Genomic DNA, 56,132 nt, shown 5'->3' on the forward strand with positions numbered 1-56,132 from the left:
ACGAGTACCGCAAGCACCTGGAGAAGGACGCCGCCCTGGAGCGCCGCTTCCAGCCGATCCAGGTGGGTGAGCCGTCGCTGGCCCACACCATCGAGATCCTCAAGGGGCTGCGGGACCGCTACGAGGCGCACCACCGCGTCTCGATCACGGACGCAGCTCTCGTGGCGGCCGCAACTCTGGCCGATCGATACATCTCCGACCGGTTCCTGCCGGACAAGGCGATCGACCTGATCGACGAGGCCGGCGCCCGGATGCGCATCCGCCGGATGACCGCGCCGCCAGACCTGCGTGACTTCGACGAGCGGATCGCCAACGTGCGCCGCGACAAGGAGTCCGCGATCGACGCGCAGGACTTCGAGCGGGCCGCCCAGCTCCGCGACAAGGAGAAGCAACTGCTCGGCCAGAAGGCCCAGCGGGAGAAGGAGTGGAAGGCCGGTGACCTGGACGTCGTCAGCGAGGTCGACGACGAGCAGATCGCCGAGGTGCTCGGCAACTGGACCGGCATCCCGGTCTACAAGCTGACCGAGGAGGAGACCTCGCGCCTGCTGCGCATGGAGGACGAGCTGCACAAGCGCGTCATCGGCCAGGAGGACGCGGTCAAGGCGGTCTCGAAGGCGATCCGGCGGACCCGGGCCGGCCTGAAGGACCCGAAGCGCCCGTCCGGCTCGTTCATCTTCGCCGGCCCGTCCGGTGTCGGTAAGACCGAGCTGTCCAAGGCGCTCGCCGAGTTCCTCTTCGGCAGCGAGGACGCCCTCATCCAGCTGGACATGTCCGAGTTCCACGACCGGTACACGGTGTCCCGGCTGGTGGGTGCCCCTCCCGGCTACGTCGGCTACGACGAGGGCGGGCAGCTGACCGAGAAGGTGCGGCGCCGGCCGTTCTCGGTGGTCCTCTTCGACGAGATCGAGAAGGCCCACCCGGACGTGTTCAACACGCTGCTCCAGATCCTGGAGGACGGGCGGCTGACCGACGGCCAGGGCCGGATCGTGGACTTCAAGAACACGGTCATCATCCTGACCACCAACCTCGGCACCCGCGACGTCGCCAAGGCGGTCTCGCTGGGCTTCCAGGCCTCCGAGGACTCCGAGTCGAACTACGACCGGATGAAGCAGAAGGTCAACGACGAGCTCAAGCAGCACTTCCGGCCTGAGTTCCTGAACCGGATCGACGACACCATCGTCTTCCACCAGCTGCGTCAGCAGGAGATCCTGTCGATCGTGGACATCATGATCCAGCGGATCGAGACCCAGCTGCGGAACAAGGACATGGGCCTGGAGCTGACCGACAACGCCAAGAAGTACCTGGCGAAGAAGGGCTTCGACCCGGTGCTGGGCGCCCGTCCGCTGCGTCGGACGATCCAGCGCGACATCGAGGACAACCTCTCCGAGCGGATCCTCTTCAACGAGCTGACCCCGGGTCAGATCGTGGTGGTGGACTGCGAGGGCGACCCGGAGGACATCGACAAGTCCAAGCTCGTCTTCCACGGCGCGGACAAGCCGGTGGACGTGCCGGACGCCGTCCCGGCCGACCTCGGCGCAGCCACGGGGGCCGACGACGCGGCGGCGTAACGCACGACAGGCAAGGTGACAGGGCGACGGCCCCGGCAGGCGAAAGCCTCCGGGGCCGTCGCCTTTCTGCGCTCAGCGGAGCCCGGCTGCCCCCGCCCCGGCCGCTGACGACGCGGTGTACGTCAGGCGGGGGCTGTCCTGGGTTGAGATGGTGCGGTATGCGGCAAGCCGGGCTGCCCAGGCTTGGGGATGGGGGCGGGGTGCGGCAGGCGGGCTGACCCCGGCTCGCGGGGGCACGGTTTCCGGCAGGTCGGCCCCTCGGCACGCCAGGGAGCGCCCGAGGCGCGGCAAGCTGGGGCGTCGCGCGGCGTCAGCCGGGCAGCGGCACCGGTGGGCCGTCGCCGACCAGTCGGAAGGCGTCCTCGCCGACCGGCTCGACCAGCCCGTCGATGACCAGCCCGGACAGCGCCCGGGCCCGCTGTACGTCGTCCCGCCACACCTGGTCGAGGCGTTGGTGCGGCACCGGGCCGGTGGTCTCCCGCAGCACCGCGAGCAGCAGGCCGCGTACCTGCCGGTCGGTGCCCGCGTACCGCTGGGGCCGCCGGGTCGGGCCGGCGGGCGCCTCCCGGCCGGAGGCCCGCCAGGCGCAGCTCGCCTCGACCGGGCAGGCCGCGCAGCGCGGCGAACGGGCGGTGCAGATCACCGCCCCGAGTTCCATGAAGGCGGCGCTGGCCAGCGCGGCGGCGGCCGGCTCCGCGGGCAGCAACTCCTCGCAGGCGACCAGGTCCGCGGGGCGGGTGGTCGGGCCGGCGTCGGGCTCGCCGGCGATCGCCCGGCAGACCACCCGGCGCACGTTGGTGTCGACCACAGGGTGCCGCTGCCCGTACGCGAAAGCCGCCACCGCCCGGGCGGTGTAGGTCCCCACCCCGGGCAGTGCCAGCAGCTGGTCCAGCCGGTCGGGCACCTCGCCGCCGTGCCGCTCGACGATCGCCACCGCGCAGTCGCGCAGGCGCACCGCCCGGCGGGGATAGCCGAGCCGTCCCCACATCCGGATCGCCTCGGCCGGGGAGTCGGCGGCCAACGCGGCCGGGTCCGGCCAGCGCTCCAGCCAGGCGTGCCAGGCGGGCAGCACCCGGACCACCGGCGTCTGCTGGAGCATGACCTCGCTGACCAGGATCGGCCAGGCGCCCACCCCGGGTACGCGCCAGGGCAGGTCGCGGGCGTTCTGCTCGTACCACCGGCTGACCAGGGTGGCGAAAGTGGGCTCGGACATCGCGCCGCCGATCATGTCACGGCGGGCCTTCCCGCCCGTTGGGCGGGCGGGGCGGGGCGTCGCCACCGCGCCGGCCCGATCGGGGAGAATGCCCGGATGAACGAGCTCGCGATCACCGTCATCGGCCGGGACCGGCCGGGCATCGTGGCCGACGTCGCGGAGGTGCTCGCCCGGCTCGGGGCGAACCTCACCGACTCGACGATGACCCGGCTGCGGGGACACTTCGCGATGACCCTGATCTGCGCCGGCCCGGCCGCCGCCGATGTCGAGGCCGCGCTGGCGCCGCTCGCCGCTGAGGGCCGGCTGGTGGCGACCGTACGCGCGGTCACCCCGGACGGCGCGGCGACGCCCACCGGCGAGCCGTACGTGATGTCGGTGCACGGGGCGGACCGGTTGGGCATCGTCGCGGCGATGACCCGGGTGCTGGCCGACGCCGGCGGCAACGTCACCGACCTGAGCACCCGGCTGGCCGGTCCGCTCTACGTGGTGGTGGCCGAGGTCGAGTTGCCGCCCGGCAGCGCCGGTGAGCTGGCCGGGCGGCTGTCCCGCGCCGCCGCCGAGTTGGGTGTCGAGGTCAGCCTCCGGCCGGCGGACCCGGACCTGCTGTGAGCGAGCCGGAGGAGTACGTCGGCCTCGGCGGCTGGACCCCGGAGGAGCTGGGCCGGCCCGGCGAGGTGCGGCCGGTGGTGTCGGCGCCCGATCCGGTGCTCAGCCGGCCCGGCCCGGAGGTCGACCCCACGTCTGACGAGGTGGTACGCCTCGCCGCCGACCTGATCGCCACCATGCGCGTGTCGCCGGGCTGCGTCGGTCTGGCCGCACCGCAGGTCGGGGTCTCCGCGCGGGTCTTCGCGGTGGACGTCACCGGTCACCCGAAGGCGCTGACCGTGCACGGCGCCTTCGTGCTGTGCAATGCCCGGGTGGGGGAGGCGAGCCGGTGGAAGGCCGGCCGGGAGGGCTGCATGTCGGTGCCCGACCTGACCGGTGACGTCAAGCGGGCCGGTCGGCTGGTGGTCGAGGGCGTGCTGCCGGGCAGCGGCAGGGCGGTGCGGCTGGTCACCGACGGGTTCGAGGCGCGGGCGTTGCAGCACGAGATCGATCACTGCGCGGGCCTGCTCTTCCTGGACCGGGTGGCCGGCGCGCACGCGGTCTACCAACGCAAGGTCTACCTGTGAGCGCGAGGAGTGCAGCGCAGCGGAGCCCCGCAGTCGCGAACGAAGGTGGGCTCCGGTGAGCGCGAGGAGTGCAGCGCAGCGGAGCCCCGCAGTCGCGAACGAAAGTGGACTCCTGTGAGCGCGAGGAGTGCAGCGCAGCGGAGCCCCGCAGTCGCGAACGAAAGGGGACTCCTGTGAGCGGGGCGTCGCTCACTCACAGTGAGAGGTCGGCGTCGGGTGCCGTCCCGAGTGGAGGGTTTGCGCGGTGAGCCGGGCCCGACCCGGCGCGTCGTTCCCGCCCGCCGGCCGGTACGCCGCTACGGTGGGGGCATCATGCGAATGACGGTCGGCCCCCTGCCACCCGCCGTGTACTGGCGGCGTCGCGCGGTCGTACTCGGAGCGGGGCTTCTGTTCCTGATTGTTCTGCTCTACTCCTGCCAGGGCTCCGATCCCGGCGGCACACCGGAGGGGCGTTCGACGCCTACCCCGGGGTCGACCGCCACCGCGGGCCCGGATCCCTCCGGGTCGGTGCTGACGCCGCAGTCCGGCGGCCCGGGCGGCTCCGGCTCGAACGGTGGCTCGGGCACGAACGGTGGCTCCGGCTCGAACGGCGGCTCGGGCACGAACGGTGGCTCGGGCACGAACGACGGTTCGACGGGTGGTTCCGGCTCGAACGGCGGCGCGACGGGCGGCTCCGGCTCGAACGGTGGCTCGGGCACGGGGAACGTCGCCCCGGTCGCCGACGAGGGGACCTGCACCGACGCCGAGATCTCGGTGCGGGCGAGCGCCCAGCCGGCGGAGGCGACGCAGGGCAACCGGGTCGACCTGACCCTCATCATCAAGAACAGCTCGTCGCGCACCTGCAACCGGGACGTCGGCGCCGACGCCCAGGAGCTCTACGTCAAGGCCGGCGCGGCGAAGGTCTGGTCGTCGGACACCTGCGGCACTGGCAAGGGTTCGGAGGTGCGATCGCTCGTCCCGAACGCCGAGCGTTCCTACACCATCACCTGGAACGGGCGGGACACCTCCCGGTGCGCCAGCGGCCTGGCCGCCGGGCCGTACGCGCCGGCCGGGACGTACGAGGTGCTCGCCCGGGTCGGCACGAAGCTGAGCGAGCCGGTGCAGCTGATCGTCCACGGCAGCGGCAGCTGACCGGTCGGCCGGCGGCATCCGCGCTGGCCGCCGGCCGGGCCGGGATCAGACGTACCGCTCCAGGATGGACGCCTCGGCGAGCCGCGACAGCCCCTCCCGGACCCCGCGGGCCCGGGCGTCGCCGACGCCCTCCACGGCTTGCAGGTCCTCGACGGTGGCACCGAGCAACCGTTGCAGGCTGCCGAAGTGCACCACCAGCCGGTCCACCACGGCCACGGGGAGCCGGGGCACCTTGGCCAGCAGCCGGAAGCCGCGCGGGCTGACCGCCGCGTCCAGGGCGTCCGACGCCGACGGGTAACCGATGGCCTTGGCGACCGCCACCAGGTCGATCAGCTCGGTGGCGCCCAGCAGGTCCAGTTCGACGAGCGCTTCGTCGAGGGTGCGCGGGCGGCGGCCGGCGGGCAGGTAGTCCCGGATGACCAGGGTGCGATCGGCGTCCACCCCGGCCATCAGCTCGTCGAGCTGCAGGGCGAGCAGCCGGCCGTCGGTGCCCAGCTCGACCACGTAACCGGCGATCTCGTCGGCGATCCGGCGCACCATCTCCAGCCGCTGCACCACGGCCACGGCGTCCCGCACGGTGACCAGGTCCTCGATCTCCAGGGCGGAGAGGGTGCCAGAGACCTCGTCGAGCCGCAGCTTGTAGCGCTCCAGGGTGGCCAGCGCCTGGTTGGCCCGGGAGAGGATCGCGGCGGAGTCGTCCAGCACGTGCCGCTGACCGTTGACGTAGAGGCTGATGATCCGCATCGACTGGCTCACCGAGATGACCGGGTAACCGGTCTGCCGGGCCACCCGCTCGGCCGTGCGGTGCCGGGTGCCCGACTCCTCGGTCGGGATGGCCGGGTCGGGCATCAGGTGCACCGCGGCCCGCACGATGCGGGTGCCGTCGCTGGACAGGACCACGGCGCCGTCCATCTTGCACAGCTCGCGGACCCGGGTGGCGGAGAACTCCACGTCGAGCGGGAAGCCGCCGGTGCAGATCTGCTCGACCACCTTGTCGTAGCCGAGGACGATGAGCGCACCGGTGCGGCCGCGCAGGATGCGTTCCAGGCCGTCGCGCAGGGCGGTGCCCGGCGCCATCAGGGCCAGATTGGCGCGGAGCGGGTCAGCCCCGGGCCCGCCGCCGACGGTCCCGGTCACGCTGACGCTGATCGGGCGGGCGGGCGAACCCACGGTACCGGTGCGGGCGTGCGGCATCGCGCCGGCAGGCTTGGTGGCATCGCGGTCGATCGGCACGGGCACAGTCTACGGACTGCCCTGCGGTGGGTGCTGTCGCGGTTACTGTGATGTGTCACGATGTCCCCTTCGGGCCGCCGCGCCCCGCGCGGTGAGCTGTCCGGTATCGCCCCGGTCCGGCCATCCAACCAACAGGCTTGCTCACTCCGCCGACGCCCTGGCCGCGGCCTGGAGGGCCGACCGGACGTTCGTGACCTCGATCACCCGCATGTTCTCCGGGGCCACCCCGCTGCTGTCCGGGCCGCAGCCGGGAGGCACCAGGGCCAACCGGAACCCCAGCCGGGCGGCCTCGGCCAGCCGGCGGGGCACCGCCCCCACCCGGCGTACCTCCCCGGTCAACCCGACCTCGCCGATCGCCACCAGGTGCGGGGCGAGGGCCAGGTTGAGCCCGCCCGAGGCTACCGCCAGCGCCACCGCCAGGTCGGCGGCCGGCTCCACCACCCGGATGCCGCCCACCGTCGCCGCGAACACCTCCCGGTCGTGCAGCGTCATCCGCTCGGTACGCCGCTGGAGCACCGCCAGCACCATGGCCAGCCGCGCCCCGTCCAGCCCGGACACCGTGCGCCGGGGCGAGCCGGCCACGGTCGCCCCGATCAGCGCCTGGACCTCGGTGACCAGCGCCCGGCGCCCCTCCATCGCCACCGTGACGCAGGTGCCGGGGACCGGCTCGGAGTAGCGGGTGAGGAAGAGCCCGGACGGGTCGGCCAGGCTGCTGATGCCGCCCTCGTGCATCTCGAAGCAGCCCACCTCGTCGGCCGCGCCGAACCGGTTCTTGACGCCGCGCACCATCCGCAGCGAGGAGTGCTTGTCGCCCTCGAAGTGCAGCACCACGTCGACCAGGTGCTCCAGCACCCGGGGACCGGCGACCTGGCCGTCCTTGGTCACGTGGCCGACCAGCACGGTGGCGATGCCGCGCTCCTTGGCGACCGCGACCAGGGCGGCGGTGACCGCCCGGACCTGGGTGACGCCGCCGGGCACCCCCTCGGTGCCGGTGGTGGAGATGGTCTGCACCGAGTCGAGCACCAGCAGCCCCGGCTTGACCGCGTCGAGGTGGCCGAGCACCGCGCCCAGGTCGCTCTCGGCCGCCAGGTAGAGCTGGTCGTGCAGGGTGCCCATCCGCTCGGCCCGGAGCCGGACCTGGCTGACCGACTCCTCGCCGCTGACCACCAGCGACGGGCTGCCCGCGCCGGCCGCCCACTGCTGGGCCACGTCGAGCAGCAGGGTCGACTTGCCCACGCCGGGCTCACCGGCCAGCAGCACCACCGCGCCGGGCACCAGGCCGCCGCCGAGCACCCGGTCCAGCTCGCTGACGCCGGTGGGCCGGGCCCGCGCCGGGGCGGCGCTGATGGTGGCGATCGGCCGGGCCGGCTCGGCCGGGAGCCGCGAGCTGACCACCTTGCCGGAGACCAGCGGGCCGGTGACGGTGCACTCGACGACCGACCCCCACTCGCCGCACTCGGGGCAGCGCCCCACCCACTTCGGCGGCTGGTGGCCGCAGGCGTCGCACTCGTAGGCCGGCCGGGGCTCGCGGGCGGCGGCCCGCCCGCGGGAGCCGCCGGCCCGGGCGGAGGTCGATCGGGAGGTGGTCACCCCCCGGACGCTATCCGCCCGCTACGACGAAATCCCATCGGAGACGTGAACACCGCCGGCGTGGTGTTCCCCACGCCGGCGGTGCGGTGACCTGTCGCCGGTACGGCTCAGCCGTGGCCCGCCGAGCCACCCTCCTTGCCCAGGCCGCCCTCGCGGCTGATGATCGGGGAGGCCGGGGCGTTCGGGGTGAGCGGGACGCCGACCGGGGCCGGGGTGCGGACCGTCCGGCCGTTGCCGAAGTCGAAGGTCAGGTTGACCTGCTGGCCGGAGAGCAGGTCGTCGTTGAGCCCGACCAGCTGTAGGAACCGGCCGCCGCCGGTGGTGTTGAGCTGCACGTAGCCGAGCGCCGGGATCTCGAGCCGGGCGGGCTCGCCGGCCGGGGCCGACTCACTCGCCGAGGCCGACGGGCTGGCCGACCCCGACGGGCTGGCCGACTCCGATGGGCCCGCGCCCAGCGACTGGCTCGGCGACGCGCTCGGGTTGGTCGCGGTGGGCGACGCGGAGGCGGGCTCGGTGGGGGACCCGCTCGGGCTGGCCACCGCGCCGCTCGGGGTGGCGCCGGTGAGCAGGATCTCCCGCGCGCTGTCGGTGGTGACGGTGACGGTGACCGGCTGCTCGCTGTCGTTGTAGATCACGACGTTGAGCGGCGCGTTGCCGCCCGACCGGTAGCCCTCGACGCCGGGGTACTGCACGTAGAGGCCGCGCACCTTGTACAGGTTGTCGGAGGTCTGGACGTTGATGCCCTGGACCGACGGGATCTTGTTGGCGGTCTCGGCCACCTGACCGGTGCCACACCCGGACAGCAGCAGGCTTGCCGCCGCCGTACCGGCCAGCAGCAGGGCCGCCCGCCCGGAACCCCTGATCGAGCGCGTCACGTCGGTCCTCCTCGTCACGATCCTCACCCGGCGTCGTCCGGGAGCGGTGGCCATACCCGCGCAGACCGCGCTCCAGGGTAGTTGGACCTGATCGAGGGCCGCACGCCGACCCGGCAATGCCACCTGGGCGGGCGGTCAGACCACCCGGCCGCTCGCCACCAGCAGCGCCACGTCGATCAGCGCCACCAGCATCACCGCCCGGAACGCCGCCACCTGACGACCGCCGGCCCGGGCCGTGGCGCGGCCCGCGTACCAACCGAGGGCCGGCGCGACGACGGCCGCCGCCACTGCCGCCAGCCCGACCCACGACGGCGGCCCGGGGGGCCCCAGGACCAGGGTGGCGGTCGCCGCGAGCAGCAGCGCGGCGGCGGCCGCCCGGCTGCCCGCCGCGCCCAGCCGCTGCGGCAGCCCGCGCACCCCGGTCCGGGCGTCGTCGGCCAGGTCGGGCAGCACGTTGGCGAAGTGCGCCCCGGCGCCCAGGCAGGCCGCCGCGGCGACCAGCCAGACCGGGGGTGCCGGCGCGCCGGGCAGCGCCAGCACCACGAAGGCGGGCAAGGTGCCGAACGACACCGCGTACGGCAGCACCGACAGCGGGGTCGACTTCAGCGGCCAGTCGTAGAGCAGCGCGGCGGCCAGCCCGACGGTGGCCCAGAACGCCGCGGCCGGGCCGGTTGTCGAGGCGAGCACCGGGGTGGCCACCGCGGCCACCGCCGCGCCCACGGCCACGGTGCGCCGCCGGACCGCGCCCACCGCCACCGGCTTGTCGGTACGCCCCACCGCGGCGTCCCGCCCCGCGTCCAGCGCGTCGTTGGCCCAGCCCACCGCGAGTTGGCTGGCCAGCACGGTGAGCGCGACGGCGGTGATGCCGCCCGCCCGGTGGCCGGCCCCCCAGGCGAGCAGCCCGGCGACCGCGGTGACCGCGGCGGTCGGTTCCGGATGGCTGGCCTTGAGCAGCCCTGACACCGAGGACGACATGTGGAAAGTCTGGCCGTTGGCGGGTAGTCGTGCCAGGCTCGGTCCATGGGAGACACAGCGCCGGTGTCCAGTCCGCCCCGGGTGCTGCCCCGCAACGATCCCCGGCAGTACGACGAGCTGGCCGACGAGTGGTGGCGGCCGGACGGCGCGTTCGCGATGCTGCACTGGCTGGCCGAGGCGCGGGCCGCGCTGGTGCCGCCCGCGTCCCGGCCCGGTGCCCTGCTGGTCGACCTCGGCTGCGGCGCCGGGCTGCTCGCCCCGCACCTGACCGGCAAGGGCTACCGGCACGTCGGGGTGGACCTGACCCGCTCCGCCCTGGGCCAGGCCACCGCGCACGGGGTGACCGTGGTCAACGGCGACGCCATCGCGGTGCCGCTGGCGGACGGCTGCGCCGACGTGGTCGCCGCCGGTGAGCTGCTGGAGCACGTGCCAGATTGGCGGCGCGCCGTGGGTGAGGCGTGCCGGCTGCTGCGGCCGGGCGGCCTGCTGGTGCTGGACACGCTCAACGACACCGTGGTGAGCCGGCTGGTGGCGGTCCACATCGGGGAGCGGCTGCCCACCGTGCCGCGCGGCATCCACGATCCACGGTTGTTCGTGGACGCCCGCGAGCTGGTTGCCGAGTGCGCCCGGCGCGGCGTGTCGCTGCGGGTGCGCGGGGTCCGCCCCGGGCTGCGCGGGATGCTGGGCTGGCTGGTCCGCCGGGCCCGCGGGGTGGGGCCGTCGGGGCGCGCGCCCCGGATCGTGCCGACCTGGTCCACCGCCGTGCTGTACCAGGGGCGCGGTCGCCGGCAGGGATAGCGCGGCCGGGACCGGGTAGAGGGGACGCCGAGAAGGGGGCGGGGAATGACGGTGCACGCGCTGGAGGCGGCTCGCCGGTTGGCGCCGCGGTTCGCCGCCCGGGCGGCCGGGCACGACCGGGACGGCACCTTCCCGGTGGACGACTTCGCCGACCTGCGGGAGGCCGGCCTGTTCGGCCTGATGGTGCCCCGCGAGCTGGGTGGTGCGGGCGCCAGCTTCGCCGAGTACGCCGCGGTCGCCACCGAGCTGGCCCGGGGCAACGGCGCCACGGCGCTGGTGTTCAACATGCACGCCTCGGTCACCGGCGCCCTGGGCGCGGTCACCGAGGAACTGGCCGAGGCGCTCGGCGTACCTGAGGAGGCGCTGGCCGCGCGGGACCGGCTGCTGCGGGCGGCGGCCGAGGGGGCGTGGTACGCGGTGGCGATGAGCGAGCGCGGCGCCGGTGCCCGGTTGTCGCAGCTCAGCACGGTCTACGAGGCGGTCGACGGCGGCTGGCATATCAAGGGCGGCAAGACGTTCTGCTCCGGCGCCGGCCACCCGGACGGCTACCTGGTGGCCGCGCGCAGCGCCACCGACCAGTCGGTGGTCTCGCAGTTCCTGGTGCCGGCCGGGGACGGGCTCACCGTGGAACCGACCTGGGACGCGCTCGGCATGCGCGCCACCGCCTCGCACGACCTGCACCTGGACGTGACCGTCCCGGCGGACCGGCTGCTCGGCGGGGTGGAGGGGCTGGCCCTGGTGGTCGCCCAGCTGATGCCGCACTGGCTGGTGGCCAGCTACGCGGCGGTCTACGTCGGGGTGGCCCGGGCGGCCGTCGACGCGGCGGCCGAGCACCTGAACGCCCGGAACCTGGTCGGCCTGCCCGCGGTGCGCGCCCGGCTCGGCCGGGCCGACGCGGCCGTCGCGGCGGCGCAGCTCACCGTGGCCGAGGCGGCCCGCCGGGTGGACGAGGCGCCGGGTGACGCGGAGACCAACCGGTGGGTGTGGCGGGCCAAGCTGCTGGCCGGCACCACCGCCGCCGACGTGGCGGCGTCCATGCTGGAGGCGGCGGGCACCTCGGCCACCCGACGGGGCCACCCGTTGGAGCGGCTGTACCGGGACGCCCGCTGCGGCTCGTTGCACCCCGCCACCTCGGACGTGTGCGCCGACTGGCTCGGTGTCGCGGCCCTGGGCGGCGACCCGGACCGCGACGGGTCGGCTCCTCGTTGGTGAATACGCGGCCCGCCGACGCCGGCCGGTGGCGGGGGCCGGAGCGCCGCCCGGGTCGGGCCGGCCGGTACGGGTGGACGCGGTGACCGCGCCGGTGGGCGAGACCGGTGGGTCGTGGGCAGCACCGACGAAAAGGGGTGGGGACATGGCGGTGCCGGTGATCGCGGGCCTCGGTACGGCCCATCCGCCGACGGCCGGGCAGGGCGAGCTCTGGGACGGCTTCTTCGCGCGGCACTTCTCCGGCGCCACCCGGGCGCTGGCCCAGCGGATCTTCGCCAATTCGGGGGTGTCCCGCCGGCAGGCGGCGGTCAACCCGCTGCTGGAGGACGTGTCGGACTGGCCGACCGAGCGGCGGATGCGGCGTTACCAGGTGGAGGCGCTGCCGCTGGGCAAGGAGGCGGTGGGGCGGGCGCTGACCGACGCCGGCCTGGACGCCGGGGACGTGGGCCTCTTCGTGGTCTGCTCGTGCACCGGGTACGCCACCCCGGGGCTGGACATCCTGCTCGCCCGGGACCTCGGCATGGCGCCGGACACGCAGCGGATGTTCGTCGGGCACATGGGCTGCTATGCCGCCCTGCCGGGGCTCGGCGCGGCGAGCGACTTCGTCACCGCCCGGGGCCGGCCGGCCCTGCTGCTCTGCGCCGAGCTGACCAGCCTGCACATCCAGCCAGCCTCGGCCCGGGTGGACACCCAGCAGATCGTCTCGCACGCGCTCTTCTCCGACGCGGCGGTGGCCGCGGTGCTCGTGCCCGATGCGCCGGACGGGCCGGGCGGCTACGCGGTCCGCGAGGTCACCTCGGTCACCGACGCGTCGACCGCCGACCACATGACCTGGGAGGTCACCGACACCGGCTTCCGGATGGGGCTGTCCCCGAAGGTGCCGCAGGTGCTCTCGACGCACGTCGCCAGCCTGGTCGACGACCTGCTGGCCCGGCACGGCGGCGAGCGGCACGAGGTGGACGGCTGGGCGGTGCACCCGGGCGGCCCGCGCATCCTGAACGTGGTGGAGCGGGAGCTCGCGCTGCCGCCGGCGGGGCTGGCGGCGTCCCGGGGGGTGCTGGCCGAGCACGGCAACTGCTCGTCGCCCACGGTGCTGCTGATCCTGGACCGGCTGGCCCGGTCCGCGGCCCCGCCCCGGCGGATCGTGATGCTCGCGTTCGGACCGGGGCTGACCCTCTATGCGGCGCTGTTGGAGCGCACCGGCTGATCGGCCGGTCGGGTCAGCCGGCCAGCCGGACCAGCTCCGACCGGTAGTCCTCGACCGTGCCGACCTGGGGCACCAGCTCGACCAGGATGCCGTACTGGTCCACCAGCAGGGCGGTCACCGTGTCGGGTCGGGGCGGCACGCGTACGAAGGCGCGCAGGCCGCCGGCCGGGTCGGCCAGGGCGCGCACGGTGCGGCCGGCGCCGGGACCGGAGGGGGTGGGCGAGACCGCGCGGCCGGCCGCGACGGTGACCACAGCCACCCCGGCCGGCGCGGCGGTGGCGGCCTCGGCGACCCGTTCCGGGCAGGCGCACCCGTCGACCAGGATGATCACCGCGGGCACCAGGCCGCGCAGCGGCAGCGGCCGCTGGTCGGTGTCGACCAGGTCCAGCGCCGGTAGCGGCCGGCCGGTCAGATCCGCCGCCGCGGACTGGGGCACCACGGTCGGCCGGGCGCTGCCGCGCGGGTTGCGGGGCCAGGTGACGGCCGCCAGGCCGGCGAGGGTGGTGAGGACGGTCACCAGCAGCACCAGCAGCGGCATCCGGAGCGGGAGCCGGCCCTCGGCGGGATCGTCCGGTGGGTGCCCGGCCCGGGCGGTGGCCCGGCCGAGCAGCTCCCGGCGCACCTGCGTGGCCTCCTCGGCGAGCGCGGAGGCGTCGTCCGGTACGACCACCCGGCCCCACTCGGGCGGCAGGTCGGGCAGCCCTTCGGTCGGCCCGTGGCCATCTGCGTCAGGCATGCCCATCGGACCCCCTGGAACCGTCTCGGTGAGCGGACAGCGCATCGGCCTCAAGCGTCCCGCACCGGCCCCCGTAGCGCTACACCGGGACGCCACGGCCGCCGGCGGGATACCATGGGGGAAGCGCATCGCCCGAGAAATCCACGCTCCGACCACCCATGTCGGGTTGTCATCCGTCGGTCACGGAGCGTGTGCGAACCATTGGTTTGACCGCCTGTCAAGCTGAAGAAATACCTCTCACAGGGCCCCTGAGCTGCGCCAACGGTCAGGACAGCGGTGGGACATCGGTGCCTGAGCGTGTTACCCTAGACACAGCGAAAGGGGTTTCGAACCTATGGTTTTCAGTGTCGGCGAGACCGTTGTTTACCCCCACCACGGGGCCGCACTCATCGAGGCAATCGAGACTCGGGTCATCAAGGGCGAGCCGAAGCAGTACCTCGTCCTGAGGGTCGCGCAGGGTGACCTGACGGTCCGGGTGCCCGCCGAGAACGCCGAGATCGTGGGTGTGCGCGAGGTGGTCGGCGAAGAGGGCCTGGGCAAGGTCTTCGACGTGCTCCGTGCACCGCACACCGAGGAGCCGACCAACTGGTCGCGACGTTACAAGGCGAATCTGGAGAAGCTGGCCTCCGGCAACCCGCTGAAGGTCGCCGAGGTCGTCCGCGACCTGTGGCGCCGGGAGCGGGAGCGGGGCCTGTCGGCGGGTGAGAAGCGCATGCTCGCCAAGGCCCGCGACATCCTGGTCGGCGAGGTCGCGCTGGCCGAGAAGAGCACCAAGGACGAGGCGGAGACGCTGCTCGACAAGGTGCTGACCGAAGCCTGATTCCCACGGCATGGTCGTACCCACCCCGCAGCAAAGAAATCCGAGGACCGCGACGTGACCGCGCAGCTCAATCCGCGCGGTGACGTCGCGGTCCTCGTTCCTGCGGCCGGCGCCGGGGTACGCCTCGGCCCGGGCGCCCCCAAGGCGCTGCGGCTGCTCGGCGGTGAGCCGCTGCTGGTGCACGCGGTCCGCCGGATCGCCGCGGCGCCGTCGGTGCGTACCGTCGTGGTGGCCGCCCCGGCGGCCGACGTCGACGCGGTCCGCGCCCTGCTGGCGCCGGTCGCCCCGGTGACCGTGGTGCCCGGCGGCGTGCAGCGGCAGGCGTCGGTGGCCGCCGCGCTCGCCGCCGTGCCGCCCGGGCCGGAGATCGTCCTGGTCCACGACGCCGCCCGCGCGTTGACCCCGCCGGAGTTGGTCGAGTCGGTCGCCGCCGCCGTGCGCGCCGGGCACGACGCGGTCATCCCGGTGCTGCCCGTGGTCGACACGATCAAGGAGGTCGACGCCGGCGAGTGGGTCCTCGGCACGGTCGACCGGTCCGCCCTGCGCGCGGTGCAGACCCCGCAGGGCTTCCGCCGGTCGGTGCTGACCGCGGCGCACGCCGCCGCCGGTGATCCGTTGACCGACGACGCCGGCCTGGTGGAGAAGCAGGGCGTCCCGGTGCGCTGTGTGCCCGGCTCGGAGTACGCCCTGAAGATCACCCGACCGTTCGACCTGGCGCTCGCCGAACATCTGCTGGCTGCCGGCGCCTGACGCGTACCCTCGGCGCATGATCGTTCCTCGGGTGGCCATCGGCACCGACGTGCACGCGTTCGCGCCCGGCCGGCCCTGCTGGGTCGCCGGTCTGCACTGGCCGGACCAGGACGGCCTGGCCGGGCATTCGGACGCCGACGTGGCGGCGCACGCCGCCTGCAACGCCCTGCTCTCCGCCGCCGGCCTCGGTGACCTGGGCGCCAACTTCGGCGTCGATCAGCCGGAGTGGGCCGGCGTTCCGGGGGTGTCGCTGCTCAACGAGAGTTCCCGGCGGGTGCGGGCGGCCGGCTTCCGGATCGGCAACGTCTCGGTCCAGGTGGTCGGCAGCCGGCCCAAGATCGGCCCGCGTCGGGCGGAGGCCGAGCGGGTGCTCTCCGAGGCGGTGGGCGCGCCGGTGACGCTCTCCGCGGCCACCACCGACGGGCTCGGGTTCACCGGGCGGGGCGAGGGGCTCGCCGGCATCGCGGTGGCCTTGGTGTACGAGGCGCGGGGCGCTTAGGCTCGCCGGATGTCCAGCGACACCACCCCTGACCGGTCGGCGGCGGACGGCTACCTCCAGCGCGCGCAGCTCCTGGCCGAGCTGGGCCGGTACGACGAGGCCGCCGGTGAGCTGGGCTTCGCCGTGGCGCTGGAACCGGCGAACGGCGAGGTGCTGACCGCGCTGGCCCGGGTTCAGCTCGCCGCCGGCCAGGCCGCCGAGGCGCTCACCGCCGCCGAGTCCGCCGTCGCCGCGACCCCGGGTGCCGTGCCGCCGCTGGTGGCGCGCGGGCTGGCCCTGCTCGACCTGCGCGAGTTCAAGGCCGCCGCGGCGACCGCGGACGAGCTCCTCCGGCTCGGGCCGGCCGACGCTTACGCGCAGCGCAGCGCCGCCGCGATCCTGGCCAGCTCGCGCAACGGGCAGCAGGCGCTGAACGCCGCGTGGCGCGGTGTCGAGCTGGCCCCGGAGGAGCCGCAGGCGCATCTGGTGCTCGGCCTGGTCGCGGCGAACATGCAGCTGTTCGACCTGGCCGAGCGGGCGTACCGGGAGGCGTTGCGGCTGGACCCGCGGCTCGCCGAGGCGCGGCACGACATCGGCGTGATCCGGTTGGAGCAGCGCCGCTGGAGCGAGGCGCTGGAACACCTCGCCGAGGCCGCCACCCTCGGCGCGGGCCGGGTGGACTCGGGCCGGGCCGACCCGGGTCGGGTGGACTCGGGCCGCACCATCTCGGCCGGGCTGCGTCAGCTCGTGGTCTACGGCGCCGGCTGGTCGCTGCTGACCGCCGTGCTGCTCGCCTGCATGGCCGTCGGCAACCCGGGGCTGTCCCGGTTCGCGGCGGCGTTCGCGGCGCTCGGCGGCGGGCTGCTGGTGTGGCGGTACGCGGCGAAGCTGCCCGGTCCGGCCCGTACGGTCCTGCCCGAGCTGGTCCGCTCGGACCGGACGTTGGCCCTGGCGCTCTACGCGGTGGCCGCCGCGCCGGTCATGATCCTGCTGTACGCGCTGGTCGGCACGCCGTGGCCGCTGGTCCTCGCCATCGTGGTGGCGGCCCTGGCCGAGCTGGCCGTCTTCACCCGCCCGACCAGCTGAACCCGCCCGCCGGGGGTGACGCCGGCTACGTGTGGGCAACCCCGGGGGCCGGGTACGAAGACCAGCCGACCCCCCGAACGTCCAAGGAAGCGGAGAAGAAGTGCTCACCGTCAACGCCTACGCGGCGCCGTCCGCGACCGAACCACTCGTCCCGACCACCATCGAGCGGCGCGACATCGGCCCGCACGACGTGCTCATCGACATCAGGTTCGCCGGCATCTGCCACTCCGACATCCACACCGCGCGCAGCGAGTGGGGCCCGACCACCTACCCGATCGTGGTCGGCCACGAGATCGCGGGCCTGGTGCGGGAGGTCGGCGCCGAGGTGACGAAGTTCGCCGTCGGCGACCGGGTGGGGGTCGGCTGCATGGTCGACTCCTGCCGGGAGTGCGACAACTGCCGCCAGGGCCTGGAGCAGTACTGCCTCCGGGGCAACATCGGCACGTACGGCGCGGTGGGCCGGGACGGGCAGCCCACCCAGGGCGGCTACTCGCAGGCCATCGTGGTCACCGAGGACTTCGTGCTGCGCATCCCGGACGGCGTCGAGCTGGACGCCGCCGCGCCGCTGCTCTGCGCCGGCATCACCACGTACTCGCCGTTGCGGCACTGGAAGGTCGGCCCGGGCAGCCGGGTGGCGATCGTCGGCATGGGCGGGCTCGGCCACATGGCGGTCAAGCTGGCGCACGCGATGGGCGCCGAGGTCACCGTGCTGTCGCAGTCGCTGAAGAAGCAGGAGGACGGGCTGCGGCTCGGCGCCGACCACTACCACGCCACCTCGGACGAGGAGACGTTCCGGAAGCTGGCCGGCTCGTTCGACTTCATCCTGAACACGGTCAGCGCGAAGATCGACCTCGACGCGTACCTGCGGCTGCTGGCCGTGGACGGCACGCTGGTCAACGTGGGCGCGCCGGAGGACCCGCTGTCGGTGCAGGCGTTCTCGCTGATCCCGGCCCGCCGGTCGTTCGCCGGTTCGATGATCGGCGGCATCGCCGAGACCCAGGAGATGCTGGACTTCTGCGCCGAGCACGGGCTGGGCGCGGAGATCGAGGTCGTCCCGGCGGAGAAGATCAACGAGGCGTACGAGCGGGTGCTCGCCTCCGACGTGCGCTACCGCTTCGTCATCGACGCCTCGACGTTCTGAGCCGGCACCGACAGAGGCCGCGTCCCGCCGGGGACGCGGCCTCTGCGCGTCAGACCTTGCGCGCCCAGGTCCAGGCGTACCCGTCGTCCTCGCACTCGGTCGCGGTGTCGCAGAGGTCCAGCGGGCGGAAGGTGTCCACCATGACGGCCAACTCGTCGAAGAAGTCCACCCCGATCGACCGCTCGGCCGCGCCCGGCTGCGGGCCGTGGGTGAAGCCGGACGGGTGCAGCGAGATGGAGCCCTGCTCGATGCCGGAGCCGCGCCGGGCCTCGTAGTTGCCCCCGGTGTAGAAGAGCATTTCGTCGGAGTCCACGTTGTGGTGGTTGTACGGCACCGGGATGGCGTCCGGGTGGTAGTCCACCTTGCGCGGCACGAACGAGCAGATGACGAAGTTCGGGCCCTGGAAGGTCTGGTGCACCGGCGGCGGCTGGTGGATCCGGCCGGTGATCGGCTCGAAGTCGTGGATGGAGAACGCCCACGGGTACAGGTGCCCGTCCCACCCGACCACGTCGAACGGGTGGTTGGCGTAAATATGACGTGTCCACGCTGTGCCACTGCCGTCCGGGCGTGCCGCCCGGGAGCGGTGGCGGACCAGCACCTCCACCTCCTCGCCGTCGACCACCAGCGGCGCGTCCGGTCCGCGGACGTCGCGCTCGCAGTACGGCGAGTGCTCCAGGAACTGGCCGCGCACCGACAGGTAGCGCTTGGGCGGGCCGATGTGCCCGTTGGCCTCGACGGCGAGCAGCCGGGTCGGCTCCTTGCCGGTCGGCACCAGCCGGTGGATGGTCGAGGTGGGGATGATGACGTAGTCGCCGGCCACCGCCTCCAGCACGCCGAAGGTGGACTCCACCCGCAGCCCGCCGGCCTCGACGTAGAGGCACTCGTCGCCGGTGGCGTTGCGGTACAGCGGGGACGGCCGGTCGGCCAGCACGTACGCGATCCGGACGTCGTCGTTGGCCAGCAGGTACCGGCGGCCGAGGACCGGGTCGGCCCCGGCGCCGTCCAGCTTGTGGGTGCGCAGGTGGCGCGGCTTGAGCGGCAGGTTCGGCACCCGGGCGTACGCCGGCGGCACGAACTCCTCGGCGGCCACGATCGCGGTCGGCGCGTGCCGGTGGTAGAGCAGGGACGAGTCCGAGGAGAAGCCCTCCTGGCCCATCAGCTCCTCGGCGTACAGGGTGCCGTCCGGCTGGCGGAACTGGGTGTGCCGCTTGCGGGGCACCTCGCCGACGCTGCGGTAGTACGGCATGCTCGCCTCCCGTTTCGTCCCGTTCTCCGGCCGATGGCGTCCGATAATCGGACGCTGTTGTCCGTTCCTTGTAGCGTCCCGTAGATTCTTGTCCCGTGTCAACGCAGGTGCCCCGACTCCTCGCCGGCCTCGTCGACGACGCCGCCGTCTTTCCGCCCGGCAGCGCGCCGCTGGCCGAGGCGGTCGCCGCGCACCGCGCGCACCGGACGGCCTGGTACGCCGACCTGGTCGGCCCGCTGCTGGCGCCCGCCTCGGCGCTGCCGGCCCTGCCCGACCTGCTCGACCCGGACGAGCGGCTCGCGGTCGGCGTGATCGGCGACGTGCCGATCGGCCGGCTCGACGCCGTGCTGGCCGAGGCGGACCCCCGGCTGGCCGTACGACAGGTGGAGGCGGCCGTCGCCAAGCGTGGCGAGGATCCGCAGCCCGGCCTCGCCGACCTGCTGAAGCTCGCCGAGCGGCTCGCCGGCACCCCGGTGTACGCCGAGATCCCGCTGACCTTCGGCCTGCTCGGCGCGCTGGACACGCTGGCCGCGGCGCGGGCCGCCGGGGCGCCGGTCGCCGCGAAGTTCCGCACCGGCGGGCTGGCCGCCGAGCTGTTCCCGACCCCGGTCGAGCTGGCCGCCGTGATCTGCGCCTGCCGGGACCGGGAGCTGCCGTTCAAGCTGACCGCCGGGCTGCACCACGCGATCCGGCACCTCGACCCGGAGACCGGCTTCACCCACCACGGCTTCGGCAACGTGCTGGCCGCCACGCTGGCCGCCGTCGACGGCGCCGAGGTGGCCGAGGTCGCCGCCCTGCTCGCGGCGACCGACCCGGTGCCGCTGGTCGAGCCGGCCCGGGCGCACCGGGACGACGAGCGCCCGCTCTGGATCGGGTACGGCTCGTGCAGCATGACCGAACCACTGACCGATCTGATCCGGCTGGGGCTGGTGAACGGGGGGTACGAGGTATGACCTGGGTGACGGGTGCGAACGGCTCGCCGTACGGGGTGAGGAACCTGCCGTACGGGGTGTTCCGGCGAGCGCCGGAGCACGGTGACCGCGAGCCGCGCATCGGCGTACGCATCGGCGACCTCGTGCTCGACCTGGCCGGCGCCGAGGCGGCCGGCCTGGTGCTGGCCGGCGGCGCGCTCGGCCGGCCCACCCTCAACGACTTCATGGCGCTCGGCCGTCCGCAGTGGACGTCGGTGCGGCAGCGGATCGTCGAGCTGCTCACCGAGGAGGAGCACCGGCCGGCGGTGGAGCCCCTGCTGGTGCCGCTCGCCGAGGTGGAGCTGCTGCTCCCCGTCGAGGTGGCCGACTACGTCGACTTCTACTCCTCGGAGCAGCACGCCTCGAACGTCGGGCAGATCTTCCGCCCGGGCCAGCCGCCGCTGCTGCCGAACTGGCGGCACGTGCCGATCGGCTACCACGGCCGGGCCGGCACCGTGGTGGTCACCGGCACCCCGGTGGTCCGCCCCATCGGGCAGCGGGCCACCCCGCAGGGCCCGACCACCGGCCCGTCGGTACGCCTCGACATCGAGGCGGAGGTCGGCTTCGTGGTGGGCGTGCCCAGCCCGCTCGGCGACCGGGTGGCCGTTGCCGACTTCACCGACCACGTCTTCGGCGTGGTGCTGGTCAACGACTGGTCCGCCCGCGACATCCAGGCCTGGGAGTACCAGCCCCTCGGCCCGTTCCTGGGCAAATCCTTCGCCACCTCGATCTCGGCCTGGGTCACCCCGCTGGACGCCCTGGCCGACGCGTTCGTGCCGGCCCCCGACCAGGACCCGCCGGTGCAGGCGTACCTGCACGCCACCCCGCACCTCGGCCTCGACCTGCGGCTGAGCGTGGAGTGGAACGGCGAGCAGGTGGCCGAGCCGCCGTTCGCCGGCATGTACTGGACGCCCGCCCAGCAGCTCGCCCACCTCACCGTCAACGGCGCCTCCCTGCGCACCGGCGACCTGTACGCCTCGGGCACCGTCTCCGGGCCGGAACGCGGCCAGGTCGGCTCCTTCCTGGAGCTGACCTGGGGCGGCACCGAGCCGGTCAAGGTCGGCGGCGGGGAACGCACCTTCCTGGAGGACGGCGACACGGTCACCATCCGGGCCACCGCGCCCGGGCCGGACGGCACCACCGTCGCCCTGGGCGAGGTGACCGGCACCATCCACCCCGCTCGCTGACGGTCGCCGGTCGCACGGGATGTGCGATCGATGATCCGCGTTGCCGCGTTGATCGTCCGGAATCCCAGCGACCGGAGGTTACCGGCATGACAGATCTCGTGGGCGCCGTGTGGCGCACCAGCAGCCGTTCCAACGATCAGGGTCTCTGCGTGGAGGTGGCGGACAACCTCGTCGACGTCGTCGGGGTACGCGACTCCAAGGACCCGGACGGACCCACACTCGCGGTCAGCCCGCCGGGGTGGACGGCCTTCCTCGGTGCGATCCGCAGCGCCCAGTTCCGCCCGTGATCCGGGGGGCCCACGGTGGAATTCCCGCCGTGGGCCCCCCATTTCGCCCTCACCCGCCGTACCGTGGACGACACGGGAGGTGTCATGTCGACGGTGGCGGTCACGGAGTTCATCGAGGCGTCGGCGGGCGACGTCTGGCGACTCCTGACCGACCTGGCCGCCCGGCCCCGTTGGCTCTCCACCGCCGACCGGCTGCAGACCCTCACCACCGGCCCGTTCGGCCCCGGCACCAGGTGGCAGGAGTGCCGCGAACGCCCCGACGGTGAGCTGCTCGTCGAGGAGTTCCTGGTGACCGCGTGCGACCCGCCGCACCGGCTGGTGCTCAGCTCGGCCGGCATCGGGGTCGACTACCGGATCACCTGGACCCTGCGCACCGTACGCCGCCGGCGGCGGGCTTGCACCGCCGTGACGGTGGAGCAGAAGGCCGAGCCGACCGCCGCGTACGGCCGCCTGGTCGGCCTCCTCCTCGGCGGCCTCGCCGCCCGCGCGGTCGAGAGCGCCCTGCGCCGCGACCTCGCGGACCTCGCCCACGCCCTGCGCCCCACCGACACCTCCGCCGCCGCCTGACCGTCCGGCGGGTGTGCGGGTTGTGGGGAAAGGGCGGCGCTCGGCTGGGTAGGGTGCCGGGCGGAGGTGCGGCATGGGGTTGGGCAGGCGGCGACGCGCGGCGGTGGCCGTCGCGGCGGTGCTCGCCCTGGCCGGCTCCGCCGTCGTGATCCACCGGGTGCTCGCGCCCGCCGAGGTCAGCACCGTGGCCCGGGTCGGCTGGCCGGCGCCCGGCACGCCCCCGGTCGGGGTGGTCGGCCGGCTGCCCGCCGCCCCGCTGATCGTGGACGGCCGGCTCCGGGTCTACGCGGCCGACCGCCAGGTCTACGCCGACCAGCCCGCCGACGCCCGCGCCCGGGTCACCCCCTTCTGGTCCTACCGTCGCTGGCCGGCGCGGCTGGCCGGGGTGCTGGCCGAGGGCACCACCGTGGTCAGCCGCTGGTCGGACGGGACGCTGGTGGCACTGGACGGGCGTACCGGGCGGGTCGCCTGGCGGGCCGACGGTCCGGCGCCGGACGGCGGTCACCCCGCCCGGCGTACCGGGGCGGCCACCGTGTGGGACCCGGGCGGCCTCGCGGTGGGCCGGGGCGCCGACGGCGGCTCCGTGCTGGTCGTCTCCGGCGGGGGGCGGTTGCGCGGCTACGCGCTGGCCGACGGGCGCGAGCGGTGGCACGCCGAGGGCGACCGGAGCTGCCGTACCGACCTCGGCACCACAGCGGCCGGCCAGGCGGTGTCGGTGGACGCCTGCGCGGGGACACCGGTGGTGGAGTTCCGGGACGTGACGACCGGGACGGTGGGGCTGCGCTGGCGGCCCCCGGCGGCCTCGGCCGGGACGACCGTCACCCCGGTCGGCTGCCTGACCCCCCGGTCCCGGTGCCGGGCCCTGCGCACCGCCGGGCCGGGTGCCGCGGCCGGCCGGGGCTGGCTGGTGGGCGGCGGGGCCCCGGTCGCCGCGCCGGCACTGGACGCCGAGGGCACCGTGCTCGCCGGTGAGCTGGCGGTCGGCATGAACGGGCCGGTGCTGACCGGCTGGGGGGCGCGTACCGGCAAGGAGCGCTGGCGCCGGGGCGACCTGGGCCGGGTGCGGATCCTCGCCGCCCAGCCGGGCCGGCTGCACGTGCTGACCGAGGGCCGGGATTTGGTCACCCTCGACCCGGTCACCGGGGCACAGCGCTCCCGCTTCCCGTTCACCTGGTCCGACGAGGGATTCGCCTACCGGCCCGGGATGGCGTACGCGGCGGACGGCTACCTGGCCGTGGAACGGCTCCGCGAGGACGCCACCCCGGACGACGACGACCAGGGCTGGTTCCTCACCCCCGAGCCGGTGCTGCTCGCCGCCACCTGAGCGCGCCGGGCCGGCGGGCCACAGGGACCCGTCGGCGGCCCCCGCTGTACGAGAATGTCGATGGCGGCCCCGGCGCGCCGCACGAGCATCGCGGCCCACGGCCGGACGGGGAGGACCTCTTGAACGACCAGAGCGGGGTGGATTCCGCGAACCTGCGCGACCAGACCTGGGTGGTGACGGGCGCGGCCGGCACCATCGGCACGAGGCTGGTCGCGGACCTGGCCGGGCGGGTCAACCGGCTCGTTGCCACCGACCTCGCCGCGCCTGACGCGCCGTACGGGGTCGAGTCGGTGGCCGCGGACCTGCGTGACCAGGACGCGGTGGCGGCGGTGCTGGCGGGGGCGCACGGTGTCGTGCACCTCGGTGGCATCGCCGACGAGGCCGACCTGCACGACCTTGCCGAGGTCAACCTGGTCGGCACCTACCACGTGCTGGAGGAGGCACGCAGGGCGGGCGCCCGCCGCGTCGTGTACGCCAGCAGCAACCGGGTGACCGGGTGCTATCCATGCGACGTGACCGTGCACCCGTCGATGCCGCCCCGCCCCGACGGCTTGTACGGCGCGGTGAAGGTGGCCGCCGAGGGACTGTGCCAGCTGTACGCCGACAAGTTCGGCCTGGCGACGGTGGCGGTGCGGATCGGCAGTTACGAGGAGCGCCCGTTGGACCTTCGCCAGCTCAGCACCTGGCTGAGCCCCGCGGACTGCTCCCGGGCCTTTCGCGCCGCCATGTCGGCCACTGACGTCGGATACGCGTGCTTCTATGCGGTCTCCGCCAACACCCGGGGATGGTGGTCCCTGGAACCGGGGGCGGCGCTGGGGTTCCTGCCGCAGGACGACGCGGAGGAGTTCGCGGCGACCGTCCCGGACGCCGCGCGGACGATGCGGGGCCCCCAGGGCGGCGACTACGCCGCGCCGGAGTACACCCTGTCCCGGCAGCGCCGTTGAGGGCCGGCCGGGACGTCCGCCGCCGCGGGTGGGCACCGGGTCGGGGCCGGGCCCGGCGCCCGGACCCGACCCGCCGGCCGGTCAGGCCAGCGCGGACTCCGCCGCGGCCAGGAAGGCGTCGTTCTCGGCCGGGGTGCCGATGGTGACCCGTACCCCGTCGCCCGGGAACGGCCGCACGATCACGCCGCGCGCCTCGCACGCCTTGCCGAAGTCCACCGCCCGGTCGCCCAGCGGCAGCCAGACGAAGTTGGCCTGGCTGTCCGGAACGTCCGGCACCAGCTTGCGCAGTGCCTCGGTGACCCGCTCCCGCTCGGCCACGACCAACGCGCACCGGCGCTCCACCTCGTCGGCCTGCGCCAGCGCGGCCAGCGCGCCGGCCTGGGCCGCCGTGCTGGTGGAGAACGGGGTGACCACCTTGCGGACGGCCGCGGCCACCTCGGGGGCGGCGACCAGCCAGCCGATCCGCAGGCCGGCCAGACCCCACGCCTTGGACAGGGTGCGCAGCACGGCCACGTTCGGCCGGTCGGCGTAGGTCAGGCCGTCCGGCACCTCCGGGTCGGTGACGAACTCGCGGTACGCCTCGTCGATGACCACCAGCACGTCGTCCGGCACCGCGTCGAGGAAGCGGTCCAGTTCGGCCCCGCGGACCGCGGTGCCGGTCGGGTTGTTCGGGTTGCAGACCAGCACCATCCGGGTCCGGTCGGTCACCGCCGCGGCCATCGCGGCCAGGTCGTGCCCGTGCCCGGCGTCGTTGGGCACCCGCACGCTGGTCGCGCCGCTGGTCGCCGCGATGATCGGGTACGCCTCGAACGAGCGCCACGGGTAGATCAGCTCGTCGCCGGGCAGGCAGGTGGCCCGGACCAGGTGCTCGGCCAGCGCCACCGACCCGCAGCCGGTGGCGATCCGGTCGGCGGCCACGCCGTACCGCTCGGCGAGGGCCTGGCGCAGGGCCACCACGCCCATGTCCGGGTAGCGGTGGGTGCCGGCCACCGCCTCGGCGACGGCCTCCACCACGCCGGGCAGCGGGCCGTACGGCACCTCGTTGCTGGCCAGCTTGATCGCCTCGGGCAGGCCCAGCTCGCGGGCCAGGTCCGCCGGGCTGCGCCCGGGCACGTAGTTGGGCAGCGCGTCCAGGTCGGCGCGGGTCAGCCGGAGCGCCGGCCGATCGGGTCCGGTGTTGGTCATGGGGTGTCTCCCGGGGAGTCGGCACGGTCGTGCGGGGTGGGACGGGGGGCGTTGCGCGGGACCTGCACCACCACGGTCAGGGCCCGCTTGTCGTGCAGGGCCTGCCGCAGCGGGTGGTCGAAGAGCGGGGAGACCGCGTCGACGAACTGGAGCACCAGCCCGAGGCCGCAGCAGTACCAGAGCAGCGTCGGCAGGCCGAGGGTGCTCCACCGGCGCAGCGCCCGGCCGAAGCCGAGCGGCTGGTCCGCCTCGATCGGCACCGCCCGGACGCCGGTCAGCCGCTTGCCGAAGGTCTGCCCGGTGGCCGCCATCGACGGCACCTCGTAGGCCAGCCAGAGCGCCGCCGCGATGAGCAGGATGACCACCAGCAGCATTCCGGACTGCTCGCCGGGCGGGGGCAGCGGCTCGGTGGACCGCTCCTGGGACTGCACCCGGCGCTGCGCCTCGCGCAGCAGCGGCGAGAGCTCCTCCAGGTACCGCCAGACGAACCAGCCGTTGACCAGCGCGTTGAGCAGGAACACGATGCCGAAGTCGATCAGCCGGGCGCCGAGCCGGGACCCGAACGAGGCGAGCGGGAGGCCGTGCGGGCGGGGATCGGTCGGTGGTCCGGCCCAGCCCGGATGGGGTGCGCCGAACGCCTGCGGACCGGGGCCCTGCGGACCGTGCGGACCGAACCCGGTCGGACCAGGGCCGTACTGGCCAGGGCCGTACTGGCCAGGGCCGGGTTGGCCGGGGCCGGCCGGTGAGCCGTACGCCGGGGGGTGGGCCGGCGGTTGCGGCCGCCCGGCGCCGGCCGGCGGGAGCGGCGCGGGTGCCGCCGGTGGCGCGCTCGGCGGTTCCACCGGCTCGGGCGGCGGGGGCCCCTCGGGCGGCGTGGCATCGGCCGGGATCGGTGCCCCGAGCCAGCCCTCCCCGTCCCAGTAGCGCCGGGTCTCGGGCTCGGCGGGGTCGATGTACCAACCGGGGGCCACGCTCACGGCGCCACCTCGTCGCACCTGCTGTGTCGCTCGCTCACCTGGACACCTTAGCGACGACGTCGTACGGGAACCCGGGCCGGCGGTACGGCGGCACCGGTCGGGCGGGCGACGGCGCGAGGCCGCCGGCGGCCGGGCAGGACCCGGCCACCGGCGGCGTCGGACCCGTCGGGGGTGGCGGCACCGGGATCAGAGGTTGCCGCGCTTCTCCTGCTCCCGCTCGATGGCCTCGAAGAGCGCCTTGAAGTTGCCCTTGCCGAAGCCGAGCGAGCCGTGCCGCTCGATCAGCTCGAAGAAGACCGTCGGGCGGTCCTGCACCGGCTTGGTGAAGATCTGCAGCAGGTAGCCGTCCTCGTCCCGGTCGACCAGGATCTTGCGGGACTGCAGCTCCTCGATCGGCACCCGGACGTTGCCGATGCGGGCGCGCAGCTCCGGGTCCTCGTAGTAGGAGTCCGGGGTGTCGAGGAACTCGACGCCGGCCGCGCGCATGGCGTCGACGCTGGCCAGGATGTCGTTGGTGGCGACGGCGACGTGCTGCGCGCCGGGGCCCTGGTAGAACTCCAGGTACTCGTCGATCTGCGACTTCTTGCGGGCGACGGCCGGCTCGTTGAGCGGGAACTTCACCTTGCGGGTGCCGCTCGCGACGACCTTGCTCATCAGCGCGGAGTAGTCGGTGGCGATGTCGTCGCCGACGAACTCGGCCATGTTGCTGAAGCCCATGACCCGCTTGTAGAACTCGACCCACTCGTCCATCCGGCCCAGCTCCACGTTGCCGACCACGTGGTCGACGGCCTGGAAGAAGCGCTTCGGCTGGAGGCCGGCGTCGATCATCGGCTGCCGGTCCACGATCGGCCCACGGGCCACGAAGCCGGGCAGGAACGGGCCGGTGTAGCGGGACCGGTCGACCAGGGTGTGCCGGGTGTCGCCGTACGCGGCGATGGACGCCATCCGGACGGTGCCGTGCTCGTCGCTGACGTCGTGCGGCTCGACCAGCCCGGTCGCGCCCTGCGCGGTGGCGTGCGCATACGCGGCGTCCACGTCCGGCACCTCCAACGCGATGTCGGAGATCCCGTCGCTGTGCTTGGCCACGTGCTCCGCGCCCTCGGCGTCCGGGCGGACCACGCCGGTCAGCACGAACCGGGCCCCGCCGCTGGTCAGCACGTACTGGGCGTGGTCCCGGTAGCCCTGCTCGGGGCCCCGGTACGCCACGCAGGTCATGCCGTACGCGGTGGAGTAGTAGTGCGCCGCCTGCTTCGCGTTGCCGACCAGGAAGTGCAGGTGGTCGAGGCCCTTGACCGGGAACGGGTCGCGGGTGATGTCGTGGTCGACGGCGCCGATGAGAACGTCGGCGTCGACCTCCTCGGTCGACTGGGGTCGGTCGATCGCCTGGGTCATGGTGGCCTCCCTCGCGTACCGGCCGGCCTCGTGGGCCGCCGTCGGACTGCTGTTCCGGCGAGGATCGCCGGGCCGGCCCCGGTTGGGCAAGAGTTGGCAAAAACTGTGGTCAGGTTGTGCATTCGGTAAGGTGAAGCCTCATGAACGCTGGTCAGGATGCACACCTCGACGAGCTGGACGCTCGCTTGATCGAACTACTCGCCGAGGAGCCCCGGATCGGGGTGCTGGAGTGCTCCCGCCAGCTCGGCGTGGCCCGGGGCACCGTGCAGGCCCGACTGGACAAGCTGGTCGGCCGGGGGGTGATCACCGGGTTCGGTCCGGACATCACCCCGGCCGCGATCGGGTTCGGGGTGACCAGCTTCGTCACGCTGGAGATCAGCCAGCGGCACGGCCACGACCCGGTCACCGCGCACCTGGCCGCCATCCCCGAGGTGCTGGAGGCGCACACCATCACCGGCTCCAGCGACCTGCTCTGCCGGATCGTGGCCCGGTCCAACACCGACCTGCAACGGGTGATCGACCAGATCGTCGCCTCGGAGGGGATCCGGCGGGCCTCGACGATCATCGCGCTGGCGGAGCAGATCCCGTACCGGGTGCTGCCGCTGGTGCGCTCCGCGGCGCGGGGGTAAGGCGGGGCCCCCGCTCAACGCATCTGGTAGAGCAGGGGCCCCCTATTAACACGCCAACCGGCGGAGAAAGCGGCGCGACACGGAGGGCTGAGGGCTCGGCGCAGCGGTGATCGTCGCTACCGTGTGCGGTGTGAAGGGCCTAGGCGTACGCGGCTGGTTGCTGCTCGGGCTCGTCACCGTGGTCATCCTCGCCGCCACCGGGGTGTGGAACCCCTTCCCCGGCCTCTGGACCTGGCTGGACCGCAGCGAGCCGATCTCCGCGCCGGACGTGGTCTGGCAGCAGCGGGTCGGCGGCACCCCGCGCAGCGTCACCTTCGCCGGTGACACCGTGATCGTCGAGCAGCGGACCCGGGTCGAGGCGCGCAGCCTGGCCACCGGCAGCCAGCTGTGGGAGCGCAAGGCCGACTGGGCGGCGGTCACCGGTGGCGGCCGGGACGCGGTCGTCGCGGTGGGCAAGCTCCTGGTCAAGGGGTACGAGCTGATCGACCCGACGACCGGGGTGGTGCGCCGGCGCGACGACGAGGCGGTGGCCGTCTGGACGTACCGGAACCTGCTGCTGGACGCCAGGTGCGTCGAGGCCACCGACTGCACGCTCAGCGCCTGGGACCCGCGCGGCACCCGGCCGCTGTGGACGGCGTTCCTGCCCGGCGTGCGTACCGGGCTGCTCGGCGACAACCCGAACCTGCTCGACACCCGCCGGCTCACCGCCAACCGGGTGGACGAGGGGGTGGCCGGGCCCGAACCGGTCCCGCCGCTGCTCGGGTTCCCGGTGGACGGGCGGGTGCACGTGGTGGACACCGCCACCGGCCGGGTGGTGCAGGACGTCCAGCCGGGCCGGGACGAGCGGCTCGCGGTGATCGGCGGTCGGCTGCTGCGGATCACCGCCACCTCCCGCGACGGCGCCTGCTACTTCGTCATCTCCGCGCGGGACCCGGCCACCGGCCAGGAGGTGTGGCGGCGCACCGGGATCAACCTGCGGACCTCCGACGACGGTGGCTGCGCGCAGCGCAATGACCCGCAGGGCGCCCGCAACGTGCTGATCGGCGTCGGCCCGGACGGCCGGGAGGCGGTCCTCGACGGGTACGACGGGCGGCTGCTGCTGGTCGACGCCGAGGGGGAACGGCTGCTCGCCGTCGACGACCGGTACGCGTTGGTGCGGACCGCCGACGAGGGCGCGATCGTGAGCCGGGAGCTGGCCACCCAGCGCGGTTTGTGGACCCGGGCCGTGGACGGCCGGGCCGGTGCGGCCCTCACCCCGTACGCGGCGCTGGTCGTGACGGAGAAGCCGTCCCGGCTGGTGGCGGTGAACCCGCGCACCGGACGGGAGTTGGCCGAGCTGCGTACCTCGGCGAACGTCCTGGCGGTCGGGCCCACCGGCATGATCATCGGGGAGGGGCGGGAGATCGGGTACGTCCGTTTCGGCGCGGGCGCGCCCGGCCCGCTCCCGGGCGACGACTCCGCCGGCACGCGCGGCGGCACCGACGGCGGCCCCGGCCCGGGCGATCCCGGCGGGGTGCCCGGCGATCCGGAGGACAGCTGCGGTCCGAAGCGGGAGCTCTGCCAGCGGGACGACAAGGACGGATGAGAGCACCGTCCCACGACCCACCCGGCGGGTGCCGGCGATCGACCGGTCTGCCCTAGGCTTTCCGTTCATGAGCAGTGCCGCCGCGTTCTCGTACGCCCCCTTGCTGCCGACCGGAGCCGACCAGACCGAATACCGCCTGGTCACGGACGAGGGCGTGGATGTCGTCAACGGCCCCGGGGGCCGCCGGTTCCTCACCGTCGAGCCGGCCGCGCTGACCGCGCTGACCGCCGAGGCGATGCACGACATCGCGCACTTCCTGCGTCCCGCGCACCTGGCCCAGCTTCGCTCGATCATCGACGACCCGGCGGCCTCGCCGAACGACCGGTTCGTCGCGCTCGACCTGCTGCGCAACGCGAACATCGCGGCCGGCGGGGTGCTGCCGATGTGCCAGGACACCGGCACCGCGATCGTGATGGGCAAGCGCGGCCGGCACGTGCTCACCGACGGCTCGGACGCGGAGGCGATCTCGCTCGGTGTCTTCCAGGCGTACACCCGGCTGAACCTGCGTTATTCGCAGCTCGCCCCGCTGACCATGTGGGAGGAGCGGAACACCGGCAGCAACCTGCCGGCGCAGGTGGAGCTCTACGCCGAGGACCCGGACGGGCACCCGGACGCGTACAAGTTCCTCTTCATGGCCAAGGGCGGCGGCTCGGCGAACAAGTCGTACCTCTACCAGGAGACCAAGGCGCTGCTGAACCCGACGCGGATGATGCAGTTCCTGGAGGAGAAGCTGCGGCTGATCGGCACCGCGGCCTGCCCGCCGTACCACCTGGCCATCGTCATCGGCGGCACCTCCGCCGAGTACGCCTTGAAGACCGCCAAGTACGCCTCGGCGAAGTACCTGGACGCGCTGCCGACGCAGGGCTCGATGACCGCGCACGGCTTCCGGGATCTGGAGCTGGAGGCCGAGGTGCTGGAGCTGACCCGCAACTTCGGCATCGGCGCGCAGTTCGGCGGCCGGTACTTCTGCCACGACGTACGGGTGGTCCGGCTGCCGCGGCACGGCGCCTCCTGCCCGGTGGCGATCGCCGTGTCGTGCTCCGCCGACCGGCAGGCCGTCGCCAAGATCACCCCGTCGGGGGTGTGGCTGGAGCGGCTGGAGAACGACCCCGCCCGCTTCCTGCCCGACGTCACCGACGAGACGCTGGAGACGGAGGAGGTCGTCCGGGTCGACCTCAACCGGCCGATGGACGAGATCCGGGCCGAGCTGTCGAAGTACCCGGTGAAGACCCGGCTGTCGCTGACCGGCCCGCTGGTCGTGGCCCGGGACATCGCCCACGCGAAGATCGCCGAGCGGCTCGACGCGGGCGAGCCGATGCCGCAGTACCTGCGCGACCACGCCGTCTACTACGCCGGCCCGGCCAAGACCCCCGAGGGGTACGCCTCCGGCTCGTTCGGCCCGACCACCGCCGGCCGGATGGACGCGTACGTGGAGAAGTTCCAGGCGGCTGGCGGCTCGATGGTGATGCTGGCCAAGGGGAACCGCTCCGGCCAGGTGACCCGCTCCTGCCACCAGCACGGTGGCTTCTATCTCGGCTCGATCGGCGGCCCGGCCGCCCGGCTCGCCCAGGACTGCATCAAGCACGTCGAGGTGCTCGAATACCCGGAGCTGGGCATGGAGGCGGTCTGGAAGATCGAGGTGGCGGACTTCCCCGCCTTCATCGTGGTCGACGACAAGGGCAACGACTTCTTCGCCGAGGTCACCAAGCCGGTGCTCACCGTCGGCCGCCGCTGAGCAGCGAGAGCGCCTGACTCGACATCGGTGCGCCCGCCCGGGTTGCCTCCGGTCGGGCGCACCGCCCCCGTCGGATGCCGTCACCGACAACCGGGACGAGTGTGCGACGCCGTGCCCCCGTTCCGCTATCGGATCGCTATCGCCTCGTCCGGCCGACCGGTGGCGGCCGGATTACCCTGCTGTAGAACGCACTTCGGGCAGACGGGGGGAAGATGCGGTTCGGGATCCTTGGGCCGTTGCGGATCGGTGGCGGCGATGCCACCGTCACCGCAGGTCGGGACCGGGTCGTTCTCGCCATGCTGTTGTCCCGGGCGGGCCGGTTGGTGCCCGTCGAGGAGTTGATCGACGCGGTCTGGGAGGAGCGTCCCCCGGCGACCGCGCGGGCGCAGCTGCAGAGTTGCGTGTCGCGTTTACGACAACGGATCACCGGGCTCGGCCTGCCCGCCGACACCATCGTCACCGACCCGGTCGGCTACCGCGTACGGATCGATCCGTCCGACCTGGACGCCGAGGTCTTCGACCGGGGGGTCGAGGCCGCCCGGGCCGCGGTGGCCGCCGGGCGCGCCGAGGAGGCCCGCCGGCACTACCGGGCCGCCCTGGGGCTGTGGCGGGGGCGGGCGTTCAGCGGCATCACCAGCCGGAGCGTACGGCGGCGGGGTCAGACGCTCGACGAGCAGCGGCTCACCGCGCTGGAGGAGTGCGTCGACGTCGAGCTGCGGCTGGGGCGGGCACCCGACCTGATCGACGAGCTGACCGAGTGCGTCGAACGCAACCCGCTGCGCGAGCGGCTGCGCGGGCAGCTGATGGTCGCCCTGGCGGCCGGCGGCCGGCAGGCCGACGCGCTGGCCGTCTACCGGGAGGGCCGGCGGATCTACGCCGAGGAGCTGGGCATCGAGCCCGGGGCCGCGCTCCAGGAGCTGCACCAGCGGTTGCTCGCCGGGGAGCTGGCCACGGCGGCCGTCGACCACCGGCCGGCCGTCCGGATCCGGGCCCTGCCCCGGGCGATCAGCGACTTCACCGGCCGGCAGGAGACGCTGTCCCGGCTGGTCGCGGAGATCGAGAAGGACAACGTACGGGTCCATCTGGTCGACGGGATGGCCGGCAGCGGCAAGACCACCCTGGCGGTGCACGTGGCCAACGCCCTGGCCGACCGCTATCCCGACGCCCACCTCTTCGTCGACCTGCACGGGCACAGCGAACGCACCCCGCTGACCCCGGCCGCCGCGGTGGCCACCCTGCTGCGCCAGCTCGGCGTGCCGGCGGAGCGGGTGCCGCTGGACCTGGACGACCGGCTGGCGCTGTGGCGCACCGAGCTGGCCGGGCGGCGGGCGCTGGTGGTGTTGGACAACGCGGCCAGCACCGGCCAGGTGGCGCCGCTGCTGCCGAACGGGGCGGACAATCTGGTCCTGATCACCAGCCGTCGCCGGCTGGTCGGGCTGGACGGTGGCCGGCCGTCCTCGCTGCCGGTGCTCGACGCCGACGAGGCGGTCGAGCTGCTCGGCCGGGCGGCCGGCGCCGAGCGGGTGGCCGCCGAGCCGGCCGCCGCGGCCGAGGTGGTGCGCCGCTGCGGGCACCTGCCGCTGGCCATCCGGCTGGCCGGCGCGCGGCTGGCCCACCGGCCCCACTGGCGGATCGCCGACCTGGCCGAGCGGCTGGCCTCCGGGCGGGACCCGCTGGCCGAGTTCGCGGTGGGCGAGCGCTCCGTCGGCCGCGCGTTCGCCCTCTCGTACGCCCAGGTGTCGCCCGCCGCCCAGCGGGCGTTCCGGCTGCTCGGCCTGCACCCGGGCGTACGGTTCGACAACCGGGTGGCCGCCGCCCTGGCCGAGTTGTCCCTGCCCGAGGCGCAGGATGTGCTGGAGGAGCTGGTCGACGCCCACCTGGCGGAGGAGGTGACGCCCGGCCGGTACCGGCTGCACGACCTGATCCGCGAGTACGCCCGTACCTCGTCGCGGAGCCGGACCGGGCCGGCGAGCGGCGGGCGGCCGTGCACCGGCTGATCGACCACCACCTCCAGGTGGCCGCCGCGATCGCCCGGACCCTGGAGCTGACCGGCAGCCGCGACCTGCTCCAGGTGCCGGTGCCGTCCCGTCCCGACCTGGTGGCCGCCACGGTCGACCAGGGGCGGGCCTGGTTCGACGAGAACCGGGCGGCGCTGACCGCGCTGGTGCGGCTGGCCGACGACGAGGGCTTTCCCCGGCTCTGCTGGCAGCTGGCCCGGGCCTGCTGGAAGTCCCACTTCGACGGCGGGCACCTCGACGAGCTGATCGAGACGCACCTGGTCGCGCTGCGCGCCGCCGAGGGGTCCGGCGACGACGAGGCGGTGGCGATGACGATGAACTACCTCGCCTCGGCCCACTTCCGGCTGGCCCACTTCGCCGAGGCGATCCGGCTGATGGAGCGGTCGCTGGCGATCCACCGCCGCCTGGATCGGCGGGCCGATCTGCAGAACATCCTCGGCAATCTGGGCGCCGCCCACATGGCCCACGGCGACTACCGCCGGGGCATGGAGTACTACGACGCCTCCGGCCTGATCGTCCGGCGGGCGCCGGAGCTGAAGCAGCTCGGCGGCCTGCTGAACAACCTCTCGCTGGGGCTGCTCGCGTTGGGCCGGTACGACGAGGCGCTGCGGGTGGCCCGGCGGCACCTGGCGCTGGTCCGGCAGATCGGCAACCGCTACCAGTTGGCGAACGCGATCGGGCACCTCGGGATGATCCGGCACCGGATGGGCGACCTCGCTCCGGCCCGGCGGCTGCTGCGGGCGGCGCTGCGGCTCAAGCGGCAGACCGGGAACCGGTTCGGCGAGGGCGAGGTGCTCAACGAGCTGGGCGCGATGGAGCGGGCGGCGGGCCGCCCGGAGCGGGCCGCCCTGCTGCACCGGGAGGCGCTGGCGGCGATGATCGTGGCGGGCGACCGTTCCGGCCAGTACGCGGCGCGGAACCTGCTGGCCCGCGCGCTCGCCGAGGGCGGTGACGTCCCGTCGGCGCTCGACCTGCACCGCCGGGTGCTCGCCGACGCCACCCGGCTGGGCGTGCGCTACGAGCAGGCCCGGGCGCTGGACGGGATCGCCCGCTGCCTGCGCGACGCCGACCCGGTCGCCGCCCGCGCACACTGGACCCGGGCGCTGGCCCTGCTGCGCCAGATCGAGTCGCCGGACCAGCGGGAGGTGGCCCGGCTGCTGGCCGAGCTGGGCTGAGCGATCATCTGCGCGCCGGCGGACGGCGGGGCAGGATGGTACGCGTGACGACTCCAGAGGCGACCGGCTACCGGATCGAACGCGACTCGATGGGCGAGGTGGAGGTGCCCGCCGAGGCGCTGTGGCGGGCACAGACCCAGCGCGCGGTGCAGAACTTCCCGATCTCCGGCCGGGGGATCGAACCGGCCCAGATCAAGGCGCTGGCCCAGATCAAGGGGGCGGCGGCGCAGGTCAACGGCGAGCTGGGGGTGATCGACGCGGAGGTGGCCGCCGCGATCGCCGCCGCCGCCGCGCACGTGGCCGACGGCGGGTACGACGACCAGTTCCCGATCGACGTGTTCCAGACCGGCTCGGGCACCTCGTCCAACATGAACACCAACGAGGTGATCGCCACCCTGGCCGGCCGGGAGCTGGGTCGGGACGTGCACCCGAACGACGACGTGAACGCCTCGCAGTCCAGCAACGACGTCTTCCCGTCCTCGATCCACCTGGCCGCCACCCAGTTCGTGGCGGAGGACCTGATCCCCTCGCTGAAGCACCTGGCCGGCGCGCTGGAGGAGAAGGCGGCCGAGTTCGAGACGGTGGTCAAGGCCGGGCGTACCCACCTGATGGACGCCACCCCGGTCACCCTCGGGCAGGAGTTCGGCGGCTACGCCGCGCAGGTCCGGTACGGGGTGGAACGGCTGGAGTCCGCGCTGCCCCGGCTGGCCGAGCTGCCACTCGGTGGCACCGCGGTGGGCACCGGCATCAACACCCCGCTGGGGTTCGCGGCGAAGGTGATCGAGAAGCTGCGCGACTCCACCGGCCTGCCGTTGACCGAGGCGCGCAACCACTTCGAGGCCCAGGGCGCCCGGGACGCGCTGGTGGAGACCTCCGGCCAGCTGCGCACCATCGCGGTCGGGCTGTACAAGATGGCCAACGACATCCGTTGGATGGGTTCCGGCCCCCGGGCCGGCCTGCGCGAGCTGCGCATCCCCGACCTCCAGCCCGGCTCGTCGATCATGCCCGGCAAGGTGAACCCGGTGGTGGCGGAGGCGGTGCGCCAGGTGTGCGCTCAGGTGATCGGCAACGACGCCGCGGTCGCCTTCGCCGGCTCGCAGGGGGACTTCGAGTTGAACGTGATGCTCCCGGTGATGGGCCGCAACCTGCTGGAGTCGATCAAACTGCTGGCCGCGTCGAGCCGGCTGTTCGCCGACCGCCTGGTGGCCGGCCTGGTCGCGGACGCCGAGGTCTGCCTGGCGTACGCGGAGGGCTCGCCGTCGATCGTCACCCCGCTGAACCGCCACCTCGGGTACGACGAGGCCGCGTCGATCGCGAAGGAGGCGCTGGCCAAGCAGGTCTCGATCCGCGAGGTGGTGATCGCCCGCGGGCACGTGGACTCGGGCAAGCTGACCGAGACCCAGCTCGACGAGGCTCTGGACCTGCTGCGGATGACCCATCCCTGACGCCGGGCCGCGGATAACCGGTCGCCCGGCGGGCACCGGGCCGGCATGATCGCCGCATGGCCGAGGACGTGTTGCTGGAGACCGGGCGGCTGCGGCTGCGCCGGTTCACCGCCGCCGACGTGGACCGCCTGGTGGAGCTGGACGGTGACCCGGAGGTCATGCGGTTCCTGACCGGCGGGGTGCCGACCCCGCTTGAGCGGGTCCGCGACGAGCAGCTGCCGCGGATTCTGGCCGGGTACGACCGGTGGCCCGGTCTGGGCCGGTGGGCGGCGGAGGACCGGGCGACCGGGGAGTTCCTCGGCTGGTTCGCGCTCGACCCGTCCGAGGACGGCGCGGAGCCGGAGCTGGGTTACCGGCTGCGCCGCTCGGCGTGGGGGCGGGGCCTGGCCACCGAGGGCTCGCGGGCGCTGGTGCGGCACGCGTTCGAGACGGTGGGCGTAGGCCGGGTGTGGGCCGAGACCATGGCGGTCAACGCGCGCTCCCGGTCGGTGCTGGCAAAGGCGGGGCTGCGCCACGTTCGCACGTTCCACCTCCACTTCGACGACCCGATCCCGGGCACCGAACTGGGCGAGGTGGAGTACGAGCTGCTCAGGCGCGACTGGCGGCCTTCCGCGCCCGGTACGCGCTGACCGCGGCGCGGTTGCCGCAGCCCGCCTCGCAGAACCGCCGCGAGCGGTTCTTGGAGAGGTCGACCAGCACGTTGTCGCAGTCGGGGTGCGCGCAGCGCCGCAGCCGGCTCAACTCGCCGTTGCGGACCAGGTCGGCGAGGGCCATCGCGGCCTCCACCGCCATCCGGGTGGCCAGCGGGGCGTCCCGGGGCACCGCGTGCAGGTGGTAGGGATGGTCGTCGTGCCGGATGAGCTGCGGCAGTGCGGGGGCCTCGCGCAGCAGCCGGTTGATGATCTCGACGGTCTCGTCCTCCGCCGCGTGCCAGACCCGGCGTAGTCGGGGGCGCAGCGCGCGTACCGCGCGCAGCTCCGCCTCGGTGCGCTCGTGCCGCCCGCTCCAGCCGTACGCGGTGAAGAAGGCGTCCAGGGCGGTCACGTCGGGCAGCCCTTCGCCCTCCTCCCCGTCGGTGTTGACGAGCGCGGCGGCGGCGAGCAGCCCGCATTCGGTGTCATGAGCAAAAAGCACCTTGACTCCTGTCGGAGGGGCGGCCTAGTGTCACCGGTGTAAGGGTAGTTCGCCCATGACCACGCCGCCAAGGAGCGCCGATGCGTCCACGCCCCGCCGGTGCCGGCCTGCTGCTGGCGCTGCTGTCGGCCGTCACCTTCGCGACCTCCGGCACGTTCGCCCGATCCCTGATCGACGCCGGCTGGTCGGCCGAGGCCATCGTGGTCGCCCGGGTGGGCATCGCCGCCCTGGTGCTGCTGGTGCCCGCGACGCTGGCGCTGCGCGGCCGGTGGCACGTGCTGCGCCGCAACCTCGGCGCGGTGACCGTCTTCGGTCTGCTCGGGGTGGCCACCGCCCAGGCGTGCTTCTTCAACGCGGTCCGCTACCTGCCCGTCGGCGTGGCCCTGCTGCTGGAGTACCTGGGCATCATCCTGGTGGTCGTCTGGATGTGGGCGATGCACGGCCAGCGCCCGCGCCGGCTGACCGTGGCCGGTTCGGTGGCCGCGCTGGCCGGGCTGGCGTTCGTGCTCGATCTGGCCGGCGCCGGCCGGCTCGACCCGCTGGGTGTGCTGTGGGGGCTGGGCGCGGCGGTCGGCCTGGCCGGCTACTTCGTCCTCGCCGGCCGGGTCGACGAGGAGCTGCCCTCGGTGACCATGGCCAGCGGCGGCATGGGCGTCGGCGCGGCCGTGCTGGCGGCGCTCGGCCTGCTCGGGGTGCTGCCGCTGGAGGCCGAGTTCGGGACGGTCACCTTCGCCGGCCAGCGCACCAGCTGGCTGGTGCCGATCGCCGGGCTGTCGCTCGTCGCCGCGGTGGTCGCGTACCTCGCCGGCATCGCCGCGACCCGGGTGCTGGGCTCCCGGCTGGCCTCCTTCGTCGGGCTGACCGAGGTGATGTTCGCGGTGCTGATCGCCTGGCTGTTCCTCGGCGAGCTGCCCACCGCGGTGCAACTGCTCGGTGGCGTGCTGATCGTGGCGGGGGTCGCCCTGGTCCGGCTGGACGAACTGCGCGGCACGCCCGCCCAGCCGGCCGACGAGCCCGCGGACCAGCCCGCGCTGACCTGACCCGGTCGGGTCGGTCAATGTTGCGGCATTTCCGGGCCTCAGTAGTGCAGGAAGGCCCAGGTTGCGGCAGATAGGGAGCATTGCCGGCCGGTGAAGTCGGCCGGATGGCGCCGCCATGGGAAGGGCCCTCATGGTTGCCAGCCACGGGAGAGCAGCGCGGAGCGGACCTCCTGGACGACCGCCGCGAAGTCCTGGCGCAGCCGGCGGCTGGTCACGTGCAGCACGAGCCAGCCGGCCCCCACCAGCAGGTTGAGGCGCCGCCGGTCCCGGTGCAACTGGTCCGGGTCGCTGCGCCAGTGTCCGTCGTACTCGACGGCGACCCGTACCTCGGGCCACGCCAGGTCGGGGTGCAGGACGACCCCGCCAGGCAGCCTGACCGGATGGTGGGCCACCGGCCGAGGCAACCCGGCCAGCACCAGCCGCACCCGTAGCCGCGACTCGGCCGGGGACTGCGCGCCCGGGTCGGCCAGACCGAAGACACACCTGGCACGGGATCCGCCCGGCCGGTCGGCGTTGCGCCCCGCCACCTCAGCGAGCGCGTCGCGGCTGGTCAAGCCCCGGGCCAGCAGGGTGTCGACGATGCTGACCGCCCGGGCGGGTTCGAGCCACACAGCCGACTCCCAGGCGGCCAGGGCCGGATCGGACCGGGCCGGTGCCATCGGTGTGGCGGGCGGCCATCCGGACACCGGGGCGGGTGGCGGCCGGCGCAGGGAGGTGTGCACCCGTAGGCCGCGCCGGCTGCGCAGCGGACTGCCCTGCGCCGCGCTCACGTGCACCTCGTCGTCGAAGCTCGCGGCGTGCGTGACGCCGTGCAGGAAGGCCGCCGACGGGCCGGCGATCGGAATTCCGGGTGGGAGTCTGAGCGCCACGGCACGGCAGGCGAGCCCATGGTCGCGTTCCAGCCGGGCGTCGGCGTACACGTCGTGGTGGAGGCGGGTCCACGCGGAGCTGCGGAGCTGGTGAACGGTGAGCAGCCCGCGGCGGACCACGTCGGATCCCCGGAAGACCTGCCCCGCCAGGCTGGCGGGTCGGTGTGCGACAGGAGGCATGCCGCCAGCGTCACCGCTGCCGCGGCGCCCCGGAAACCCCTGTGGACAACGCGGCCCTCGCCGGTGCCGTGCGGCTGTGGACAACACGCCACTCCATCGACAACTGTGCTAGGGAACCTCGTTGTGGGGGCGAGATGGCGTGGGACGCGGCAGTCGGGTGGCTGGCCGGCCCCGGGCCCACCGGAGGGCTAACCGAGGGCTTCGGCGACCGCGGTCGCGGCGGCCAGCACCTGGGCGCCCACCACGTCCACGTCCAGCGGCGCCAGCGCCACCACCCCGACGCTCGCCTCCAGCCCGGCCACCCCGAGCACCGGCGCCGCCACCCCGTACGCCCCGGCCTGCAGCTCGCCGCTGGTGGCGACCGGTCCCGCCGCGCCGGCCCGCCCGGCGAGGATGGCCCGGCCGGCCGCGCCCCGCTCCAGCGGATGCCGCGCCCCGGTCCGGTACGCCACGTGGAACGACGTCCAGCTCGGCTCCACCACGGCCAGGGCCACCCCCTCGCCGCCCTCGACCACGGTCAGGTGGGCGGTCGCGCCGGCCTGCTCGGCGAGCCTGCGCAGCGCCGGCAGCGCCCCCTCGGCGAGCAGCGGCTGGGCCCGCCGGGCCAGGTGCAGCACCCCGGCGCCGAGCCGCAGCCGGCCGGCGCCGTCGCGGCGCAGCATGCCGTGCGCGGACAGCGCGCCCACCAGCCGGTATACCGCCGCCCGGCCGACGCCCAACCGGTTCGCCGCCTCGGTCACGGTCAACCCGCCGGCCGCGTCCGCGACCAGGTGCAGCAGTCGCAGCCCCCGGTCCAGGGTCTGCGCCGTTTCTCCCGGGCGTGCCGACGTGTCCACAGCACGCAGCGTACGGCCCGGCTCCGGACGACCCGGAAACGCGCGGACGGCTACCCTTGTACGGTGACGCTACGCCTGTATGACACCGCCACCCGATCGGTGCGGGACTTCGTCCCGCGGGAAGCCGGCAAGGTGGGGGTCTACCTGTGTGGTCTCACCCTCCAGGCCCCGCCGCACATCGGCCACCTGCGCTCCGGCGTCAACTACGACGTGCTGCGCCGCTGGCTGCTGGCCCAGGGCTACCAGGTGCGGTTCATCCGCAACGTCACCGACATCGACGACAAGATCCTGGTCAAGGCGCAGGAGCAGGGCCGCCCGTTCTGGTCGATCGCGTACGCCAACGAGTTGATCCTGGCCGAGTCGTACCGGGCGCTGAACGTGCTGCCGCCGACCTACGAGCCGCGGGCCACCGGGCACATCCCGGAGATGCACGAGCTCATCGCCCGGCTGATCGAGACCGGGCACGCCTACCCGGCCACCGACGGCTCCGGCGACGTCTACTTCGACGTGGCCGCCTGGCCGGCGTACGGGTCGCTGTCCGGCCAGTCGCCCGCGGACATGCAGCCCGCCGGGGACGCCCCGGAGCGGGGCAAGCGCGACCCGCGCGACTTCGCCCTCTGGAAGGGCGTCAAGCCGGAGGAGCCGGCGGACGCGTACTGGCCGTCGCCGTGGGGCCGGGGCCGGCCCGGCTGGCACATCGAGTGCTCGGCGATGTGCTGGCGCTACCTGGGTGCCGAGTTCGACATCCACGGCGGCGGGCTGGATCTGATCTTCCCGCACCACGAGAACGAGATCGCCCAGTCGCAGGCCGCCGACCTGCCGTTCGCCCGGTACTGGGTGCACCACGGGCTGCTCAGCATCGGCGGCGCCAAGATGGGCAAGTCGCTGGGCAACGCCCTCGACCTGGCGTACGTGGACTCGCTCGGGGTGCGCCCGGTGGAGCTGCGCTACTACTACGCCGCCGCCCACTACCGGTCCCGGATCGACTACTCGGAGGACTCGCTGCGCGAGGCCGCCGTGGCGTACCGGCGGATCGAGGGCTTCGTCCAGCGCGCCGCCGAGCGGGTGGGTGCCGGGCAGCCCGGCGAGCTGCCGGCCGGGTTCGTCGCCGCGATGGACGACGACCTGAACACCTCCGCCGCCCTGGCGGTGCTGCACGAGGTGGTCCGGGACGGTAACACCGCGCTGGCCACCGGCGACGATGTGACCGTCCGCACGACCGTCGCCGCCACCCGGGGAATGCTGGATATCCTCGGCGTCGACCCCCTCGACCCCGCCTGGACGGGCGGCGGCCGCTCGGACGACCTGCGCGCCGTGGTCGACTCCCTGATCGCGCTGGCCCTGGAGCAGCGCGCCCAGGCCCGAGGCCGCAAGGACTGGGCCGCCGCGGACGCCGTGCGCGACCAGCTCAAGCAGGCCGGCGTGGTGGTCGAGGACACCCCCCAGGGCCCCCGTTGGACTATTGGAGAGCAGGACTGATGCCGGGCAACTCGCAGCGCCGTGGGCGACGACTGACGCCGAAGGCGGGCGCCCCGAAGGGCACCGGCGGCAAGAACCGGGACTCCCTCGCCGGCCGGGGCAAGACCCTGCCGGCCGACGAGCGGCCCTGGCACAAGGCGTACTCGGGCACCGAGAAGCTGCCCCAGCGCACCGCCTGGAAGCAGGACAAGGAGCGCCGGGCGGCGGCCGAGGAGGGGCGGGCGCCCAAGATCGGCCAGCCGGGCACCAAGGACACCACCTGGGGCAAGGGCACCAAGGGCGTCGGCCCGGCCCGGGGCGGTGCGGCCGGTCGCGGCGGCAAGCCCACCGGCCGGGGCGGGCCACGGGTCGCCCCGGGACGCAAGTCCAACCCGACCAAGGACAGCCCGGAGCTGCTGGTCGGCCGGAACCCGGTGCTGGAGTCGCTGCGCGCCCAGGTGCCGGCGACCGCCCTCTACACCGCGCAGGGCATCGACGTCGACGACCGGGTCAAGGAGATCGTCCGGACGGCCGCCGACCGGGGCATCGCCATCCTGGAGATCAGCCGGGCGGAGCTGGACCGGATGACCGGCGGGGTGCTGCACCAGGGCATCGGCCTCCAGGTGCCGCCGTTCGCCTACGAGTCGTTCGAGGACCTGATGGCGGCCTCGCTGGAGCAGGCCGCGCCGCTGCTGGTCGCGCTGGACGGGGTCACCGACCCGCGCAACCTGGGTGCGGTCATCCGGTCCGCCGCCGCGTTCGGCGCGCAGGGTGTCTTCGTACCCGAGCGGCGGGCCGCCGGGATCACCGCGACCGCCTGGCGGACCAGCGCCGGCGCGGCCGCGCGGGTCCCGGTCGCCCAGGTCACCAACCTGACCCGGTCGCTCAAGGCGTGCAAGGATGCCGGCTTCGTCGTGGTCGGGCTGGACGCCGACGGCGACACCGACCTGTACGACCTGGCGGCCGCGGTCGGCCCGCTGGTCGTGGTGGTCGGCTCGGAGGGGCGCGGCCTGTCCCGCCTGGTCGGCGAGACCTGCGACCTGACCGTCAGCATCCCGATGATCTCCGAGGTGGAGTCGCTCAACGCCAGCGTCGCCGCCGCGGTGACCCTCGCCGAGGTGGCCCGCCGCCGCGCCTCAGAGGCCTGACCGCACCACCGGCACGGGCCGCCCGCACGTCGGGGCGGCCCGTCGCCGTCAGATCTGCCGGCTCCAGGCCACCACGAGCAGCACGGCGACCAGCGAGATCAGCACGGTCGCCGGGACCAGCCAACCGGCCCGGCGGGCACCGTGCAGGGCGAGGGTGAGCCGCTGGTGCACGGCCGCGACGCCGGCCAGCGCCGCCAGCGCCGCAACCGTGAACGGGATGCCCACCAGGAAGTGCGCCAGCCACGCTCCGGCGCGGGTCGGGCCACCCCACGACGTGTCGTAGGGGCCGGGATCGACCACCCCGTACAACGCCCCGCGTAGCACCATCAGCAGCACCACCCCGAGCGGGACCAGGGCCGCCGTGCCGAGCAGCAGGCTCGCCACGGCGTGCGCGGCGACGGCCACCGCACCGGGCGCCGGACCCTCGGGAACCCGTTCCGCCACCGGCAGCACCCCCCGCAACCGCCACCACCGGGCCGCCGCCGACCGGCTCCGTCCGGTGAGCGCGCCCGCCAGGGCGGCCAGCGCCAGCGGGAGCAGCGCCGCGGCGTACACCAGGCTGCGGCCGGCGGTGGCGACCAGCCGGCGGGTGCGCGGCGGTCGCCCGCCGTCGCGGTCGGTCTCCGGTCGGGTACGAATGGGGTTCGGTGGCATCCTGCTCTCCCGTGCTCGGCGGTGTGCCCGAAGGGTAGGAGTGCGAACGGGCCCACCGCGTCACCCCGGGGAGGCAGATCCGGCGTCATACCCGGGTACGACGAAGGGGCGGCCCGCCGCAGCGGACCGCCCCTTCGTGCCTACGTCAGATCCGGTTGCCGGACGCGGCGTTGAAGACGTGGCTGCGACCCTGGCGCGGCTTGACGAACACGGTGTCGCCCATGTTCGGCATGGTCCGGCGGTCGGTGCGGACCACGAAGCGCTCGTTGACGCCCTCCAGCGCGGCGTGCCCGTAGACGTTGGCGTCCGAGCCGAGGTCCTCGACCAGCTCGACCACGACCGGCATGCCGCCCTCGGTCGGGCTGACCAGGTCGCAGTCCTCCGGGCGGAAGCCAACCGTCACCTTGCCGTTGCCGCCCTCGGCCTGCGCCGCCTCGATCTGCTCCCGGGTCAGCGGGATGTGCAGGTCGGCGAAGGCGGCGCCCTGCTCGCTCAGCGGCACGGTCTTGATGTTCATGGCGGGGGAGCCCATGAAGCCGGCGACGAAGACGTTGGCCGGGCTGTCGTACAGCGCCCGCGGGGTGTCCACCTGCTGGAGCACGCCGTCGAGCATGACGGCCACCCGGTGGCCCATGGTCATGGCCTCGACCTGGTCGTGGGTCACGTAGACCGTGGTGACGCCCAGCTTGGCCTGCAGCGAGGCGATCTGGGTACGGGTCTGCACCCGGAGCTTGGCGTCGAGGTTCGACAGCGGCTCGTCCATCAGGAAGACCTGCGGCTCGCGGACGATGGCGCGGCCCATCGCGACCCGCTGGCGCTGACCGCCGGAGAGCGCCTTCGGCTTGCGGTTGAGGTATTCCTCCAGCTGGAGCAGCGCGGCCGCCTCCTTGACCCGCCGGTCGATCTCCGCCTTAGACGTCTTGCGCAGCTTGAGCGCGAACGCCATGTTCTCGTACACCGTCATGTGCGGGTAGAGGGCGTAGTTCTGGAAGACCATCGCGATGTCGCGGGCCTTCGGCGGCAGGTGGGTGACGTCGCGGTCGTCGATGTAGATGGCGCCCTCGTCGACGTCCTCCAGGCCGGCGAGCATGCGCAGGCTGGTGGACTTGCCGCAACCGGAGGGGCCGACCAGGACGAGGAACTCGCCGTCGCCGATCTCCAGGTCGAGCTTGTTGACGGCGGGCCGCTCGGTGCCCGCGTAGATGCGGGACGCCTTGGCGTAGGTGACCGTAGCCATGGTGGGTGCTTCCTTTCACCGGCAGGAACGTGCCGGACGATCCGAGTGAAGGAGCGGCCGGCACCCAGGGTGCCAGCCCCACGGACGGCCCGGGCGGGGGCGCCGGTGTGTCGTCCGTGTCACTGCACCGTAAACGGCTTTCCCTGTGGTGCCAAGACGGGGAGCAGCCGGTGGGACGGGCGGCATACGCATACCGGTCAGTCAGGCGCAGGCGGGCATCAATCCCCACGCTTCGCCGGTTCGGCGGGCGTCGAATCGACGGCCGCAACGGCGGGAAGTTGACGTTTCCGGTGCTCGGGGTGCCTGGCGAGGGTGAATTTCGGACCCCAGTCGCTATGCTGACGACGACGACACCCGCCCCTGTAGCTCAGCTGGCCAGAGCACTCGCCTTGTAAGCGAGATGTCGCCGGTTCGATCCCGGCCGGGGGCTCCAATTTCCACCGGCGTCCGGTGGTGGCCGGCGGTGCCGAGCCGCTCGGCCCGAGCGCGTGCGCCCTCAGCTCCGGATTACCATGTCGGCCACCAGACCGTCGACGAAACGGTAGACGTGCCGGACCGTGTCCTCGGCGATGACGGTCGTCCCCGCCCGGTTTCGCACCACCTGGTGCACGGTCACATTGATCCAGCCGTCCTCCTCGACGTCGAAGGCCACCGGCCGCACGATCGGGTCGATCTCGGCCCACTGGCGCGTCCAGTAGTCGCGTACCTGCTGGTGTCCGCGCACCATGCCGCCCTCCCAGCCGTTTGGCCACGACACGTCCGGCGCCAGCGCCGTAAGCAGCGTCGGCAGGTCCCGCCGGTTGAAGGCCGCGTAGAGCTGGTCGAGGAGCTGCTGGTGCTTCAGCGGTTTCTCCCGGTCCATCCGGTCAGTGTCGGCGCTGCGTCGCTCAGTGGGAGTCCGGTTAGCGGTGGGCAGAAAAGCGCGGACCGGCCGCGCACCTTTGGGCGCCGGTCGGAGGGCGGCTACCGTGCAGGTGTGCTGACCCTGTGGGCACGGTCCCGATGAGTCGGGCGACGGAGGAGTCGAACCGGGCGATGCTGCGCGCCCGGGACGCGATGGACCGGGCGTACGCCGATCCGCTGGACGTCCCGGCCCTGGCCCGGATCGCGCACGTCTCCGCGGCGCACTTCATCCGGACGTTCCGGGCCACGTTCGGCGAGACCCCGCACCGCTACCTGCAACGGCGCCGGATCGAGCGGGCGATGGCGATGCTGGTGGAGTCCGACCGGGACGTGACCGACATCTGCTACGCGGTGGGCTTCGGCAGTCTCGGCACGTTCAGCCGGACCTTCCGCGACATCGTCGGTGAGTCGCCCAGCGAGTTCCGTCGGCGCCGGTCGACGCCCGCCGGGAATGTGCCGAGCTGCTTTGCCAAGGCCTGGACCCGTCCGAGCAGTTTTGGGTGAGTAGCCCGTCAGTTTTGGATAAGCAGCAGGTCAGGGGCGGGTTCTACCGTGATCGCATGACGATGAACGCGGTCACCCGCTCCCAGATCTACGTCCTCGACCAGGACCAGGCCCTCGACTTCTACGTCGGCAAGCTCGGCTTCGAGGTGAACACCGACCAGGACCTCGGCTTCATGCGCTGGCTGACGGTCAACCTGCCCGGCCAGCCCGACCGGGAGATCCTGCTGGAGAAGCCCGGCGCGCCGGCGTTGGACCCGGCCACCGCCGAGCAGGTGCGGGACCTGCTCACCAAGGGCGCGCTCGGTGGCTGGCTGAGCATCACCACCGACGACGCCCGCAAGACGTACGAGGATCTGGTCGCCAAGGGCGTCGACATCACCGACGAGCCGACCGAGCGGCCGTACGGGATCGACTTCGGCATCCGGGACCCCTTCGGCAACCGGATCCGCATCGGCCAGATGTTCCCGCGGGCCTGAGGGAACGGCGATGTCCGCGACGATCTCCCTTGCCGAGGTACGGCCGGCCGTCGGCCGGGATCGGCTGCGGCTGGCCGGCGGCGTCCTCGCCGGCCCGGTCTTCGTGGTGTCGGCCCTGGCGCAGGGCCTCACCCGGGACGGCTTCGATTTCCGGCGGCATCCGGTCAGCATGCTGAGCACCGGCGTGCTGGGCTGGATCCAGATCACCACGTTCCTGGTGACCGGGGCGCTCTGCGTGGGCGCCGCGCTCGCCCTGCGCCGGTCGGTCGCCTCGACCTGGGTACCGCGGCTGCTCCTGCTCTGGGGGTTCGGGCTGATGGCCGCGGGTGTCTTCGCCGCCGACCCCGCCGACGGCTTTCCCGCCGGCACGCCCCGCGGCGCGGGGCAGATCAGCTGGCACGGTGGCCTGCACTTCCTGGTGGCGGCGGTCGCCTTCGTCTCGCTGATCGTCGCGACGTTCGTGGTGGCGCGGAACAGCGCGCCGCAGGGCCGGCCGTGGGCCGTGGCGAGCGCGCTGGTCGGCGGGTTCTTCGCGGTGGCCTGGGTCGCGCTGATCGCGGTGCCCGGCCCGGTGGCGATGGTCGCCTTCGGGGTGGCGGTGACCGCCGGCTGGGCCTGGGTCGCCGCCACCTTCGCCCGGGCGCTGCGCCCGGACTGAGCGGGCCGGGATCGGTCGGGAGGCGCGGGTTAGTCTCGTGCCTCCCGACCGCGATGAGGTGACCATGGGTGTCCGACTGCTCTACCTGGCCCGGCACGGCGAGCAGGACCGGTCGGAGGTGGAGTTGCCGGAGGTCGGGCTCTCGGAGCGCGGGCGCCGCCAGGCCGAGCTGCTCGGCGAACGGATGCGCGGGGTGCCGCTCGCGGCCGTCCACCACGGACCGCTGGCCCGGGCCGCGGAGACGGCCACGCTGGTCGCCCGGTCGCTGCCGGGAGTTCCGGTGTACGCCACCGAGCTGGCCGGGGACCACCTGCCGCACGACACCGATCCGGCGGGCCTGCCGCCCGCGTACGCGAGGGTGTTGGGTGGCTACTCGCCGGCCGAGCGGGTCGACGGGCCGCGGGTGACCGCGGCGGCGGTGGACCGGTTCGCCACCGCACCGGCCGACGGCGAGGTACGCGAGCTGCTGGTCACGCACAGCTTCCTGATCGCCTGGCTGGTGCGGCACGCCCTGGACGCCCCGCCGGCTCGCTGGCTGGGGATCAACCTGCACAACGCCGGGCTGACGGTGATCCGGTACAGCTCGGGCGGGCCGCCCAACCTGATCGCGGTCAACGACGTGGCCCACCTGCCGCCGGAGCTGCGCGCCACCGGTCTGCCCGCCGACTATCGCGTGTAGCGGCCCGGAGAACGCCCTCCGTCGCCCGCACCCTCGACCTGGCGACCCGCCCTCCGCCCCGGCCTGCCCTCCGCCCCGGCCGGCGTCCCCGGTTTGCGCTCGGGCGGTGCGGGCCACGTCGGCCGACCGAAGTCCACCTCCGTGCCTTTGCTCTGCTTCAGCGCACGCAACAGTTACCATGCGTCACCGGTGCCCGCCGGGTCTCGATCCGCATCGCAGCTGGTCAGGCCGGGTGTTGCGGTGGGTGAAGCAGAGCAAAGGCGAACGACGGGCCGCCAGGAGGCGGGCCGGCCGGTCACGTACCGTCAGCAGATCGGTCGTGGCCGGCCGTGCGCGCCTGGGTCGTGGGTCAGCGGGCCTGGACCGCTGAGCCCGGCGGCGTCCTCCTCAGCTCCGCCCGGGCCTCACCAGCCGGTGACCTCGGCGAGCAGTTCGACCACGGCCGCGGTCGCCGCGGCTCGGCCGGCGGCGTCCGGGCAGTCGACGTAGCCGGTCACCCGTTGCCCCACGGTGAGCTGGTAGGTGAACGCGTCCGCACAGTCCACGGGGCCGGTGGTGGACGTCGCGGCCTCGGTGGCGAGCCCCGGGGCGGCCAGCAGGTCCCACAGCCGGTTGAGGTCGGTCGGGTCGACCTGGCCGGTGCGCCGCGACCCGTCGCGCTCCACGCTGGTCCACCCGCCGTCGGGCTCGACGGTGAGCGTGTCGCCGCGTCCGGCGAAGCCGCCGGTCCGGGTAAGCACCACCCGGGCGGCCGCCAGGGGGGCGGTGGAGGCGGTGGACGGCTGCGGGGCGGCCGACGTGCCGGCGGCGGGGCTCGCCGTGGCGCCGGCGCTCGGGTCGGCGGGGCCCGACGTGGCGCCGGGGACGCTCGCCGGGCCGGACGGTGCGGACGACGGCCCTGGTCCGGCCGGGTCGGTCGCTGAGCAACCGCTCAGGAGCAGCAATGCCGCGACGATCTTGACAAGGGTCCCGGGGGTTGATCTCATGCCTCGTCAGACGCGCGAAGGCGATGTCGGGTTCCCCCCCGACCTGGGTCGCCTCCTCCGAACGGTCACTGTCGCCGGCTCGCAGCGTCTCCCCCCTTCTCTTTTCGGCGGTGTATCAGTATATCTACATGCGTGACTACCCCCGTCACACATCTCCCCCATCAGGAGGGCACGTGAAAAGACCCCTCGCCGCCGTCAGTGCAGCGCTGCTCACCAGCGGCCTGCTGACCTGCGTCGCCACCCCCGCGGCGCAAGCGGCCACCCCGGGCGCCCCCGCCCCCGCCCCAGCGGCCAGCGCCGCCGGCATCCTCGCCAGCAACCCCGGTGCCGTCCAGGGCGCCAGCGGCGAGGCGTACCAGGCGCACCGGACGAAGGTGGACGCGAACGGCGCCTCGCACACCCGCTACACCCGGACCTACCACGGCCTGCGCGTCTACGGCGGTGACTTCGTCATCCACACCGCCCCGAACGGCGCGTACGCCGGCACCTCGGTGGGTCTGGCCGCCCCGCTCACCCTCTCCACCGCCCCGAAGGTCACCTCGGCGGCGGCCACGCAGGCCACCCGGAAGGCATTCGAAGGCTCGCTCACCGCTGTGGGCACCCCCGAGCTCTTCGTCGACGCCAGCTCGGGCAAGGGTCGGCTGGCCTGGGAGACGGTCGCCACCGGCTGGCAGGCCGACCAGCAGACCCCGTCGAAGCTGCACGTGATCACCGACGCCGTCACCGGCAAGATGATCGGCTCGTACGACGAGATCGAGACGGTCGCCGGCACGGGCAACGGCATCTACACCGGCACGGTGAGCATCGACACCACGCTCTCCGGCAGCACGTACTCGATGGTCGACCCGTCGCACGGCAACGGCCGCACCTGCGACATGAACAACGGCACCTCGAGCTGCACCACGTTCACCGATGCCGACAACACCTGGGGCACCGGCAGCAACTCCAACCGGCAGTCCGCCGCGGTGGACGCGCACTTCGGCGCCGCCAAGACGTTCGACTACTTCAAGAACGTGCACGGCCGCAACGGCATCTTCGGCAACGGCAGCGGCGTGCCCAGCCGGGTGCACTACGGCAACAACTACGTCAACGCGTTCTGGGACGGCGCGCAGATGACGTACGGCGACGGCTCCAGCAACTCCCGCCCGCTGGTCTCCCTCGACGTGGCCGGGCACGAGATGAGCCACGGCGTCACCGAGGCCGTCGCCGGCCTGGTCTACTCCGGCGAGTCGGGCGGGCTGAACGAGTCCACCAGCGACATCTTCGGCAACATGGTGGAGTTCTACGCCGCCGCGCCCAGCGACCCGGGTGACTACCAGGTCGGCGAGAAGATCAACATCAACGGCAACGGTACGCCGCTGCGCTACATGTACAACCCGTCGCTGGACGGCAAGTCGCACTCCTGCTGGTCCTCCACCACCAAGAGCGTCGACGTGCACTACTCGTCCGGCGTGGGCAACCACTTCTACTTCAACCTGGCCGAGGGCACCGGCGCCACCGCGTACGGCACCTCGCCGGTCTGCGGCTCCGCCCCGGCGGTGACCGGCATCGGCCGGGCCAAAGCGGAGAAGATCTGGTACCGGGCGCTCGACGTGTACTTCACCTCGAACACGTCGTACGTCAACACCACCACCCCGTCGAACACCGCCCGGGCGTACACCCTGCGGGCGGCGACCGACCTGTACGGCAGCTGCTCCACCGAGTACAAGGCCGTCCAGGCGGCGTGGACCGCGGTGGCCGTCTCCGGCAACGACGCGCCCTGCTCGACCGGGAACGACTTCTCCGTCTCGCTCTCCCCGACCTCCGGCTCGGTGACCGCGGGCGGCGCGGTCAGCACCACCGTCGGCACCGCCGTCACCAGCGGCAGCGCCCAGACCGTCACGCTGTCGGCCGCCGGCCTGCCGAGCGGCGCGTCCGCGTCGTTCAACCCGGCCTCGGTGACCGCGGGCGGCTCGTCCACCCTCACCATCACCACCTCGTCGAGCACCCCGACCGGCACCTACTCGGTCACCGTCACCGGCACCGGCTCGGTGACCCGTACGGCGACCTACACGCTGACGGTCAACGGCCCGGGTGGCGGCTGCACCGGCGCCGGCCAGAAGCTGGGCAATCCCGGCTTCGAGTCCGGCAACACGGTGTGGACGGCCAGCTCGGGCGTGATCACCAGCTCGGCCAGCCAGCCGGCCCGCACCGGCTCGTACAAGGCCTGGCTGGACGGGTACGGCAGCAGCCACACCGACACGCTCTCCCAGGCGGTGAGCCTGCCGGCCGGCTGCACCTCGTACAACTTCAGCTTCTACCTGCACATCGACTCGGCCGAGACGACCAGCACCACGGCGTACGACACGCTGCGGGTGCAGGTGCTCAACTCGTCCGGGACGGTGCTGGCGACCCTGGCCACGTACTCGAACCTGAACAAGGCCACCGGGTACACCCTGCGGTCGTTCTCGCTGGCCTCGTACGCCGGCCAGACCGTGACGCTGAAGTTCACCGGCACGGAGGACGTGTCGCTGCAGACCTCCTTCGTCATCGACGACACCGCGGTCAACGTCTCCTGACCTGACCTGATGTCGGCGGGCCCGGCGCCCACCCCTCGCGGGTGGGCGTCGGGCCCGCGCCGTTATGGTCGGCGCGAACCGCCGCCAACCAGGGGGAGCAGATGTCGGACGCGGAGCTGACCGTCGAGGTGACCGGGCCGGTGGCGACGGTGACGATCCACAACCCGGCGCGGCGCAACGCGATGACCGCGGCGATGTGGCGGCAGCTGCCCACCCTGCTCGACGGGCTGGAGGACGACCCGGCCGTGCGGGTGCTGGTGCTCACCGGGGCGAACGGCACCTTCTGCGCCGGGGCCGACCTGGGCGATCTGGACGAGCTGCTGGACGCCGGGGACGTCAGCATCGCGGTGGCCGCCGAGGAGCGGCTCGCCGGCTTCGCCAAGCCCACCGTCGCCGTGATCGAGGGCGCCTGCGTGGGCGGCGGTTGTCAGCTCGCCGTCGGCTGCGACCTGCGGATCGCCGCCGAGGGGGCCCGATTCGGCGTACCCCCGGCCCGGTTGGGGTTGGTCTATCCGGCCCCGACCACCCGGCGGCTGGCCCGGCTGGTCGGGCCGTCCGCCGCGAAGTACCTGCTCTTCACCGGCGAGCTGATCGACGCGGAGCGGGCGCTGCGGGTCGGCCTGGTCGACGAGCTGCTGCCGGCGGACCGGCTGGCCGGGCGGGTCGGCGAGGTCACCGCGGCGATCAGCGCCCGCTCCCAGCTCAGCGTCGCGGCGGCGAAGGAGATCGTGGACGGCCGGGCCGGCGACGACCGGATCGCCTGGTGGCATCGGCAGGTCCGGGACAGCGGTGAGGCCCGGGAGGGGCTGGCGGCGGCCAACGAACGCCGCCCGCCGCGCTTCGGCTGGGCCCCGCCCGGCCGGTAAGGAGGGCGCCCGTGTTGACGCATTCTGCATAGCAGGGGCCCCGCTTGACCGTTTGACCCACGCGGTCGTGTTCTGTGGGCCTGGCGGCGCGGTCTTCTCCGGGCCAACCGCAGGTCGCGGCTCGGGGCGCTGCCGTGGTCCCGGAGCCGTGAGCTGGCCCGGCAGGTACGGCGTGGCGAACCGGTGGCCGGCGAGGACCCGGGTATCACTCGCCGGTCTCGAGTCGGCGTAGCGGCTCGTTGAGCTGGCGGACCATCCGGACCACGAGCAGTCCGTCGAGCAGGGGACGGTTGATCTGGCCGGCGGCGGCGAGCGCCGGCCGGGAGACCGAGCGCCAGATGGCGGCCAGCCCGCCGCCCAGCCCCACCAGGGCGATCGCGCCGCGGGTGGCGGGGGAGCCGCTCGCCGCCACGGCGCTGACCGTCACCACCGCGAGCAGCACGCCGAGCAGCGGCAGCAGGACCGGGCGGAAGATGCCACGGGTGGTGTCCACGACGAGCTTCCGGTCCCGGATCACCAGTTTCCGGGCGACCACGGCGTAGTCCTCCTCGTCGAGCAGGTCGCGCGGGTCCAGCCCACCGGTGAGGAGGCCCCGCCACAGCTCGCCCTGGTCGCGCAGCGCGCGGCGCACCTCGCTGGTCCCGCAGTGGTCGGCGCCCCAGTGGCGCACCGCCCGGGTCCAGGCCAGCAACGAGCCGCGTACCACCTCGGCGGCGTAACGGGGCAGCACGCTGGCCAGCGTCTCCAGCCAGTGGCAGAGCTGCACCGGCCGCCCGTCGAACCGGGGCGGGATCGGGTCGTGCTGGCAGCGCCGGACGGTGTCGGCCAGCGACCGGCCGAGCCGGTACGCCAGCCCGACCCGGTTGTTGATCGCCATCGTCCAGCGCAGCACGTCCATGTTCAGGTCGTCGAGGGCGTCCAGCAGTTCCCGGGTCTGCGGCCCGGACGGCTCGTCGGTCGCGCCCAGCCGGGTGCGGACGGCCTGCGTCGAGGGCCGGGGACGGCGGTCGCGTACGGTCGCGGCGATCTTGTCCAGCGCGACGTCGGCGCCGTCGAGGTACATGCGCAGGCGCCGGCCCGCCGGCATGCCACTGAAGTTGGTGAGCTTGCGGGCCGTGCCGTCGGTCGGCGTCGCGTCCGCGTCGGCGTCCTCCGGCGCGAGGACGTACCCGTGTTGGAGGGTGTGGAAGGCGTCGGCCAGCCACCAGCCCAGGTGCAGCGCGGTCGCCACGCAGGCCCGTTCGTCGGCCTGCCCGGCCGGCGGCCCGTCCGGTGAACCGTCCCGGCCGTCGACGTCGGCCCGGACCTCCCACCGCAGCTGCCCGGCTGGTTGCACGTGCCTCCTCCGTGGCCGCCGCCCCGGACGGAGTGGCACGACCGAACGGGACAATCGTAACCAAACCGGTACATCAACCGAGGCTGATCCGGCGAATCGGGTCAGCGCCAGGCGAGCAGGCCGCGGGGCCGAACCGAGTGGACCCGCTCGGCGGCGGCACCCTCGGCGCGCAGGATGTGGTTGGCCGCGATGATCCCGGTGGCCGCCGAGCGTTCCATCAGCGCGCTCGGGAACTCCGTCCGGATGCCGTCGCCGGCCAGGTAGAGGCCGTCGGCGTCGGTGCGTACGCCCGGCCGCCCGGCGTGGCTGCCCGGGGTGAAGGCCGGCGCCTGCGCCTCCACCCGGGCACGCAGCTCGCGGACCCGCAGGTCGGCGGCCTCCGGCCAGAGCTCCACCAGCTCCGCCCGCATCCGCTCGGCCAGCACCTCCGCCGGCACGCCCGCGTCGCAGGCGTACGCGTGCAGCTCGACCACCGAGCCGCCGGTGCGCGCGGCCCAGCGGCGCGGCTCGTCCTCCAGCCGGTGGTAGAGGGTCACCGAGTCCAGCGTCGCCTGCCGGGACACCCCGCTGAACACCGCCCGGTCCGGCCGCACGTCGCCGTCCATCCAGTACCGGGCCACCGCGTACGGCGGACCCGGCGCGCCGAACGCCGGCACCCGCGCCACCAGCCGGGGCGCCGCCCCGCCCAGCACCGGCGAACCGGCGACCAGCCCGGCCAGCGCCGGCGGGTCGACCGCGAGCACCACGTGCCGGGCCTCGTGCACGTCCCCTCCGACGGTGCTGACCCGCCAGCCGTCCGGCGTACGGTCCAACCGGGTGGCCGGGGTGCCGGTCCGCACCCGGCCGCCGTGCTTCTCGACGTGCCGGCTCAGCGGCCCCCAGATCGCCGTCGCGTAGTCCCGGTCCGGGCAGTCGAAGGCCAGCCCCTCCGGGTTGCCCAGCAGGTAAAAGTGGAACTGGGCGATCATCTCGGCCGCCGACATCTCCGCCTCGTGGTTGAAGAACGAGTGGGAGAAGACCTCGAACAGCATGGCCCGGGCCCGGTCCGGCAGCCGCAGCGAGCCGAGCAGCGCGTCGGCGGTGGTGGCGTCGAACTCGGCGTAGGTGCGCTCCGGGTGGTACGTGAGCAGCGGCAACGCGGCGTCCCGGTCCATCGCACACAGGTCGGCCAGGCGCAGGCTGGGGCTGCGGGCCAGTAGCGTCAGCAGGTTCATCGGCGGCGCCGGGGGCAGCCTGCCGAACTCCTCCGTCGGCCACCGCCCGGACAGGATCGGATAGCCGGGGATCGGCTTGAGGAAATCCAGTCGCGGGTCGGCCCGGCGCAGGATCGACCGCCAGTTGTAGTACTGCCGGAAGAACGCGTGAAAGCCGTGCTCGTTCATCTGCTCGCCGTCACCGAGCGGCTCCGGCCAGGCACCCAGCCGGCCGCCGAGCGTCGGCCCGGCCTCCAGCACGGTGACCCGTACGCCCCGCTCGGCGAGCACCACCGCCGCCGACATGCCGGCGATCCCGCCACCGACCACCACCGCCTCGACCGGGCGGGGCACCCGGGGCGCGCCGCCGCCACCCGGGTCCACCACGTGCCGGCGTACCCCGATGAGCCGGCCGACCACCTGCGACAGCGCCATCCCCACCCTCCCGCCCCAGTCTGCCTGAGGTGTGAGGAGGGGGCCCCTTTTAAGGCTTTCCGCGGCGGGGCCCTTATTAACACCAAGTCAATAAGGGCCCCCGCCTTTCATCCCGGGCAGCGGCGGGGGCGGTCGGAGGGGGGCCAGACGTACTCCAGGTCGGGCGGGACGTCGCCGAATAAGGGCCGGTAGTGCTCCGGGTCCTTGCGCAGCAGCGACGATCGGTGGCTCCGGTGCAGGTCCTCCCGCCCCAGCCAGGGCGGCAGCTCACCGGCGGCGGCCAACTCGGGCTGGGTACGGACCAGGTCCAGCCCGCAGGCGGTGGCGAGGTCG

The 56,132-nt window shown here is 73.9% G+C and carries 52 protein-coding genes, 1 tRNA gene and 1 pseudogene (2 of these 54 only partly in view); 34 read left to right on the forward strand and 20 right to left on the reverse strand.

Annotation, left to right across the window (positions count from 1 at the left end):
• Window positions 1-1,568 carry the 3' portion of an ATP-dependent Clp protease ATP-binding subunit gene (locus AB0H57_RS02680; protein ID WP_357501922.1) on the forward strand. Its footprint begins 967 nt before the window's first position, so 1,568 of the gene's 2,535 nt are visible here — the last part of the coding sequence; its start codon lies off the left edge, out of view; it ends in the stop codon at window positions 1,566-1,568.
• Between the two features lie 310 nt (window positions 1,569-1,878).
• Here the strand turns inward: AB0H57_RS02680 and AB0H57_RS02685 are convergent, their stop codons facing one another.
• Complete coding sequence (locus AB0H57_RS02685; RefSeq protein WP_357501924.1) at window positions 1,879-2,781, reverse strand: A/G-specific adenine glycosylase; 903 nt, start codon at window positions 2,779-2,781, stop codon at window positions 1,879-1,881.
• A gap of 96 nt (window positions 2,782-2,877) precedes the next feature.
• On the opposite strand from AB0H57_RS02685, the gene AB0H57_RS02690 reads away from it, so the two are divergent.
• The 3 genes from AB0H57_RS02690 (at window position 2,878) to AB0H57_RS02700 (ending at window position 5,084) form a co-directional block, all read left to right on the forward strand.
• The gene (locus tag AB0H57_RS02690; protein ID WP_357501926.1) at window positions 2,878-3,390 is read left to right on the forward strand and encodes an ACT domain-containing protein; all 513 of its coding nucleotides are present in this window, start codon (window positions 2,878-2,880) and stop codon (window positions 3,388-3,390) included.
• Window positions 3,387-3,953, forward strand: coding sequence for a peptide deformylase (locus AB0H57_RS02695; protein WP_357501928.1), 567 nt, complete (start codon window positions 3,387-3,389; stop codon window positions 3,951-3,953). Before AB0H57_RS02690 ends, AB0H57_RS02695 begins: the two co-directional genes overlap by 4 nt.
• A 312-nt stretch (window positions 3,954-4,265) precedes the next feature.
• Window positions 4,266-5,084, forward strand: a complete 819-nt coding sequence (locus AB0H57_RS02700) for a hypothetical protein (protein ID WP_357501929.1) — start codon at window positions 4,266-4,268, stop codon at window positions 5,082-5,084.
• 45 nt (window positions 5,085-5,129) lie between these two features.
• Here AB0H57_RS02700 and disA read toward each other — a convergent pair whose 3' ends face one another.
• From disA to AB0H57_RS02720, 4 genes are all read right to left on the reverse strand, one after another.
• On the reverse strand, window positions 5,130-6,317 hold the full coding sequence (gene disA, locus AB0H57_RS02705; protein ID WP_357501931.1) for a DNA integrity scanning diadenylate cyclase DisA: 1,188 nt from the start codon (window positions 6,315-6,317) through the stop codon (window positions 5,130-5,132).
• A gap of 141 nt (window positions 6,318-6,458) precedes the next feature.
• Window positions 6,459-7,907, reverse strand: coding sequence for a DNA repair protein RadA (gene radA / locus AB0H57_RS02710; protein ID WP_357501933.1), 1,449 nt, complete (start codon window positions 7,905-7,907; stop codon window positions 6,459-6,461).
• 107 nt (window positions 7,908-8,014) lie between these two features.
• Window positions 8,015-8,782 (reverse strand): hypothetical protein, encoded by a 768-nt coding sequence (locus AB0H57_RS02715; RefSeq protein WP_357501935.1) that lies wholly within the window; start codon window positions 8,780-8,782, stop codon window positions 8,015-8,017.
• Window positions 8,783-8,917: 135 nt separating this feature from the next.
• Window positions 8,918-9,757: a UbiA family prenyltransferase gene (locus AB0H57_RS02720; RefSeq protein ID WP_357501937.1), complete on the reverse strand. Its 840-nt coding sequence runs from the start codon at window positions 9,755-9,757 to the stop codon at window positions 8,918-8,920.
• Window positions 9,758-9,802: 45 nt separating this feature from the next.
• On the opposite strand from AB0H57_RS02720, the gene AB0H57_RS02725 reads away from it, so the two are divergent.
• The 3 genes from AB0H57_RS02725 (at window position 9,803) to AB0H57_RS02735 (ending at window position 12,971) form a co-directional block, all read left to right on the forward strand.
• The gene (locus AB0H57_RS02725) at window positions 9,803-10,555 is read left to right on the forward strand and encodes a methyltransferase domain-containing protein (protein WP_357501939.1); all 753 of its coding nucleotides are present in this window, start codon (window positions 9,803-9,805) and stop codon (window positions 10,553-10,555) included.
• A gap of 45 nt (window positions 10,556-10,600) precedes the next feature.
• Window positions 10,601-11,767 carry an acyl-CoA dehydrogenase family protein gene (locus AB0H57_RS02730; protein ID WP_357501941.1) on the forward strand — a complete coding sequence of 389 codons (1,167 nt, stop codon included), beginning with the start codon at window positions 10,601-10,603 and terminating at the stop codon, window positions 11,765-11,767.
• A 142-nt stretch (window positions 11,768-11,909) separates the two neighbouring features.
• A complete protein-coding gene (locus tag AB0H57_RS02735; protein ID WP_357501943.1) occupies window positions 11,910-12,971 on the forward strand; it encodes a type III polyketide synthase in 1,062 nt (353 codons plus the stop codon).
• A 13-nt stretch (window positions 12,972-12,984) separates the two neighbouring features.
• On the opposite strand, the gene AB0H57_RS02740 is transcribed toward AB0H57_RS02735, so the two are convergent.
• Window positions 12,985-13,713 (reverse strand): hypothetical protein, encoded by a 729-nt coding sequence (locus tag AB0H57_RS02740; protein ID WP_357501945.1) that lies wholly within the window; start codon window positions 13,711-13,713, stop codon window positions 12,985-12,987.
• 328 nt (window positions 13,714-14,041) lie between these two features.
• Here AB0H57_RS02740 and AB0H57_RS02745 point away from each other — a divergent pair, with 328 nt between their 5' ends.
• From AB0H57_RS02745 to AB0H57_RS02765, 5 genes are all read left to right on the forward strand, one after another.
• On the forward strand, window positions 14,042-14,527 hold the full coding sequence (locus AB0H57_RS02745; protein WP_007073334.1) for a CarD family transcriptional regulator: 486 nt from the start codon (window positions 14,042-14,044) through the stop codon (window positions 14,525-14,527).
• Between the two features lie 54 nt (window positions 14,528-14,581).
• Window positions 14,582-15,277, forward strand: a complete 696-nt coding sequence (gene ispD / locus AB0H57_RS02750) for a 2-C-methyl-D-erythritol 4-phosphate cytidylyltransferase (RefSeq protein WP_357501947.1) — start codon at window positions 14,582-14,584, stop codon at window positions 15,275-15,277.
• 16 nt (window positions 15,278-15,293) lie between these two features.
• Complete coding sequence (gene ispF, locus AB0H57_RS02755; RefSeq protein ID WP_357501948.1) at window positions 15,294-15,776, forward strand: 2-C-methyl-D-erythritol 2,4-cyclodiphosphate synthase; 483 nt, start codon at window positions 15,294-15,296, stop codon at window positions 15,774-15,776.
• 9 nt (window positions 15,777-15,785) lie between these two features.
• Window positions 15,786-16,841: a tetratricopeptide repeat protein gene (locus tag AB0H57_RS02760; protein ID WP_357501950.1), complete on the forward strand. Its 1,056-nt coding sequence runs from the start codon at window positions 15,786-15,788 to the stop codon at window positions 16,839-16,841.
• 100 nt (window positions 16,842-16,941) lie between these two features.
• Complete coding sequence (locus tag AB0H57_RS02765) at window positions 16,942-17,982, forward strand: NAD(P)-dependent alcohol dehydrogenase (protein ID WP_357501952.1); 1,041 nt, start codon at window positions 16,942-16,944, stop codon at window positions 17,980-17,982.
• Between the two features lie 49 nt (window positions 17,983-18,031).
• Here AB0H57_RS02765 and AB0H57_RS02770 read toward each other — a convergent pair whose 3' ends face one another.
• Window positions 18,032-19,228: a homogentisate 1,2-dioxygenase domain-containing protein gene (locus AB0H57_RS02770; protein ID WP_357501954.1), complete on the reverse strand. Its 1,197-nt coding sequence runs from the start codon at window positions 19,226-19,228 to the stop codon at window positions 18,032-18,034.
• A gap of 95 nt (window positions 19,229-19,323) precedes the next feature.
• On the opposite strand from AB0H57_RS02770, the gene AB0H57_RS02775 reads away from it, so the two are divergent.
• The 6 genes from AB0H57_RS02775 (at window position 19,324) to AB0H57_RS02800 (ending at window position 24,508) form a co-directional block, all read left to right on the forward strand.
• Window positions 19,324-20,181, forward strand: coding sequence for a hypothetical protein (locus AB0H57_RS02775; protein ID WP_357501956.1), 858 nt, complete (start codon window positions 19,324-19,326; stop codon window positions 20,179-20,181).
• The gene (gene fahA, locus AB0H57_RS02780; protein WP_357501958.1) at window positions 20,178-21,386 is read left to right on the forward strand and encodes a fumarylacetoacetase; all 1,209 of its coding nucleotides are present in this window, start codon (window positions 20,178-20,180) and stop codon (window positions 21,384-21,386) included. Before AB0H57_RS02775 ends, fahA begins: the two co-directional genes overlap by 4 nt.
• Window positions 21,387-21,472: 86 nt before the next feature.
• Window positions 21,473-21,673 carry a DUF397 domain-containing protein gene (locus tag AB0H57_RS02785; RefSeq protein WP_357501960.1) on the forward strand — a complete coding sequence of 67 codons (201 nt, stop codon included), beginning with the start codon at window positions 21,473-21,475 and terminating at the stop codon, window positions 21,671-21,673.
• Between the two features lie 84 nt (window positions 21,674-21,757).
• A complete protein-coding gene (locus tag AB0H57_RS02790; RefSeq protein WP_357501962.1) occupies window positions 21,758-22,240 on the forward strand; it encodes an SRPBCC family protein in 483 nt (160 codons plus the stop codon).
• Between the two features lie 73 nt (window positions 22,241-22,313).
• Window positions 22,314-23,564, forward strand: coding sequence for a PQQ-binding-like beta-propeller repeat protein (locus AB0H57_RS02795; protein ID WP_357501963.1), 1,251 nt, complete (start codon window positions 22,314-22,316; stop codon window positions 23,562-23,564).
• Between the two features lie 119 nt (window positions 23,565-23,683).
• Window positions 23,684-24,508, forward strand: a complete 825-nt coding sequence (locus tag AB0H57_RS02800) for an NAD(P)-dependent oxidoreductase (protein WP_357501965.1) — start codon at window positions 23,684-23,686, stop codon at window positions 24,506-24,508.
• A gap of 81 nt (window positions 24,509-24,589) precedes the next feature.
• Here AB0H57_RS02800 and hisC read toward each other — a convergent pair whose 3' ends face one another.
• From hisC to hppD, 3 genes are all read right to left on the reverse strand, one after another.
• A complete protein-coding gene (gene hisC, locus AB0H57_RS02805; protein ID WP_357501967.1) occupies window positions 24,590-25,693 on the reverse strand; it encodes a histidinol-phosphate transaminase in 1,104 nt (367 codons plus the stop codon).
• Window positions 25,690-26,670 (reverse strand): RDD family protein, encoded by a 981-nt coding sequence (locus AB0H57_RS02810; RefSeq protein WP_357501969.1) that lies wholly within the window; start codon window positions 26,668-26,670, stop codon window positions 25,690-25,692. Before AB0H57_RS02810 ends, hisC begins: the two co-directional genes overlap by 4 nt.
• Before the next feature lie 186 nt (window positions 26,671-26,856).
• Window positions 26,857-28,062 (reverse strand): 4-hydroxyphenylpyruvate dioxygenase, encoded by a 1,206-nt coding sequence (gene hppD / locus AB0H57_RS02815; RefSeq protein WP_357501971.1) that lies wholly within the window; start codon window positions 28,060-28,062, stop codon window positions 26,857-26,859.
• A gap of 140 nt (window positions 28,063-28,202) precedes the next feature.
• Between hppD and AB0H57_RS02820 the strand changes: the two genes are divergently transcribed.
• The 6 genes and pseudogenes from AB0H57_RS02820 (at window position 28,203) to AB0H57_RS02845 (ending at window position 37,278) form a co-directional block, all read left to right on the forward strand.
• Complete coding sequence (locus AB0H57_RS02820; RefSeq protein ID WP_357501973.1) at window positions 28,203-28,691, forward strand: Lrp/AsnC family transcriptional regulator; 489 nt, start codon at window positions 28,203-28,205, stop codon at window positions 28,689-28,691.
• A gap of 121 nt (window positions 28,692-28,812) precedes the next feature.
• Window positions 28,813-30,276 carry a PQQ-binding-like beta-propeller repeat protein gene (locus tag AB0H57_RS02825; RefSeq protein WP_357501975.1) on the forward strand — a complete coding sequence of 488 codons (1,464 nt, stop codon included), beginning with the start codon at window positions 28,813-28,815 and terminating at the stop codon, window positions 30,274-30,276.
• 67 nt (window positions 30,277-30,343) lie between these two features.
• Complete coding sequence (locus AB0H57_RS02830; protein ID WP_357501977.1) at window positions 30,344-32,011, forward strand: fumarate hydratase; 1,668 nt, start codon at window positions 30,344-30,346, stop codon at window positions 32,009-32,011.
• A 212-nt stretch (window positions 32,012-32,223) separates the two neighbouring features.
• Window positions 32,224-35,204: pseudogene (locus tag AB0H57_RS02835) on the forward strand (BTAD domain-containing putative transcriptional regulator).
• A gap of 35 nt (window positions 35,205-35,239) precedes the next feature.
• Window positions 35,240-36,649, forward strand: a complete 1,410-nt coding sequence (locus AB0H57_RS02840) for a class II fumarate hydratase (RefSeq protein WP_357501979.1) — start codon at window positions 35,240-35,242, stop codon at window positions 36,647-36,649.
• Window positions 36,650-36,705: 56 nt separating this feature from the next.
• A complete protein-coding gene (locus tag AB0H57_RS02845; RefSeq protein ID WP_357501980.1) occupies window positions 36,706-37,278 on the forward strand; it encodes a GNAT family N-acetyltransferase in 573 nt (190 codons plus the stop codon).
• Here the strand turns inward: AB0H57_RS02845 and AB0H57_RS02850 are convergent.
• Entirely contained in the window at window positions 37,238-37,783 is a 546-nt protein-coding gene (locus AB0H57_RS02850; RefSeq protein WP_357501982.1) for a CGNR zinc finger domain-containing protein, read from the reverse strand. The genes AB0H57_RS02845 and AB0H57_RS02850 overlap by 41 nt on opposite strands.
• 80 nt (window positions 37,784-37,863) lie before the next feature.
• On the opposite strand from AB0H57_RS02850, the gene AB0H57_RS02855 reads away from it, so the two are divergent.
• A complete protein-coding gene (locus tag AB0H57_RS02855) occupies window positions 37,864-38,823 on the forward strand; it encodes an EamA family transporter (protein WP_357501984.1) in 960 nt (319 codons plus the stop codon).
• Between the two features lie 128 nt (window positions 38,824-38,951).
• On the opposite strand, the gene AB0H57_RS02860 is transcribed toward AB0H57_RS02855, so the two are convergent.
• Together AB0H57_RS02860 and AB0H57_RS02865 are read right to left on the reverse strand one after the other, a co-directional pair.
• A complete protein-coding gene (locus tag AB0H57_RS02860) occupies window positions 38,952-39,872 on the reverse strand; it encodes a hypothetical protein (protein ID WP_357501986.1) in 921 nt (306 codons plus the stop codon).
• Window positions 39,873-40,060: 188 nt separating this feature from the next.
• Entirely contained in the window at window positions 40,061-40,708 is a 648-nt protein-coding gene (locus AB0H57_RS02865) for a helix-turn-helix domain-containing protein (RefSeq protein WP_357501988.1), read from the reverse strand.
• A gap of 63 nt (window positions 40,709-40,771) precedes the next feature.
• Between AB0H57_RS02865 and cysS the strand changes: the two genes are divergently transcribed.
• Window positions 40,772-42,187, forward strand: coding sequence for a cysteine--tRNA ligase (gene cysS / locus AB0H57_RS02870; protein ID WP_357501990.1), 1,416 nt, complete (start codon window positions 40,772-40,774; stop codon window positions 42,185-42,187).
• A complete protein-coding gene (gene rlmB / locus AB0H57_RS02875; RefSeq protein WP_357501992.1) occupies window positions 42,187-43,314 on the forward strand; it encodes a 23S rRNA (guanosine(2251)-2'-O)-methyltransferase RlmB in 1,128 nt (375 codons plus the stop codon). The genes cysS and rlmB overlap by 1 nt, the downstream gene beginning before the upstream one ends.
• A 48-nt stretch (window positions 43,315-43,362) precedes the next feature.
• Here the strand turns inward: rlmB and AB0H57_RS02880 are convergent, their stop codons facing one another.
• Together AB0H57_RS02880 and ugpC are read right to left on the reverse strand one after the other, a co-directional pair.
• Window positions 43,363-43,968: a hypothetical protein gene (locus AB0H57_RS02880; protein WP_357501993.1), complete on the reverse strand. Its 606-nt coding sequence runs from the start codon at window positions 43,966-43,968 to the stop codon at window positions 43,363-43,365.
• A gap of 145 nt (window positions 43,969-44,113) precedes the next feature.
• Complete coding sequence (ugpC, locus tag AB0H57_RS02885) at window positions 44,114-45,205, reverse strand: sn-glycerol-3-phosphate ABC transporter ATP-binding protein UgpC (RefSeq protein ID WP_357501995.1); 1,092 nt, start codon at window positions 45,203-45,205, stop codon at window positions 44,114-44,116.
• Between the two features lie 356 nt (window positions 45,206-45,561).
• Here ugpC and AB0H57_RS02890 point away from each other — a divergent pair.
• Window positions 45,562-45,638, forward strand: a tRNA-Thr gene (locus AB0H57_RS02890).
• A gap of 63 nt (window positions 45,639-45,701) precedes the next feature.
• Here AB0H57_RS02890 and AB0H57_RS02895 read toward each other — a convergent pair.
• Window positions 45,702-46,067, reverse strand: coding sequence for a nuclear transport factor 2 family protein (locus AB0H57_RS02895; RefSeq protein ID WP_357501997.1), 366 nt, complete (start codon window positions 46,065-46,067; stop codon window positions 45,702-45,704).
• A gap of 140 nt (window positions 46,068-46,207) precedes the next feature.
• Between AB0H57_RS02895 and AB0H57_RS02900 the strand changes: the two genes are divergently transcribed.
• From AB0H57_RS02900 to AB0H57_RS02915, 4 genes are all read left to right on the forward strand, one after another.
• On the forward strand, window positions 46,208-46,612 hold the full coding sequence (locus tag AB0H57_RS02900; RefSeq protein ID WP_357501999.1) for an AraC family transcriptional regulator: 405 nt from the start codon (window positions 46,208-46,210) through the stop codon (window positions 46,610-46,612).
• Between the two features lie 56 nt (window positions 46,613-46,668).
• Window positions 46,669-47,088: a VOC family protein gene (locus tag AB0H57_RS02905; protein ID WP_357502001.1), complete on the forward strand. Its 420-nt coding sequence runs from the start codon at window positions 46,669-46,671 to the stop codon at window positions 47,086-47,088.
• A gap of 10 nt (window positions 47,089-47,098) precedes the next feature.
• Window positions 47,099-47,746, forward strand: a complete 648-nt coding sequence (locus AB0H57_RS02910; protein ID WP_357502003.1) for a DUF998 domain-containing protein — start codon at window positions 47,099-47,101, stop codon at window positions 47,744-47,746.
• A 64-nt stretch (window positions 47,747-47,810) separates the two neighbouring features.
• Window positions 47,811-48,425 carry a histidine phosphatase family protein gene (locus AB0H57_RS02915; RefSeq protein ID WP_357502005.1) on the forward strand — a complete coding sequence of 205 codons (615 nt, stop codon included), beginning with the start codon at window positions 47,811-47,813 and terminating at the stop codon, window positions 48,423-48,425.
• A 404-nt stretch (window positions 48,426-48,829) separates the two neighbouring features.
• Here AB0H57_RS02915 and AB0H57_RS02920 read toward each other — a convergent pair whose 3' ends face one another.
• Window positions 48,830-49,369, reverse strand: coding sequence for a hypothetical protein (locus AB0H57_RS02920; RefSeq protein WP_357502007.1), 540 nt, complete (start codon window positions 49,367-49,369; stop codon window positions 48,830-48,832).
• Window positions 49,370-49,584: 215 nt separating this feature from the next.
• Here AB0H57_RS02920 and AB0H57_RS02925 point away from each other — a divergent pair, with 215 nt between their 5' ends.
• Together AB0H57_RS02925 and AB0H57_RS02930 are read left to right on the forward strand one after the other, a co-directional pair.
• Window positions 49,585-51,969 (forward strand): M4 family metallopeptidase, encoded by a 2,385-nt coding sequence (locus tag AB0H57_RS02925; RefSeq protein WP_357502009.1) that lies wholly within the window; start codon window positions 49,585-49,587, stop codon window positions 51,967-51,969.
• Window positions 51,970-52,070: 101 nt separating this feature from the next.
• Window positions 52,071-52,835 carry an enoyl-CoA hydratase/isomerase family protein gene (locus AB0H57_RS02930; protein WP_357502011.1) on the forward strand — a complete coding sequence of 255 codons (765 nt, stop codon included), beginning with the start codon at window positions 52,071-52,073 and terminating at the stop codon, window positions 52,833-52,835.
• A 205-nt stretch (window positions 52,836-53,040) separates the two neighbouring features.
• Here AB0H57_RS02930 and AB0H57_RS02935 read toward each other — a convergent pair whose 3' ends face one another.
• The 3 genes from AB0H57_RS02935 to AB0H57_RS02945 all read right to left on the reverse strand — a co-directional run.
• A complete protein-coding gene (locus AB0H57_RS02935; RefSeq protein WP_357502012.1) occupies window positions 53,041-54,171 on the reverse strand; it encodes a hypothetical protein in 1,131 nt (376 codons plus the stop codon).
• A gap of 101 nt (window positions 54,172-54,272) precedes the next feature.
• Window positions 54,273-55,799 (reverse strand): FAD-dependent oxidoreductase, encoded by a 1,527-nt coding sequence (locus AB0H57_RS02940; RefSeq protein WP_357502014.1) that lies wholly within the window; start codon window positions 55,797-55,799, stop codon window positions 54,273-54,275.
• Window positions 55,800-55,906: 107 nt separating this feature from the next.
• Window positions 55,907-56,132 carry the 3' end of an MSMEG_6728 family protein gene (locus AB0H57_RS02945; protein WP_357502016.1) on the reverse strand. Its footprint extends 254 nt past the window's final position, so only the last 226 of its 480 coding nucleotides appear in the window; the start codon falls outside the window, past its right edge; it ends in the stop codon at window positions 55,907-55,909.

This window comes from Micromonospora sp. NPDC050686 (assembly GCF_040654475.1).
Taxonomy (GTDB): domain Bacteria; phylum Actinomycetota; class Actinomycetes; order Mycobacteriales; family Micromonosporaceae; genus Micromonospora.

Coding starts and splice junctions, on each gene's coding strand:
- AB0H57_RS02685 (WP_357501924.1), bottom strand. CDS start 2,781: ATGTCCGAGCCCACTTTCGCCACCCTGGTCAGCCGGTGGTACGAGCAG.
- AB0H57_RS02690 (WP_357501926.1), top strand. CDS start 2,878: ATGAACGAGCTCGCGATCACCGTCATCGGCCGGGACCGGCCGGGCATC.
- AB0H57_RS02700 (WP_357501929.1), top strand. CDS start 4,266: ATGCGAATGACGGTCGGCCCCCTGCCACCCGCCGTGTACTGGCGGCGT.
- AB0H57_RS02720 (WP_357501937.1), bottom strand. CDS start 9,757: ATGTCGTCCTCGGTGTCAGGGCTGCTCAAGGCCAGCCATCCGGAACCG.
- AB0H57_RS02725 (WP_357501939.1), top strand. CDS start 9,803: ATGGGAGACACAGCGCCGGTGTCCAGTCCGCCCCGGGTGCTGCCCCGC.
- AB0H57_RS02730 (WP_357501941.1), top strand. CDS start 10,601: ATGACGGTGCACGCGCTGGAGGCGGCTCGCCGGTTGGCGCCGCGGTTC.
- AB0H57_RS02735 (WP_357501943.1), top strand. CDS start 11,910: ATGGCGGTGCCGGTGATCGCGGGCCTCGGTACGGCCCATCCGCCGACG.
- AB0H57_RS02740 (WP_357501945.1), bottom strand. CDS start 13,713: ATGGGCATGCCTGACGCAGATGGCCACGGGCCGACCGAAGGGCTGCCC.
- AB0H57_RS02745 (WP_007073334.1), top strand. CDS start 14,042: ATGGTTTTCAGTGTCGGCGAGACCGTTGTTTACCCCCACCACGGGGCC.
- ispF (WP_357501948.1), top strand. CDS start 15,294: ATGATCGTTCCTCGGGTGGCCATCGGCACCGACGTGCACGCGTTCGCG.
- AB0H57_RS02760 (WP_357501950.1), top strand. CDS start 15,786: ATGTCCAGCGACACCACCCCTGACCGGTCGGCGGCGGACGGCTACCTC.
- AB0H57_RS02770 (WP_357501954.1), bottom strand. CDS start 19,228: ATGCCGTACTACCGCAGCGTCGGCGAGGTGCCCCGCAAGCGGCACACC.
- fahA (WP_357501958.1), top strand. CDS start 20,178: ATGACCTGGGTGACGGGTGCGAACGGCTCGCCGTACGGGGTGAGGAAC.
- AB0H57_RS02785 (WP_357501960.1), top strand. CDS start 21,473: ATGACAGATCTCGTGGGCGCCGTGTGGCGCACCAGCAGCCGTTCCAAC.
- AB0H57_RS02790 (WP_357501962.1), top strand. CDS start 21,758: ATGTCGACGGTGGCGGTCACGGAGTTCATCGAGGCGTCGGCGGGCGAC.
- AB0H57_RS02795 (WP_357501963.1), top strand. CDS start 22,314: ATGGGGTTGGGCAGGCGGCGACGCGCGGCGGTGGCCGTCGCGGCGGTG.
- hisC (WP_357501967.1), bottom strand. CDS start 25,693: ATGACCAACACCGGACCCGATCGGCCGGCGCTCCGGCTGACCCGCGCC.
- hppD (WP_357501971.1), bottom strand. CDS start 28,062: ATGACCCAGGCGATCGACCGACCCCAGTCGACCGAGGAGGTCGACGCC.
- AB0H57_RS02820 (WP_357501973.1), top strand. CDS start 28,203: ATGAACGCTGGTCAGGATGCACACCTCGACGAGCTGGACGCTCGCTTG.
- AB0H57_RS02830 (WP_357501977.1), top strand. CDS start 30,344: ATGAGCAGTGCCGCCGCGTTCTCGTACGCCCCCTTGCTGCCGACCGGA.
- AB0H57_RS02840 (WP_357501979.1), top strand. CDS start 35,240: ATGGTACGCGTGACGACTCCAGAGGCGACCGGCTACCGGATCGAACGC.
- AB0H57_RS02845 (WP_357501980.1), top strand. CDS start 36,706: ATGGCCGAGGACGTGTTGCTGGAGACCGGGCGGCTGCGGCTGCGCCGG.
- AB0H57_RS02855 (WP_357501984.1), top strand. CDS start 37,864: ATGCGTCCACGCCCCGCCGGTGCCGGCCTGCTGCTGGCGCTGCTGTCG.
- AB0H57_RS02860 (WP_357501986.1), bottom strand. CDS start 39,872: ATGCCTCCTGTCGCACACCGACCCGCCAGCCTGGCGGGGCAGGTCTTC.
- rlmB (WP_357501992.1), top strand. CDS start 42,187: ATGCCGGGCAACTCGCAGCGCCGTGGGCGACGACTGACGCCGAAGGCG.
- AB0H57_RS02880 (WP_357501993.1), bottom strand. CDS start 43,968: ATGCCACCGAACCCCATTCGTACCCGACCGGAGACCGACCGCGACGGC.
- ugpC (WP_357501995.1), bottom strand. CDS start 45,205: ATGGCTACGGTCACCTACGCCAAGGCGTCCCGCATCTACGCGGGCACC.
- AB0H57_RS02895 (WP_357501997.1), bottom strand. CDS start 46,067: ATGGACCGGGAGAAACCGCTGAAGCACCAGCAGCTCCTCGACCAGCTC.
- AB0H57_RS02900 (WP_357501999.1), top strand. CDS start 46,208: ATGAGTCGGGCGACGGAGGAGTCGAACCGGGCGATGCTGCGCGCCCGG.
- AB0H57_RS02905 (WP_357502001.1), top strand. CDS start 46,669: ATGACGATGAACGCGGTCACCCGCTCCCAGATCTACGTCCTCGACCAG.
- AB0H57_RS02910 (WP_357502003.1), top strand. CDS start 47,099: ATGTCCGCGACGATCTCCCTTGCCGAGGTACGGCCGGCCGTCGGCCGG.
- AB0H57_RS02915 (WP_357502005.1), top strand. CDS start 47,811: ATGGGTGTCCGACTGCTCTACCTGGCCCGGCACGGCGAGCAGGACCGG.
- AB0H57_RS02930 (WP_357502011.1), top strand. CDS start 52,071: ATGTCGGACGCGGAGCTGACCGTCGAGGTGACCGGGCCGGTGGCGACG.
- AB0H57_RS02940 (WP_357502014.1), bottom strand. CDS start 55,799: ATGGCGCTGTCGCAGGTGGTCGGCCGGCTCATCGGGGTACGCCGGCAC.